Below are 56,626 nucleotides of genomic sequence, written 5' to 3' on the forward strand. Positions count from 1 at the left end.
CATGGTGATCATGCGGTCTGCGCAGTACTGCGCGATATCCCGGTTATGGGTGATGACAACGATCGTATGCCCTTTCTGCTGGTGTTTTTTGAGGATCTCCATGACAAGCCGGGCCTCATCCCCGTCAAGGCCGGTCGTAGGTTCGTCAAGAACAATAATCGCAGGCTGCATGGCAACCACGCAGGCGATGGCAAGGCGCTGCCGCTCCCCCCGTGAGAGCCAGCGGGGGTAGAGCGTCTTTGCGTGCAGAAGCCCGGCCTCGTCCAGCGCCGCATCGATGACGGCATCCTTGTTTCCGATCCCGAGGTTTGTAAGCCCGAACGCGATCTCGTCTTTTACCGTGTCGGCAAAGAACATGTGATCCGGGTTCTGGAACACCAGGCCGACATCCCGGGCCAGTTCGGCAATCGTACAGTCCCGGGTATTTTTCCCGTTTATGACAATATCGCCACCGGTCGGAGTAAGCAGCCGGTTGAACTGCTTCACAAGCGTTGTCTTGCCGGAACCATTCTCCCCGACAATGGCAACGAATTCGCCGGCCCCGATCGCGATGCTGACGTCATGCAGCGCCGGGACGCCATCGTAGGAGTACGAGACGTCCCGGACCGATATTGCCGGGACTGGCGCTGCACCGGCAGCGGGGGCCGGTGCCAAAGCTGATGCACCGCTCCCGATACCGGTGAAGTCCGGGATCACCATCCGTTTGATCCGCTCATCTTTCAGCACATCATCCGGTGCACCGATGGCCGAGACTGCGCCATGTTCCATGACGACGAGGGTGTCGATAATCTCCCGGAAATGCGCGTATTTGTGCTCGACTATAAGGAGGGTTTTCCCCCGGCGCTTGAGATCGGACAGGATTTCCACGATCCGCCGGGTCGCATGCTCGTCAAGCTCCGAAGTCGGTTCGTCCAGGATCAGGACGTCGTTACCCAGTGCGAGCGTCGCCGCAAGGGCGACACGCTGTTTCTGGCCCCCGGAGAGCGTATGCGGGGAACGGTCCTTTAACGCCGAAAGGGAGGTGACCTCCATGATCGAGGCGAGACGTGTTTCGATCTCGCCGGGAGGAAGGCCCCGGTACTCGAGCGCGGAGAGAATCTCCTCCTCGACCGTCGTGAAGATCATCTGCGCCTCGGGGTCGTCGAAAACGATCCCGACGTTTCTTGCGATATCGGAAAGCCCGGCATAATCCGCTACATTCCTGCCGTTGATTGTGACTGTTCCCGCCTTTTTCCCGCCGTACTCGTGGGCGAGGATGCCGCACGCGGCGAGGCAGAGGGTGGTCTTCCCGGCGCCGGAGGGTCCGGTAATCATAATGCACCGGCCGGTATCCAGCACGAGGGATAAATGGTGCAGCGCTTCCTGCACCGTATGAGGGTAGGTATAACTGACGTCTTTGAGCTCGATCATTCCTGCCCTCTCACCAGTACCCTGCTTGAGGGGAGGTAGAGGATCTGGACGATGATTGCATTAAACACGGCCGTTATGACCACGATCGGCACAAAAACGATCACGAAGTTCCCGAGGTTGCCGTTGTACTTTGCAAGGATGGTCGCGCCGATACTGAGGATCGCGATCGCGGCAAACGAGAACCCGCTCACCAGGGTCGCTATAAAGGTGGTCGCTGTCGGGGCAAAGCGGGTCCGGGATTTAAGGAGCGCGTAGAGGCCAAAGCAGGCCAGTGCGCCCAGCGGTTCGCTGATAAGGTTTGCCGGGGGAAACATCGAACTTGAGATCAGCATCGACAGGACACCGGCAACGATGCCGATCCCGAGCGCTTCGTACACTTTAGGCTGGATCAGGATGATTGCAAGACAGTAAAAGGCGATGATCATGTTGGGCGTGAGCGGCGTGTGGAGCATCGCGAGGAAATACCGCAGGATCGCACCGACAGCAAGGAGGATTCCGACTATGGCAATATCTTTTGACTTCATAGGACATCACATCAGTACTAAACACAGGCCTGCGCGGGACATAAGGATGCGCCGCGGCCGTTAGCGGGAAAGGTAATTCTGATGATACCTCAATGTATAATTTTGTTCATTGATGTATTAAAATGTAACTTTATCCGGAGTTTCAGGGAACGGCCCGTGGCCCCATATCCCTGGTAAAAAAACGAAACCAGATGCGGGAGGCCTCGCGGTTCCGGGTGGAGAAGGTTCATTACGGTTCACTGCGCTCTTCTCGTACAGGCAGGGTGGATATGCAGAATATTGCCGACCGCGACGAGATCTACCGGGAATCCCTCATGCTCCACGCACGGCACCGCGGAAAACTGGAGATCCGGTCCAAGGTCCCTCTCAGAAACAGCTACGACCTGTCCCGTGCATATACGCCGGGCGTTGCCGAAGTCTGCCGCAGGATTGCACAGGACCGGAACCTGGCGTACCGCTACACCCTCAAGGCAAACACCATCGCGATCGTAACCGATGGGTCGGCCGTTCTCGGTCTCGGGAACATCGGCGGGAATGCCGCCATCCCGGTGATGGAGGGCAAGGCGATCCTCTTCAAGGAGTTCGCCGGGATCGATGCGTTTCCCATCTGCTTTGAGAGTTACGAGACCGACTTTGTCGACCAGGTGAAAAATATCGCACCGGTCTTCGGGGGGATCAATCTCGAAGATATCGCGGCCCCGAAATGTTTCGAAGTCGAGGATGCACTGCAGGATATCGGGATACCGGTCATGCATGACGACCAGCACGGCACCGCGGTGGTCGTGCTTGCGGCACTGCTGAATGCCTGCCGGGTAACCGGGCGGACGTTCGAAGATCTCAATATCGTGGTCTGCGGTGCCGGGGCGGCAGGCTACTCCATCAGCCGGCTCCTCAAGTGCATCGGGTACGACCCGCTGGTCTGCACCATGGTCCACGAGATCACGGTCTGCGACACCCGGGGGATCATCCACCGCCGGCGCGAGGGACTCTACCGGAACAAGTATAAGTTCATCCTCGCCGAGGAGACCAATCATGCAGGCCGGACCGGCTCACTTGCCGACGCATTGAAAGGGGCGGATGCCGTCATCGGTGTCTCGGCTCCCGGTATTATCACGCAGGAGATGATCCGGTCGATGAACGCCAATCCCATTGTCTTTGCCATGGCAAACCCGGTGCCGGAGATCTGGCCCGACGCGGCAACCGAGGCCGGGGCGGCAGTGGTCGGTACCGGCCGCAGCGATTTTCCCAACCAGATCAACAATGTGCTTGCGTTCCCGGGTATATTCCGGGGGGCTCTCGATGCCTGTGCCACCTGTATCTCCGATGAAATGAAAATCGCTGCCGCCCATGCGATTGCGGCTTGCGTCAAAAATCCCCGCCGTACGCACATCCTGCCCAGTATCCTTGACAAGAACGTTACCCGTGCTGTGGCGCGGGCAGTCGCAGAGGCTGCAGCGTCTTCGGGCTGTATGAGGACAATCTGAGACAACCATCAGGGCCGGTCTCGTTTTTTCACCATCGGTTCTTCGGAATTACGGACCCTATCGAATCATTTATTGGGGATCGTAAGGATAAATTATTTTAATTAATAGTCCTGTCCGGTAAAGGCATAGTGGTGATTCACTACAAGGACAGGTGCTGGCGGTGATGGTGCACGAATTCTGGGAAACGTAGGCGACCGGGTGAGACGATATGGTAAAAAGATACCTTTCGCTCTGCTCTCTCGAAAACGCCCTGCATCTCCTTAAAACTTCATTTCCCGTGCCGGATCGCAGGGAAACCATCCCGGTTACCGCATCCCTCGGGCGTGTCGTGGCAGCACCGGTATATGCACCCTGTACCGTACCCGAGGTCAGTCTGGCCGCCATGGACGGCATTGCAGTAAAAAGCCGGGATACCCTTGGTGCTGGCGACCAGGCTGCGCTCACCCTGCGGGATTTTGCCCGGGTCAACACCGGGAATGTCATTCCCCCGGGATACGATGCCGTGATCATGATCGAAGACACGGTGGAGGATGGCGATGCGTTCCGGATCCGCAAGGCCGCAGCACCCGGCCAGCATATACGGCCGGCCGGTGAGGATATCCAGAAAGGCCGGCTGGTCCTTCCCCGGGGACACCTGATCCGGGCATTCGATATCGGCGCACTCGCCACGTACGGCATTACCTGCCTTGAAGTCAGAACGGTCCATGTCGGGATCATTCCGACGGGATCGGAACTGGTACCCCTTGGTGTCCGGCCGGGGCCGGGGCAGGTCGTCGAGAGTAACACGATTATGGCACAGGTGTACCTCGATGCAATGGGTGCGCACTGTACCCGGCTGCCCATCACCTGCGACGACAAGGACCTGATCCGGGAGGCGCTCCGCTCCGCAGCAGCGGCAAACGACCTTGTGCTCATCTCTGCCGGATCTTCGGCCGGTACACGCGATTTCACCGCAGAGGTGATCTCATCGCTCGGGACGCTGCTCTTCCATGGCGTCGCCGTCAAGCCCGGTAAGCCGATGATGCTTGGAGTGATCGGGGGTAAACCGGTGATAGGCCTGCCCGGCTACCCTCTTGCAGCCCAGACGGTCATACGTGAATTTGCCGGCACCCTCCTTGAAGAGTGGGGGCTTGCACCGGCCCAGAAATTCCCGGTCCCCGTAAGGCTCGCAACCCCGGTCAGTTCCGATCTCGGCTTCGACGAGTTTTTACCAGTCTCGGTGGGCCGGGTCGGCAGGCAGTACTGGGGCATGGCACAGTCACGGGGCCCGGTGGTTCAGATGGCAACGGTCCGCGCAAACGGCTATGCCCATATCCCGGCACCTGTTGAAGGATTTGAGGCGGGCCATAAACTGGACGTCTTTCTGACCACCGATCCTGCAACCATACAACGGACTATCCTGCTCTCGGGAGTTATGGATCCGGCGCTTGAAGAACTCGGGAATCTCGCGCGGGATGAAGGACTGTACATCCATGCCGGTAATACCGGGAACACCGGGGGGCTGCTGTCCCTCAGGCGGAATTCCTGCCATGCAGCTCCCATGATGATCCCGGAACCTTCACGTCAGTCAGCGTCCGGATTTGTCCGATCCCTGCAGGGGATGAGGGATCTTGCATGGATCCACATCGCCGGGATCGAGCAGGGAATCGCATCCAGGGAGCCCGTCTCCCCTGATGCACTGGACAGGCTCCGCTGGGTAACGGTGCGCAGGGATCTCTTTTCCCCTACCATTTTTGATGCGCTGCTGTCAGACAGTAACCTCGACCCGAAGAGATTACCGGGGATCACCTTCGAAGTCGGATCGTCTGCGGCGGTGGCTGCCGCAGTCGAGGCCGGGCAGGCCGATGCCGGCATCTGCAGCAGGCAGGCGGCGGAGGCACGCGGGCTCTGCTTTGTCCGGGTCGCCGACGAGCAGTATGAACTGGCCCTGCATTGTCCCATGCTCGACGATCCGTTGATCGCCCACTTACTGGCGCTGGTGAGAGGACAGGAGTTCAAAGCGGCGCTCATGCGACGGGGCCCGTATGACACCACGCAGACCGGCAGGGTATGCCGCATGCCTGCGGAACCTGCCGGTCCGGAGATCGGACGGGCCGGCAGCCCGTCCGGCCTTATTTAACCTCCCTTCTGTTGGATCTGCCGGTGCTTCTTTATAGGAATACGAAAGAAAGAACCATGAGACCTGAGGGTCTCGGGGACGAGACACCATGGATATGCTCATCAACGGGACTGCTGTCCCGGCCACGGACGAAGCCCGTATCGACGTGATAAACCCGGCGACGGGTGAACGTATAGATGCCGTCCCCCGTGGTTCGGATACTGACGTGAATGCGGCGGTTGAATCAGCGGATGCAGCCTTTGGCACCTGGTCGGAAAAGACCACGAGGGATCGGGGTCTTATCCTCTCCCGTGCTGCAGAACTGGTGCGAAGGGATCATAATGATCTTGCACAGCTCCTTACCCGGGAACAGGGGAAACCGCTCAGGGAATCCATCGACGAGGTGAGGGGATGCGCAAATATCCTCGAATACTATGCATCCATTGCCGGGCAGCCCGCCGGGGAGGCCGTGCACCTGGGTAAGGCCGGGGATTGCCTGGTGACCAGGTTCCCGCTGGGAGTCTGCGGGGCGATCATCCCCTGGAACATGCCCGTGATCATCATGGGATGGAAACTGGGGCCGGCACTCCTTGCAGGAAATACCCTCGTCCTCAAGCCGGCGTCGACGGCTCCTCTCACGAATCTTCGTATTGCATGGCTGCTGCAGGAAGCAGGCCTCCCGTCCGGGGTACTCAATGTCGTGACCGGCAAAGGAGAGACGGCCGGGGCGGCGCTGGTAAAACACCCCCGGGTAAGAAAGATTTCCTTTACCGGCGACTGTGCAACCGGCCAGAGGATACGGGAGATGGCAAAGGACCATCTCAAGACCCTCACGCTGGAACTGGGCGGATCCGACCCCATGATGGTGATGGCCGACGCAGATATCCCCAAAGCAGTTGACGGGGCACTCCGTGGCCGGTTCTACAACGCCGGCCAGGTCTGCACTGCGGTCAAACGGCTGTACCTGCACGAGAAGATCGCAGAAGAGTTCATGCGCCTGCTCACCGCCAAAGTTGAACGCCTGACCCTCGGAAACGGGCTCCTGCCGGCCACGGACATGGGCCCGCTGAACAACCGGGCGCAGTTCGAACGCATCAGTTCGCAGGTCAACGAGGTGACCGACCGGGAGGAAGGGACCATCAGTACCGGTGGCAGCCCGAAAACGGGACCGGCATACGGGCACGGGTTCTTCTACCAGCCGACCCTGGTAACGGATGTGGTGCCCGATGCAGCACTCCTTAAAAACGAGGTCTTCGGGCCGGTACTGCCGGTAATGACCGTGCCCGATCTCGGCGCAGCAATCCGGGAGGCAAACCGTTCGCGGTACGGTCTTGGTGCATCAGTCTGGACCCGGGATATCTCGACAGTAAAAGAGGTATACCGGCGTGTAAACGCCGGGATCATCTGGGTGAACCGCCATCTCACCATACCTCCCGAAGTGCCCTTTGGTGGGACGAACGAGAGCGGGATCGGCCGGGAGAACGGTTTTCACGCGCTGGACAGCTACACGCAGACAAAAACGCTGTTCCTGGGCTGGTAAAAAAAGATGCTCTAGGTACGCCTGCGGAGCAGGAGAAGTGCGGCGACACCCGCAAGGCACACCGCTGCCGGCACCGGTGCGCTCTGCGTGGTGGCAGGGAGCACGGTTGTGGCCGGTCCGGTGGGTGTAACCTGCACGCCCGTGGTACTGTTCAGAGTGACCCTGGTCACCGCTGCCGTGACGTCCGGCGATGCAAGTCCGGGAACGCTGCAGGTGTCCCCGGCACCGCTGCACCGGACCGTGAACCTGGCGGATGCCGTCACAGGCTGCAGGACACCGGAAACCGTCACCAGGTAATCACCCGGCGCAAACGTCGAAGTGTCCGCAGTAAAGGACCAGGTGTTCTGGCCGCCACTGCCGGGCATCACCGTGACCATGCCGCCGGCACCGGAAACTCCGGAGGACTCTGTTTTGGGGGTCGGGGTAAACGAGGCAGACGTAACAGATACCATGAGGTTGTCGCCTGCAGCCAGGTTGGTGGTCCCGTTGATGGTGATATTTTCTCCCTGCTGCAGGTCACCGATCGGGTTGATGGTTGTTGCAGGCTGGCTGACATAAAATGTGACGATGGCAAAGGTGTCGTCGATATTCTGGCTTCCGATTGCGTTCATCAGCGCGGTGACGGCACCAGTACTCTGGAGGCTTCCGCTGCCGGTGATCTGGAAAATCGGTTTACTCGTCTGGACATTTGTTACCATTCCGGAAGAAACATCATAAACTACATCGAACCGGCCGTTCTCCATCGGGTGCTGGATCAGCACAACGTACTCCCCGGCCGCGAGGTTTGCCGTATCGGATTTCTGGAGCTCGTACTCGTAGGTGTTGTCATTATTGACCTGAACGGTCGAGACTTTGACAAAATTATACCCGATAAACCAGATCTGGAGCCCCACCTGGGGGTGGCCGGTGGCGATGCCCTGGATATAGACCGGATCTCCCTGTGATATGGTGGTGATCGCTGTACTTCCGGGCGTGAGGGTTATCGCTGTTGCGCAGGGAATACCAAATGCAATGGCGAGCAGCACGAGGCAGATGGCACGGCATACATTCCCGGCAGGAGGGTAGTGCATCATGGCAGGACTTCCGTATTACTTATACCATCATCAGCGGATCCAGAAAAAACAGCTTGTTATGGAGATGTTCCGCCCGCGCGGGTTACGTAAATGATGCGAATGAGGGCGACCGACTGCTGTCCGGGAAAGCCCGCCGTCCCGTGACTGAAGACCGGGAGGCCGTCCCTGGCGGCCGGGTGGATCTGGGCCGGGTCTTTACTGATGATGGGAATGGCCGTGATCCGGCCGGGTGCTGCATCAAGAGGAATTTTTTTTAGTCGAAAGAACGGGGAATTCATGGACCGCAGACCCTGCACGTCACCGGGTGGCTGTAACGCATTGCTTTACCACAGGATCACATCCACCTCGCTACCCAGTTCCAGCCCTTCGCACCCGGACGGGATACGGACCAGCCCGTCGCTTGCGACAAGGGTGTTGAGCAGCCCTGCCTTGCCAAAGACCGGCTGGGCTGTCCCGTTTACCAGCCGGACCCGGAAATACTCCTCGCGGCCCTTCTGTGAGGGGATATTATCGCCCAGCGTGGCCCTTGTGGTATGCAGTAAAGCCTTCGTCTGGCCAAGCATCCGGTCGAGAAGCGGGCAGACGATAACAATGAAAACAACAAATGCCGAGGCCGGGTGCCCGGGCAGCCCGAAGACGGGTTTTCCATCGATCCTGCCGATAATGGTCGGTTTACCGGGCGCGATCGCGATCCCATGGACCAGCACTTCGCCCCTGCCGGCAACGACGCGGGCAGTCATATCCCGGTCATCCTTGGAACTCCCTCCCGACAGGAGGAGCACATCGCATTCCGGCAGTGCCCGGGAAATAACGGTTTCGAACGCCTCGTGTTCATCGGGCACAATCCCGTAGAACTTTGGGGTGCACCCGTACTCGCGGAGGTATGCCGCAAGCATGGAGGCATTGGCATCCCGTACCTGACCCGGCCCGGGGGTGGCCGTCACCGGCACGAGTTCGTTGCCCGTAGAAATGATCCCTACCACCGGTTTCTTTGAGACGATAACCGAAGTCCTCCCACAGGCGGCGAGCACACCGGCATCCCGCGGGGAGAGCCTGCGGCCGGCCGGGAGCACGACCGCCCCGCGCCGGTAATCATCGTCATGCAGCAGGATGTTCTCACCGTAGGAGACGGGGCGCTTTACCAGCACCATATCGCCGGTTTCCTCCGTGTTTTCCACCATGACAACCGCGTTGGCCCCCTTCGGGAGGACACCACCGGTCGGGATGTACACACAGCCGCCGTTTGCGACCGAAAACCCTGCAGCTGCGTGTCCCATGGCAACCCTCCCCGCACACCGGAGGAGTGCAGGGACCGATTCGCTGGACCCGGCCGTGTCTTCTGCCCGGACCGCAAATCCGTCCACGATGGACCGGTCGAAGCCGGGAATGTCCTCCCCGGCAATCACATCTGCACAGAGTACGCGTCCCGGTGCATGATCTGCCGGAATATCTTCAGTTACAGGATCCGGTGCCATCCCGACTGCGGTGGCAACCGCTTCAGGAACGGCGACAACGTGCAGGAACCTGCTCATAGGAAACAACCCGTCCGGCAATTCCGTATCCTGATCCGGTACCGTGTGCGGTTACTGTCGGTCACATTCCGAATCTTTTCTGTCTTCCCGGCCCTGCCCGGTGCCACGGGAACGTTGATTCCCCCGGTGATGCTGGTCTCCTGAAATGCCGTCCGGATCGCCTCCCGTCTCATGAGTAGCTGTTTTGGTGTACTCGTTTATTGGTTTACTTCTTTGGTATAATGGATGATGACAAGGATGATGACAACCGGCCTGGCGGTGGTGCAGAACAACCGCTGGATAGCATTATTCCCGTGGCAACGATTGTCAAATTGGCATAACAGCGGGAGAAACGGGGTGGCGGGAGCAAAAGGTCCTGCCGCAATGACGGCCGGTCCAGCCTGACGGTGGCAGCAAAAGAAGCAAAGACTTTAATGCAATCCGGTGAATTAAACACTATTTGCGACAATCTCTCCGCCACGATAGTAAAAACTCCCCCGTGGCTTGCACCGGTTGAGGGCTCCAGGGTGGATGTGCGAAAACCACTCCCCCTCTTCGGGGAGATCAGGTAAATATCCCGCATACAATCGTTAAGCCGGCAGATCATGACCTCGCATTTTTTTCTCCTTTCAGGCCCCGTTACGAGCGAGCGGCTTTCGTGGTTCGAGGAATCGCTCAAGTTTTACTTTATCCAGATCTGTCCTGAGTCCCTGTTGTTCCGGGCCACGACAAAGAGCCCGGTGTTCACCTTCTTCCTCACCGGGGATGCACTGACAAGCCTGGAAAACCCGGAGACCCGGCAGATCTGGTCTGTGATCCTCTCCTTTTCCGCTGTCAGGATCATCTGCGACCGGCAGGAACTGGATCTCCGCGGGGTCTCGGTCGAACAGCTTGCGATGAAAAATCCCAACCAGGTAATCGACCAGAACGGCCTTTCGCACAACAACCAGCCATCATTCTGGAATGATGTGGCGACGCTGGTCCGGCAGAACAGGCCGCCACTTCCACCGGCCTCGATCGGCTGGTTCGAGATCGAGTCCCCGTACATGCACAGGTCAGCATGGCACGGGCTGCGGTTTCTTTTCTCTGCACTGGAAAACCGGTTCTCGGTCGAACTGTATGCCTATCTCGATGGCATTCACCTGGGGCATACCGGACAGAGCCCGACCGAGTCGGAGAATATCGGGCGGGGTCTCGAGGATCTTTACGATCTGGCAGGAAAACAGGATCTTACGTGCCTGATCCTCGCATGCAACAGTTGTGCCACTGCACGGGGTTACAATACCTGGAATGACGGGAAAGGCGTAACTATCTCCACCTGTACCATAAAACCGTTCAAGATCCGGGACATGAACGCCATGATTGACCGGTTCGGGAAAAGCCACATTATCCTCTCGGAAAATGCCGGGTCCGTCCAGTTCCCGAGGAAAGAATCAGCTCCCTCGTTTGACCGGGCAGAGCAGAACAGCACATCCCCGCCGATCATAATCCTCATCACAAAAAACCCGTACAGCACCGGGCACGCATACGGGGCAATCGCGTTTGCCGTGGCGTGCGCCCATAAAGGGATCCTCACCCGGGTGGTCTTTCTGGAGGACGGGATTTATGCGCTGACCGGGGTCCTGAAGGTCTGCCCCGACTCCGTGGGATTTAACCTTCAGGACCTTATCGATGCAGTTGCCGGTAACGAAAACCTCCACCTGTTTGCTTTCTCTCCTTCGTTCCAGAAACGGGGCGTGGCCAAAAACAAGAACCTGAAGGCTGTGCTGGACATCGGCTATCCGGGTCTCGGGAAGATCCTGTTTTACCTGCCGGGGAACGTGGTGGCGGATCACCAGCGTGTGCTGATATTTTAAGGACGTGGGCGGGATTTGGGACTCCGGGACGCTGCTGCCTGCAGTACCCGGTACAATACGGATCGGTATTCACCCGTCCCTTTTCGGAAACCCTTTTTCCTTTGCGGGGTAAATCATAGATGAATGACAGGTACGCCAGCATGCCGGACTGACAGCTCGATCCTGGCAGACTTTTTGAGTACTGTTCCAGGAATATGGCTGCCCGCGTCCTACGGTGTCGCTGGCGTACAGCCATACGGGAAATTCCCGGTTTATACCCCACGGACGTGCGTTTAATGCTCGAAGAAGAATACCAGCTCGAATATTTTAAGAATCAGGGGTTGACACGGAAGATCTGCAAATCCTGCGGTTCTGCCTTCTGGACGCGCGACAGTTCCCGCGAGGTGTGCGGGGATGCACCCTGCGAACCCTACACCTTCATCGGGAATCCCGTGTTCACCTGCCATACGGTCGACGAGATGCGCGAAGCCTACCTTTCCTTTTTTGAAAAGAACGGGCATACCCGCATCGAGCGCTACCCGGTGGCCGCACGCTGGCGGGACGATATCTATCTCACCATCGCATCCATCGCTGATTTCCAGCCGTTCGTGACCGCCGGCATCGTCCCGCCGCCCGCGAACCCGCTCACCATCTCCCAGCCCTGCATCCGGCTCAATGACCTTGACTCTGTCGGGAAGTCCGGGCGGCACCTGACCACGTTCGAGATGCTTGCCCACCACGCCTTCAATACGCCGACCGAGGAGATCTACTGGAAAGACCGCACGGTCGAACTCTGCGACCAGTTCCTTGTCTCGATCGGCGGCGACCTCAACAAGGTCACGTACAAGGAACACCCGTGGATTGGCGGCGGGAACGCGGGCCCGAGCGTCGAGGTCATGATCGGCGGCCTCGAGGTCGCGACGCTTGTCTTCATGAGCCTCGGCCGGGAAAAAACCGACCACCCCGGCTACGATCTCAATGGCGAGATGTACTACCCGATGAAACTCCGGATTGTCGATACGGGATACGGGCTCGAGCGGCTGGTCTGGGCATCGAAGGGTTCCCCGACTATCTACGATGCGGTTTTCCCGGATATGGTCAGCCGGGTCATGAGTTCGGCAGGGATCTCGCACCTGCTCGAAAACAAGGACTATACGAAGATTCTCGCATTAAACGCGAAGTTTGCCGGGCTCATGGACATCTCCGGCTCCAATCTCTTCAACCTGCGAAAAAAGGTGGCAGCTGCTATCGAGATCTCGCCCGAGAAGCTCGACCGGATGATAACACCCATCGAAAAGGTGTACGCGATTGTCGACCATACCCGGTGCCTTGCGTACATGCTCGGCGACTGCATCGTGCCTTCAAACGTGCGGGAAGGGTACCTTGCCCGTCTCGTTATCCGCAGGACGCTGCGGATGATGAACGAGTTTAAGATGCAGGACTCCCTTGCCGATCTCATCGAAGAGCAGATGAAGATCATCGGTATGAAAAAATTCGAGCAGGATATTGCCATCGTCCGCGAGATCGTCGATCGTGAGGTGGAAAAATACGCGGTGACACTGGAACGGGGAACCCGGATCGTCCAGAAAGTCGCGAAGACCTACAAGGCGAAAAGCCAGCGTGTGCCGCTCGCCGAGATCATCACCCTGTACGATTCCCACGGCATCCCCCCGGAGATGATCAAGGATATTGCCGGAAAGGAAGGCGCAGTCATCGATCTCCCGGACAATTTCTATTCCCAGATCGCCGACATGCACTCCGAATCAAAGAAGGAGGCGGTTGTCGACAAGACTGCGGGCTGTACCGAGCGGGTCCGGGGGCTGCCGCCAACAAAGAAACTGTACTACGATCAGCCCGAGGACATCGAGTTCGAGGCGGTGGTCATCGACTTCTTCGATGAATACGTGGTGCTCGACCAGACGCTCTTTTACCCTGAAGGCGGCGGCCAGCCGGCCGATACCGGCAGCCTTGTCGGATCGGAGAGCATGGCACGTGTCGACGATGTGGTCAAGGTCGGCGAGGTCATCCTCCACCATATCAGCGGGGGCGTCCTGCAGCGCGGTGAGCGGGTCAAGGGCATGATCGACGAGGAACGGCGCTTCTCGCTGATGCGCCACCATACGGCTACCCATATCCTCCTCCACGCTGCAAAAGAGGTGCTCGGTGTCCATATCCACCAGTCCGGGGCGCAGAAAGGGGCCGAGAGCTCCCGCATCGATATCCGCCACTTCAAGCATATTACGGCCGATGAGCTGCACAAGATCGAGATTGCGGCAAACCGGATGGTGATGGCCAACCAGCCGGTCGAGATCTCGATCGAGAACCGTACCAGGGCCGAGCAGCTCTACGGGTTCTCCCTGTACCAGGGCGGGGTGCCGCAGGGCAAGGACATACGGGTGGTAAAAGTGGCCGGGGATATCGAGGCCTGCGCAGGGACGCACTGCCGGAGCACCGGGGAGGTCGGCATGATCAAGATCCTCCGGGTCGAGCATATCCAGGACGGGATCGAACGCATCGAGTTTGCCGCAGGGATCGCCGCTGTCTATTACCTGCAGCACCTTGAACAGATTGTCACGTCATCGGCGGACATCCTCTCCGTGCAGATCGAGAACCTCCCGCCCACGGTCACACGGTTTTTCACCGAATGGAAAGACCAGAGAAAAGAGATCGAACGCATGAGCCAGAAACTGGTGGATCTGGAGATAAAAACGATCCGGCCCGAGACCATCGGCGGGGTTCCGGTCGTTGTAAAACGCATCGATCTCGCACCGCGCGAGCTCGCGACGATCGCAACCGTGCTCTCTGAAAAAGGCGGGGTGGCTCTTCTTGCCACCCCGGGTGAAACCGCAAGGGTTGTCCTTGCGTCGGGCGATTCACGGGTGAACGCCGGGGAGATTATCGGGCAGGTGTGCAGCCTCCTTGGCGGCAAGGGCGGCGGAAAACCCGCGATGGCGCAGGGCGGCGGGCCGGATGCCGACAAACTCGATCTCGCCCTGAACGTGGGGCGCGAGCGCATTATTGCGGCGCTGCAGAAGAGTTAACCATGACCGGGGCTGTGGTGGTGCTGGAACCGGGCGATGAACGGGCGCAGAAGATCGCAAAAGCCATGGCAAGCCAGACCGCAAGCGATATCCTCACCCTCCTTGCTACCGGCACAAAAAGTCTCACCGATATCACTGGGCAGCTGAAAATTCCCCTTACTACAGCACAATACCATGCCGAAAACCTGCTCAATGCCGGCCTCATCACCGTTGCTGAAACCCGGTACAGCATAAAAGGGCGCGAGGTTAAAATGTACTCGCTCACCGATCAGCTCCTGATCGTCGCGCCCCGGCAGACCAATGTCAGGGCCCTGCTCCTCAAGTACGGCTCACTTTTCGGGATCGTTGTTGCCGGGACGATTGCCGTCATCGTACTTTCACCCATCTTTTCCTACCAGAATGCGATTGAGGCAGTGCCCTCTGCGGCACCCCGGGTGGGGTCGGGAGCCGGGATGTTCGCGGCAAAAGCCATGGCGGAAAATGCCATGGTGCAGGAACTTCCCTTCGATCCTGCGCTTGCCTTCTTTTTCGGCGGGGTTTTTGTCATCTTCATCCTGCTCTGCTACGAGGCATATCTCTGGCGGAAGAGACGCTACCCCTGAGATCTGTTTTTTTGGGCGGAATGCTCCCGGATAAGCGGTATATGATTTTACCCGGGCTGGTATCCATAAAACCCCTGCCGGATGGTGCCTGCTGCAATCCAATGCAGGAAGGCTGCCTGCGGCGGGCGCATCCCCCAATCGCAGGGACGGTCCCGGTCCTGCCGTCAAAGGAAAAAAGTATCGTGGGGTATTCTATTTACGGTCTTTTTTGATCCTGACAGCAACCAGCATGGCGATCCCGAGCGCTCCGATCACGACAACCACCGGCAGGGACGACCTGGTCGTGGAGGGGGTAGGGATCGGCGTATAGGTGACCAGTTTCGTGGTGGCGACCGGTGGCGGGGTCGTGATCGTGGGAATGGTCGTTGCCACGGTCGGGGCAATCACGTGGAAGGTGACCGTGGTAATGGCACCGTTGGCATCGGCGAACTTGACCTTGTAATCATCGGGCTGGGTCACGGATATGGTCTGCGAAAAGACGCCGGCTCCGTTCTGGATATTATTGGTCGTCCCGATATACTGGGGGCCGAATACCCGGCCTGCCGATGCACCATCGACCTGGAGCTGTATGCCTTTATTCCCCCCGTTCTTGAGCGAACCCGAAATCACGAGCGCATCGGCCAGGTCCTGGGTGGTCGGGGAGTTGATGGTGAGGTCGCTGGAACGGTCGGTAAGCGTGATAATCTGGGTCAATGCGGAGTCGGAGCTCGGCGTTACAACACCGTTGAACTGGATCTCGACCTTGTACTGGCCGCCGGGGAGACCGGTGGTATCGAAGAGCGCGTACTGGGTGAGCTGGTTAGGCTGGGTGGCCATGGCCTGGCTGTCGATCAGCGTGGAAGTGTACTGCGACTGGTAAAAAACCAGGTTGAAACTGGTCCCGGCAGGGAAATTGGAGTCAACCGAGCATTTTATGGTCTGGCCGACCGGGATGGTGAGAGGAGAACAGTTCAGGTAAATGCCATACGCGGATGCCGACCCTGCAAGGAACAGGGAGAGCAGGAGAAGGACGGGGATAAACTTACTCATGACTACATGGTCGAATGCCCGGAATTAAAAAGGTTCCTCTCTTATTTCCGGGAGCTTTCGGGACTAATCCGCCGGCGCACCGAAAACCGTCAGATCAGGTCGATAAAATTTTTGAGCAGCCGCAGGCCGACAGCCCCGCTCTTTTCCGGGTGAAACTGTACGCCGTATACATCGTCCCGGACAATGGACGAGGCAAAGGGAAGAATATAGTCCGTTGAAGTAAGGGTGTATTCCGGTGTCGTATCGGCATAGTACGAGTGAACGAAATACACGTACGCTTCGTGCGGGAGACCTGATAACAGGGGGCTCTCTTCTTTTGTAAGACGTATGGCGTTCCAGCCCATGTGCGGCACTTTCACTCCCGGGACATGGGGGAACCGGCGCACGCGGCCCGGGATGAGGCCGAGGCCCCGGTGCGTCCCGTGCTCCTCGCTTGAGTCCATGAGCATCTGCATGCCAAGACAGATGCCAAGGAGGGGGACATCTTTTGTTGCAGCACAGACCGTTTCCCTGATGGCGCCCAGCTGGTCCATGCCCTCGTGGAATGCGCCGACTCCCGGCAGCACGATGCCATCGGCTGCTGCGATCTCCCCTGCGTCCCCGGTGATGACGGCACGTGCCCCCGCCGCCTCGATCCCGCGCATGACACTGCGCAGGTTTCCGAGACCGTAATCAATGATGGTGACGTTCTTTGCCATGTACACCCTCCTTAAGTCTCCACGCCCCGCTCTCTATCCAGTCGGCAGGGAGATCGTGAGCCTCCCGCCACGCTTCGAGCCGCTCCCGCCACCCTCCCCAGAGCCCGGCAAAATCGGTCTCGATCATATGGATCAATGCCATATCACTGGACGGGCACATGAAACATCCGATCCGATCCAGCCGGTGCTCGTAGAGCCGGTTGTAGGGCGCTTCCTCACGGAAGAGGTAGAGCCAGACGTGAAGGGCAGTCCAGTTCTGGATTGGCGCGGCGGAAACCTGGACTTTCACGGTCGGGTTTCTCCAGACCCGGTCGCTGTCCGCCCGGGCGAGCGATTCGTACCGCCGTTGCCCGATAAAGGAAAGGCATTCGCCCCAGGTCGAACGGATGGTCTCTCTGACCGGCAGGAGCTTGCAGACGCTGCAGCACCAGCGTGCGTTCACGGCCGGCGGTCCCTCGCGCTCCAGTGTCTCTGAGAATTTACCGGATGTGGTGGTCCGGATGATGCCTGCCCCGTATTTCTGCTGCACCGCTTCAACGTTTTCGTAGGTATCCGGGAACTCGAGGCCGGTGTCGGCAAAGAGCAACGGAACGCTGCCGATTGCTTTTCTTACGACAAGCATCGTTGCCAGGCTGTCTTTTCCCCCGGAGTACGATATGGTGGGCTGGAGGGGGTACGCGGCAGCGACGTCTTTTACGAACTGCACCGCTTCTGCTTCTGCCTGTGCTATCGCTTCAGCATTTGACCGGACCGCATCCTGCCACGTGGCCTTTCCCGGGACGATGCGGGACGGCACGTTCCTGCGGTTGCGGACGACAGAACCTTTCACGAGGGCCCGGGCTTCTTCTGCCCCTGCCTTTGCCCTGCCCGCTCCGATGCACTCCCCGTTTTTTGCGAGGATAAATACTTCGTCGCCGGTCCGGACCGCGTCGTCAATGAAATCAAGGCCCGGACGGAGGACGCTCATCCCCTGGTCGCGGATAAACGGCACAGCGCTGTCGTCAACCACGACAACACGCTTTTCCGGCCTGAAGATGGTACAGGCCTCGGGGCGCGGGATGGGCTCCCACCGGCGTTCCTTGGGGATATACCGGATCGAGCCCGCTATCCCCCCGCCGATCACGATCTCTTCCATCCGGTCGGCATCCGGGACCTTGTTCAAAAGAACCAGATGGTCCTCGGGTACGAGCGGCGCTCCGAAGTGCTCATGAAAGATGCTGTTGATAAGCGCAATATCGGCCGGAAATGCCGGTCGCGCATCTCCCGGGGGGGTGAGCGGCACTTCACGGGTGGGTGCACCGCACGCAGCACAGGTTTTTGCGAGGACCGGCGTGTGGCACTGGTCGCACCAGCGCAGGAGGATCCTGCCGAGATAGGGGCGCATTCCCACAGCTGTTCGCGTTTGTTCTTATAAAATGATAGGCGGTCTTTTCTTTTTCGTTTATGCCGGTATCGTTTGTCCCGCGTCCCCGGCGGAGTCGGGAGGCATCCGGGGCAGCGGGAGGTTTGATATGTACCAGTTCTCCATTTTAGTACTGTGATATACGGGATCAGGGAGCCCGGAGTTTACGGAGAGGGTGATTGTGGATGACACTTGATATCTGGCTTGTTGCGGCAGTCTGTTTTTTTATCCTTGCCTTCTGCGCAGTACTGCGTGTCATTCCCGGCCCGACGCTGAATGACCGGCTGATCGCGGTGAATGTGGCGGCCACCCTTGCCTGCGCTGGTGCGCTTTCCCTCACGGTATCGGTCGGGGACCTGATCCTGCCGGTGCTCGCGGGGCTGCTTGCGTGCATCGTGTTTGCGACCACTATACGGATCTCCCAGGTTCACCGGGGTGTGGTACCATGACGGTATGGGTACTCGACGCACTCCTGTACGTCCTGCTCCTTGCCGCCATCGGTTTTGGGGGGATCAGTGTTGTCGGCCTGCTCCTCTTTCCGGATATCCGGAGCAGGGCCTTTACCGGCCTGCGGGCAGGTATTCTCGCCACTGCCCTCGTTACTGCGGCCGGGGTCTGCTATGGTTTTTTTGCGTATATGACGGTGGGCGGTCTGCAGTACCTGCTGTTTATCCTTGCGGCGATCCTGATGCTTGCCCTTCTGGTTATCCTGAACCGGGTTGCCACCGGGGTTGTGTGCCGCTCGGCAGTACCGATCCTGTCATCGGCTGCCGATACGCAGGAAGACCGGTGATCTGCCGGTTTTTGCGTGCATGCCGGCACCCGGTCGCGTCCGGGCGGGCCGGTAATCCCGCGACGGGATTTTACCGGGGTTTTGATCAGGATAATCCACGTTTTTCCTGAAGACCCGGCCGCAGTTTGTTTATTTTTATCCGGCGTTTTTAACGTCCTTTTTTTGCGACCTGCTGCCAGTGCCGGGGGATCGTGCCCATGACCCCGCAGTGCGGTGTGCACTTTTCATGACGAGGGGTACTTTTGCGCCGGAAAATGCATGGTGTATGCAGGGTCAATGACCGATCCGGCAAAAAACCCGCGAATGCATGAAGGGGACAAGACGGAGTTTTTTCGGACTTCTTTTCCCGGTCACCGCATCGCATCGGGAAGAAAGGTTTGCTAAAAGATTCAGGCCTGAGGTTCCTGCTCCTCTTCCGGCAGGGGTTCCTCATCTGCCTCCGGCTCCATGAAACAGAGCACTGAGGCGATTGCGAAAATGATGATTGCCGGCATATACAGGTACAGCAGGCTGAGCGTCCCGGCAAGCGGGACCGAGAGCGTGATCCAGACGGCGGAGGAGAGCAGCATCCAGCCGGCGAAACGGGATTCGGTGTTCGCTATCACCGCACCCATCAGGCCCAGGCTGGAAAAAAGTGCTGCCTGGACCCCGGAGAGGGTCGCCCCGGAGGAACCGGATGAAAAGATCACGTAGAGGGCGGTCGCAATCCCGAGGAACCCCCCGATTATTCCGACAACAAACGGTCGCTTCATTACGTACACGATGGGACAACCTACGCTCTTAAAGGTTGTCTTTTATCTGCCGTTTAAAAATACCCGGGGATGGATGAAAGCGCAGGAGGCGGATTTTTGCAAAAATACCTGAAAAATGCGCATCCAGCCTGGTGCCTGCATACCTTGCAGGTCGCGATTGCGACTCATTCTCTTTTTATTTCGGCAAATAAGGCTTAATTCACATGATTGCGCATTTCGCTCCGAATCGTCCGTAAAATCAGTTCTATTCCGGATACTCCGGTTTTGTGCAGGACAAAGTTGCGGTTTATACCGTTTCTATGCGGGAAATTACCATTTCGACCAAAATATTTATGTATTCGTAGAATAATGAAAATTATAACCCTTTCCGGTGGGAGGTGGAATAAAAATGGTTGTAGCAAAGAAACCGGCCGCAAAGAAGGCCCCAGCAAAAAAACCCGCCGTAAAGAAGGCAGCCCCTAAGAAGAAGTAATCCAGGGGGCCCATTTATTGTTTTCTCTCTTTTTTTGGATTTCAAAGGAACCGTACAGTACCTTCTACCTGCCAGGATTTTTGTATGCAGAGACACCCGCGGTTCCGGCGTTCAGGCCGGTGGCAGGAACTTTTTTGCCGCCTGTTCCGGAATCATGTCACAATCACGCCGGCCACGAAGTAACCTCCCGGACCGACAGACGGATTGAAGGAGACAACGCCTCGGCCGGGTACCCGATGGCACAGCCCATGAGCGCCCATTTCCCGTGTTCGAGCCCGAGGATCCGGCAGAATTCTTTATTGTCTGCCATCTGCGCCGTGACGGAGACGATCTGGAAGCCAAGGCCGAGGGCCGTTGCCTTCAGCCACATGTTCTCCATGCAGTGGGCGAGGGACTGCAGTTCCACGGGCGGGAACCCCTTCTTTTCTGCGGCCACGATATAGAAGGGAGCCGTGCCGACACCGGGCAACATGCCCATGCCTTTGATCGCGGCGAGCCGGTTCATGAACCCGGCGGCCTGGCTTCGCAGGCCGGCGTTTCCTGCCGCCGCCCGTTCAAGGTCGCCTCCCATTTTCACGACCTCGTTAAAAACGAGCGGGGCCAGCTCCTTCATGGCTTTCGAACCCTTCCGTACCACCACAAACCGCCGGAAATAGTCCTCACTGTTCCCGACTGCCGCCGCGGCAAAGGGCGCATGGAGTCCGGCGTGGAGGATACCCTCGACCTGCTCGTCCGTGGGAACCTTCTCGGTAAATTTCCGGCAGGAGCGCCGTTCCCCGATAATCCTGTCCAGCACCGCGTTCTCCTGGTCGGTTGTAAGTGTCATTCCAGAATCAACCTCACAACCCTTTGCACTGCCGGGATATTTTAAGGTATTTTTACAGGTCGCCCTGGTCATTAGGATCCGGAGACCGGTTGCCGGATCAATCCTGTACCGGGCCCGGGGGTGGCGTTGGTGAGCACAACCGCGACCGGTCGGGTTATTGGTGCGGTCTCGCGATGATACCGGGCCAGCTGCCGTATACAGCAAGACAGGGTACCCCAGGCTCGCCCATAAAAAATTCGGATGGTGTTACAGACTTTTCAGAAATTGTTCACCAAAGTTATCGGACTTTTTGAAAAAAGGTTGCCAAGGTCATCCAACTTTTCAAAAAAAATCCGGTGAGGTCATCGAACTTTTGTGAAAAAGTCCGGGAATGTTATCGGACTTTCCGGAAAAAAGGGGCGGCTCAGTATCCAAACAGTGCAAAAAAATCCGGGTACATGGAGATATCCCTCGTTGCTATGATCGCAGACCGGGCAATCCTAATGATGGGGGGCTGATGCCCCCATACCCCCGTGAGCGATTAGTGCCGCCGCCCCAGAAGGGACGCCCCCGCGGCGGATCAGGAAGAGAAAACTGTACTGCCCGGGCGCGACCCGACAAGGTGCCGCACCGACCTAGACGAGCGGGAATCGCGTTCCGGGCAGGAATCAGCAGGTCATCATATGCTCCCACAAAAGCATTCATGATCGAATACTATCGCCCGCCGGCGATGGACTTTCGAAAAACTTTCCTGCTGAAATCAGGAAATGAAAAATGCGGGTAGATTTTTAACATATCAATCTTAACAAAAAAACGGCGAAGCGCAAGCACATCACCGAAATTTTACGGCAAAAGAGCATCCCTATGACTGACGCACCTGTTTTGCTGCCTGCAGCACCGGCAAAAAAACCCGGCAATCCTCACACTCTGATCATGATTTTCCTGGTAGCGCTCATTATAGCTATAGCGGTCCTGCTGATTCTTTCCGGACCGGTTTTCAACGGACCGGTCGGTTCGAACGCTCAGAACGCCCCGGCGGTCGTTCCCGTGGCAGGAGTGCCCGCCATGATACCGGCGCAGGCGATGCTCCCGGCCGCAGAAATCGTTTCGAAATCGGTAACCTGTCAGGTTACCGGCCTTTTGGAGATGACCGGCACCGTCAAAAACAATGTGGCTCATCCCCTGTCAGTCTCGGTACGCGGCACCGGATACGATAGTAACGGTAACGAAATGGGCACAGGATATGACAGTGTCGATATCGATCCTTATGGCACCGGCACCTACAGGATCAACGTCATCGACGGGTGTCAGCTGGGGGACTCCGGGACCTATGATGTCCGGATATCACAAATCACCTGGAGGTACGCCGGTTGATGTGTCCTCAGGTAGCAGGAAAGCGTTCGTTCCGGTGACCAGTTCCGGCGAAGTCTCCGCAATCCCCCCCCGACGAACGAGTATCCCGCTGCCTCCGACCCGGAAAATCAGGCAGGAACTGTCATCCCCCCGCCCGGAACACCTTTCTGCACCGCACCGTCCCTGTCGGCAGGCATTTCCCGGCTTTTCCGGGAAAAAACCGGCCTTTTCCCGGGCACCCGGGAAACCCTGTTATTTTTTGGCCATAGCGGGGCGGTAAAGCCAGGAGGGTTCCCGGATGGCCTTGTGGATGGCCGGTTTTTCGCGACCGGTACAGGCCCGCTAAATTGCACGGTTTTTTCCCGTTTAAAACGCCCCGTTTCAAAAACAGCCCGATTAAAACAAGAATCGTGGAGAGGATTAGCACCACTTCCACTGGAACTTCCCGGAGCAGGATCCGGCCCGGGAACTCTCCGTCGGAGAAACGATCATGGGGGAGGGACGGTCTGCCCAGACTGATTTCTGGGTAGGGCGATCCTGATGATGGGGGACTGATGGCCTCACACCGCCGTGAGCGAGGAGTGCCGTCGCTGTCAGGAAGCCTCATAATTATATTCCTCGTGTCATCCCCAAAAATACGCCCGTAAAACCGTCCGATTCCACACGAGACAGATCAGAGCGATTATGTTGTTTTATTTGCCAAAATACGCCCAAATTGAGCCCCATATAATGCCCATAATCGGGCGACAAACACGTTTTTACGGCCTCTTTTTCCGGGAACGAACGAAAACCCATCCGGCCCCGGGATCGGCCTGAAAAACGCGTTTATATGAACGTTTTATTTCGTCCAATTCCAAAAATACGGCTGATTTGGGGTTATTTAAAAACGGGGGCCGATACGGGCTCCGATTGGGTCTTGAAAAGACGAATCCGGGCTCAATTTGGGCCCTGATTGGCGTTGCCCGGATCAAGTGGATGGGGGATGTTGTGCCCTCCCCAAATGAGGGTGTAGTGCCGCCGCCCCCGAAGGGACGCCCCCGCAGCCGGTGAGGAAATGGATCGGGTGTACCCAGCCGGAGATTTGAAACGGTGGGTACAGAATCGCGTCACGGAAATTTTTCCGAGCCGCTGAACCAGAACGATGCCTGACGCGCACAACGCCTCGGCGGTTTTGCGCTACGCACTTACCGGGATCCTGATGTGTGATCGGATTCGGTTGAGGGGGGCGATGCTGATTGAGGAGCGGGCGCCCGGACACGCACTCGCCCGAGCAGAGGGCCCGGTGAGGCGCCCGAGCGACTCCCTGCGAATGCAGGGAGGGGGAGGGATCGCAATCTGCCGGAAGTGATAAAAAATGTAACCTGAAGTTTGTGCGTTCTCATAACGGGGGAGCCATGTGGCTGAACATCGCGGCAAAGGCCAGTAGCGCCACAAGGACAGCAACCACTGCCACGGTGACGATTGCAAGAATAATGAAGATGAGCAGGTGGGCGGTCTTTGTCGGGAGGAACGGGATCTCTTTGTTATTCATCTTATAAGTCAGGGAATATGCATCGTAGATCCCGAACAGCCAGACAATGGCCCCGGGAATGATGAAGATGAACAGGCCGATCACGGTCCCGAAGAATATTGCAAATCCCCTCTCGGTTTTCCCGTTATAGACCTGCCCGAGCCCCGGGATCACGAGCGAACAGATTGCTGCAATCGCCGTGCTCTTCTCTTCATTCTCTGGCGGAGCCACTACGGCGGGTTGCGGTGCGGCGACCGCTGTTGCTGCAAGTTTCGCGCCGCAGTTATCGCAGAAGCTGGCGGTCTCGTCTGCGAGAGACTTGCCGCACTCGGGACAGTACTTCATGGATGGTCAGCAGGTGTGTTGGACGGCGGAGGGGATGGATGTTCGTCCCGGTGGCAGAGGGCAAGCCTCCCGTCAGAGACACCCACAGGGTCCTGCCGCGCCAGAGGGGGATCCCGTATTTATCCGTCCAAACCTTTTTCCTCCCCTCAGCCCGATAACCGGATGAAGAGATTCCTGTGGATGACGCCATGAAGAAAATGGTATACTTTATAATCGGGCCTGCGATCCTGGGGCTGGTTCTCGCCCTGATCGCGTATGTGACAAGCACGGTCCCGGCACACCTGCCGGCCGCACTCACGAATGCGCGTATCTTCTCGATTTGATCCGGATACAGGCGATCTCATGCCCACACCGGGCACCGGGTGAGTGCAGCTCACCGGGTAATGATCCGGGTCACCCTGACCGGAGACCCGGATCCATAGTAAAAAAAATTCCGGTTGGCCCCCGTACCGTTACGGGGATGCAAGCGGCGACTCGTTTGTATCAAGGAAGTACACCGCGTTCTCGCCATACTGGACCGGTGCATTCCGGTTCCCGATGTGGGGGAGCCCCTGGAACCTCACGAGCCAGGAGCCGTTGATCTGCCCGGCCATCTGGACAGAGACCGCCTGGGGCGTGATCACGTCACCCGTGCCGACCACGAGCATGACGGTCTTGTTGATGCCGGCAAGGCCGTTCCAGGTCCCGTTAAAGGCAAGGTTCGCATTTGCCTCGGCACGGAGGCCCGGGCTCGCGTTCGTGTCGTTTGCGACCTCGAGGAGGGTCGAGTGCAGGACCTGGCACTCGGGGATGTTTGCGCTGTACGAGTTGGAATCGAGGATCAGCTTCCGCACAAGCTCCGGGTGGGCGATGACCAGCTGCTGCGCGGTCGACGAGCCCATGGACTCCCCGTACACGTTCATGCTGCTGTACCCGAGGGCTTTGATCAGCCCGGCGGCATCATCGGCATAGATGGGGATCGTGGGGGTCACATTGTTCATGCTGCTGTACCCCATTCCCCGGTGATCGTAGGCATAGACATGGTATTTCGAGGAGAGGATCGAAAGGAATGTCTCGTTCCACGGGGCCTGCGCGGGAGTGTCGTTTGCGACCTCACTGGAGAATCCTTCGATGAGCAGGACGGGTTCGCCGGATCCCCATTCCCAGTACGCCAGCCGGACGCCATTCACGTCCTTGTACTGGACCGGTGTATTGGCAATGGAGACCGGCTGCGGCATTGCCGGAGTTGCTGGTGCCGGGCCGGCAGCGGCCGGTGCGGTACCGGTGCAGCCGGTGGCAAGAACCATGATCGCAATGACGGCAAGCACCATAAGGAGTGATATCGGTTTCATTCTCGTTTCAGCCTCTGGATCTGTAGATTGACCGTTCGGGACGAATCCAGATAAACGCTTGGTTTTCGGGTTGTCCGGACCCGGGTACGGGTGGCTGACCCGGATCCGCGGAAGTTACCAAAGGGATGCCCTGCTTTGAGTCCGACAAAACCTAATCAATTCTGGGAAAATTGTAACGATGCCCTACGCGCAAAACACCTCGTCGGGTTTTGCGCTACGCATTTACCGGGATCCTGATGCGGGATAGGATTCGGTGGGCGGGGGTGCAATGAAAAGAGCGGGCGCCCGTACATGCACACGCCCAGCGAGGGCTCGGCGAGGCGCCCGAGCGACTCCCTGGGGAGCAGGGTGGGGATATAGAGTTCGGAAAAATCATCAATACCTTATGAATTATGGGCTTTGCAGGGACCTCATATAATATTTTTTTAAACATAATATTTATATAACGCAACTTGATTATTACTCAAGTACTCCATAACTGGAGGTGGCTGAAAATGATAGGTACCTCAAAAAAAGCAGACGAACAACAGCGTTTTGCGGCTCATTATAATCTTGCGATGAATGATCTTCTTAACAAAAATCCAGAAATGCCATTAAAAGATGCAGTGCACAAAGCGACACAGACTGCAAAAGACGCGACTCAAAAAGACGCTGTATATACACAAGATCCGATATTTTATCGGACTGCAGAGATCTTGTTAGCAATCATAGTACTCGTGGTTGTCGTGGGCAGTATCTGGCTGTTCAGCATTAGCAAAGCCCCGAGCGATGGAATTATTGCGATTGGCTCCGGTGCAGTGGGTGCACTGATTGGGGTATTTTCAACGCAAAAATAGAGTGCAGAAGTTACCTGATTTCTCTCTCCTCTTTTCCCGGGATATTGTTTGCAAGACCGTGAACCGGAGCGATGCTGATTGAGAAGCGAGCGCCCGTACACGCACTTGCCCAGCGAGGGCCCGACGAGGCGCCCGAGCGACTCCCTGCGAAAACAGGGAGGGGGAAGAATCGCAATTCCGAGAAATAGACAAAAATACAATCCCTGTTGTTAGAGACACTGTATGAAATAAAAATAAAAATCATCATAATTTTTTTATAAATGTAACATGTATCCTCACCTATGACATTAGAAATCGATAGGGGTGTAGTTATTTTTTTAGATGTCCTCGGTGTTTCGAAATATACAGAAGCTGCCCAGTTTTTGGATTTTCTTTGCGAAATGAAAAAGATGAGAATTCGAGCGCAATATGTCTGGGATAAGTGGAAGGATAAATTTGAACAAGAAGGGGTAACGTTGCCCGAGCCGAAAATTGCAATTTTTCAAGATTCTATTGTAATTTGTTTTTCTGATAAAGTGGAAAAAGACAATACATTGCAAAATTTTTTTGCCGCTCAAAATTGGTTAATGGCTGTTTATGTAGTAGCGATAGAAAAGGGACTCTTCTTTCGTGGTGCTCTTTCTATCGGTGAATATATTTATAATGAATTTGATGGGGGTATTGCTGTTTTAGGATTACCTGTCGTTGACGCGTTCAAACATGAGAGGAAAGGCAATTGGATCGGCGTAATTCAAACGGATCTGTTTCAGAAACAATACATGAATGCTCTAAATAACTATGCAACGGTTAATAGGATGAAGTTAGATGATGTAATCAAAGGCCGCAATCCTTTCTACGTTAAATATGATGTTCCGATAAAAAAAGAAAATGATGATTATGGGACGGCCGAATATTATGTCGTAAATTGGCCGACAATTTGGAAGGGCATTGGAATGGATAAACTAAGAAAAATGTTAACAGATGCCCAAGATGCTGCTGATGAGAATGACAAGAAAAAATATGAAAATACCCTCAAATTTGTCAAATATTGTGAAGATCATCAATTCTTCTTACAATGAATATCTTAACATTTTCAAACAGTTTTAACAAAATTTTAGTTTCGAACAATCATGATTATTCATAACTACTCTATTGATATCTTCAAGTCATCAGAAGAAAAATGCGCCGACCGGGACTCTAGCAAAATGTTAGATTCCCTTACATAATTTTAATATGGTCAAAGCATCAATAATCGGGTATGTCCGTGGCTGCATCATTTAATCTGGTTCGGGAAGAGTATGCCGGAAACTCAATTCAAACCGCATTAGATGAAGGACGATTTACCGAAAAAGACAATGAACTTGTAACAAGGTTTACCAATGAGTTACAGGCTACTGTGGGTATCTCTACAGCCCGTGTCAATAAAATCACATTCACGCTTGTAGGTTGGCGTAAAATCCTGCCAAAATCCTTCAATCAATGCGCCATTAATGATCTCTACAAGGGTGTAATGGACTTAAAAAAGAAAAAATCCCTCACCGGCAAACCCTACAAAGCAAACACGGTCAGCGACTTCCTCAAGGTTCTCAAACAGTTCTATACCTGGCTCGCAAAAAACAAACTCACAAAAATTACCCGCGACCAGATCCACGAGATAAAAGCCCCCGGTCGGGACCCGATGACAACGACCGCATCGGATCTCCTCACTCCGGATGAAATAACCAAGATGGTAAAAGCCTGCAAGCGGGATGGCGACCGGGCGCTTCTCATGACACTCTATGAAGGTGCATTCCGGATCGGGGAGATCGGACAGCTCAAATGGAGTGATCTCAAATTTGATGAATACGGTGTTATCGCAAACGTCTCCTTCAAAACGGATAAACCCCGGTACATCCGGCTTGTCATGGCTCTCGATTACCTCTCCCGCTGGCGCTCTATTTATCCCGGTATCGCAGAAGGAGATAATCTGGTTTTTGTTAACAGAAATGGCGACCCGCTGACCCATGCACAGGTAAGCCGTCAGCTCGACCGGATAGCAGCCCGGGCCGGTGTAAACAAACGGGTCAATCCCCACGTATTCCGGCATTCCCGCATAACCCACCTTGTCCGGGAGGGCATCAGCGAGAGTGTCATAAAGGCGGTTGCATGGGGATCGCAGGACAGCCGCATGCTCAAAACCTATCTTCATCTAACGGGGCAGGATGTAGATAACGAGATGCTGCGGCTTTATGGCATTGACGTTCCCGAAAAGAAGAAAGAACGGGGGCTTAAACCGCACCAATGCCTCCACTGTTCAACCATCAACCCCCCAACATCAAACTATTGCTCAACCTGCGGTCACCCATTGACCCAGCAGGCAGAACAGGAAGTATCAGAAAGCGCGACTGATATCCGGAGAATGCTTGCAGAAAATCCGAAAGTGCAGGCCGTTTTCATGGAGATCCTCAACCAAATGAGAAAGCAACCGGTTAACGTCAGTTAACGAATTTTGTTTCGGCGGGAAAACGATTATTATCCGGAAGCTCGAATATAGGATTTAGTATCAAGTAGTTCTACTTGGCCTGTAAAAACAACATTTGAGACCAGTACTGATAATGATTGTTCAGTACTGCTGACGCAGAACAATGCCAAAATGTTGCTTTTACTTAAGTCTGTTTTGGAACTACTACCGCCTCCGGTTGCCTTTTGGCAACCGATGCAACGCTGATGCCGAACGGCAAAAGCGTAGGAGAACCGGCGCTCTATGATACCGCGTCAATCCCCGGTTTCTCCTGATCACGAAAGGTGATTTAAAATGTCAAAGATAGTCAGTGACTACGATAAGAAGTATTCTCAGCCCTCCCTCACAATTACGAGGGATATCTTTGCCGCTTTAAGTCCGCTTGATCAGATTGCGGCACGAGCGCTGGAAAGATGTGGACTGTTACGGATAGTTGACGAACAACCAAAGATCTCTGCCCGGTGATTCTGTTGAGAGAACAGGATTTCCCTATTAGCGGAGCGGAGGCTAACGATCTCCTTGCCCAGCGAGGACCCGATGAGGCGTCCGAGCGACCCCGAAGGGGTGGGGATGCTCGTAGCAACGTGCGGCAGGGGGGCCCCCGCGCGCAGCGCGGGGCCCTGCCGCCTTTCCCTCTATTACTTGTTAGGAACACCTTGACGACTGAAAGGAGGATTGAAAAGGTGAACTATTTATGAAGGGCGACCTCGACACCTTTTCAAACGGTCTCTTTGATTTTTGCAAAGTACATGCCGCTGGCCGTATTGAACTTCTGACGATCAGCCTTCCTCGGGGCTCTTCCCTCAACCTGGAGGACTGTTTCAATGCACTTATCATACGCATTGTTGGCAGGAACAAGAAGTCTTCCATACCGTATGTTGGGGTTCTTGTCGGAGTTCCTCCGGAGCATGCCCATATCCTCTGGATAAAACCTTATGTCCGTTATAACCGTCTCAACTGGATGTGGCATGAGATTACAAACGGGACTGCGACCGGCATAACTTCAAGGACAGTACGTGGTGACAAATCTAAAAGAAATGATGTCAGACGTCTCGTAAAATATCTTGTAGAACAGGAAGATCATCACGGCTTGCCGGTAACCTTCGTTCATTCCCATAAATGGCTCGTTCACAGCAAGGAGAAATCACAACCGGATGAGCAGGCCATTTTCAAGGGGTTAGACGATGTCCAAACCTCCTGAATCTCCATTTTTTGGTCTCCCGGAGAAGAAACCTCGCAAATCGAAAAAATCTGAATATGATCCACGGTTGGCTTTGAAAGAGCGCGGGCGAAAACTCCTGCTAAAAGACGATGAGATTGATGAATATACCCTGACCCGACATGAAAAGGAAGTCCTGACGATAAATCACGATGTATCGATGAATTTTAAACCCTGAATTTCAAATTTTTTCTTATGTGATTTTATACGTGATTATATGTTTTCTTTGAAATACCTTCGACTGAGGGTTTTTGTCAGGTCCTAAATTGTTAGCAGGTTGGTAATATTACATGTTCGAGACATCTTGTAAGATTTCACATTCGCATTATGCTCTCTTATAAAGAATTTATAAGTAACCCAAATTTGAACAAATAATCTAATGTTTAAAACATATTTTTAGAGAAAGTTTTATAAATTTAAGTATCCAGTATGTTATTGATCGCTATGACTGAGGATATTGGTAATTCAAATGGGTCCAAAGATGAAGGAATTAAAGAGGCAGGGACTACAAAATCCGTAAACGGTGACGCAAAGAATCCTGTTATTAAAAAAAGTCGGGAGAAAAGTGTAAAATATCCTTATTACAGTCTAAAAGAATGCTTCAATTATCTTAGCATTGTTCATAAAATTGGGGGGCGAAAGGGTGCGCAGATTGGTTCAATCTTATCCGAGATGAACATCAACTCTGCAAATAACAGACGATTTTCGTATTTAACAAGCAGTTCTGAAATTTTTGGTCTCATTGAAAGGTCTGATCAATTAATAAAACCCACGGAGTTGGGGATTCTTATATTATTTCCTCCGAATGGGGATAGCCAAAAGAAGCAATTGCTAATTCAATCTTTTGAAAATTCGGAGGTATATTCAAACATTGTAACCAAATATAACGAAACTATATTGCCAAATCGGGATTTATTGCGAATAGAATTCTATCATTTGAAAATCGCTACAAATGTTCTTGATATTGCGGTTGATTCATTCATCGAAAGCGCACAGTATGTTGGTGTACTAGATGAAAATAGTCGGTTATTAATTCCCACTAATGTTCCGGAATTAGAGGATCTGCTCGGTCAAGGAAAACCATCTCCAGAAAACTCCCCGCCGGAACCGAATGGCCAAAAAATTCCGAAGGTTGCTAAAGAAAATCCCCCTAAAGAAAACCCATCAGATGAAAAAGATGATTTTGAGGGAAAAATCGATATGGTAAGATTTGAGGTTTTGACCTCAACCGGGTTAAAAGCAATAGTATGTATGCCTAGTAAATGTTCTAAAGAGGACATTGAAAAAATTAAAAAAATAGTCAATGCGTATGGTCCCGATTAAACCGATCTAATTCCGAGGTTATATGGAAACGTACAAAATAAAAATGAAACCGGAACCTGAAAAACAATTGGCGAAATATGATCGTGAGATACAAGTACGTTTCGCAAAAAAGATTCGGAAGCTAAAAGAGAATCCAGATAGTTATGGGAAGCCCCTTAAAAAACCGCTTCATGGTTATTGGGAGCTTTATTTCGAGAGAAAATTCAGAATTGTCTATACAATAGATATCAATGCCAAAATTGTGTATATTGAGGCGATTAAACACAAGGATGAATTTTAGATTCCGAGGTCTTTCGCAATATCTTCAAAATCTCTGGATTGAACTCCCTTCATCCTGCCTTTATTTATTTGGCACATTAAATCTTTATCAGAAAGGACCTCGATAGTTTTGCTCATGGATTCATATTCATCTTTTGATATCGTAACCCATTCAGTTTCGTGTTTACCATGAACAATGATTTGGTTCATATATGGTATAATTGTAGAACTTCTCGTTATTAATAATAGTGGAATGAGGAATTTTGCAAAATTCAAGAGGATTAAATCCTAGAATAACAAGGCACAGTGCGCCGATTGGGATTCCGACTTAATCAAATCCAGTAAAATATATATTATTATATATTCAAAAGTAAGTCATGATTCAAAATTGTTAGATCTATCAGATTAAGGGAATATCGAAAATAGTAAGCGCCTCGAACGTCAAGGCAATATGCGCCGACCGGGACTCGAACCCGGGTTTAGGCGTTGGCAACGCCTAGTGATAACCACTACACTATCGGCGCAGTGTGCTCTAAAGTGTGGTCACTCATAGAATTTAAGTATATCGAACTCTGGGCACAATATGGGCGTATTTGCCGGGCGCCGCCCCCGGAGACGCTGGAGGTGGTGGATGGGGATGGAGATGAAGATGGAGATGGGGTGCCTGCTGTCCCGGATCCGGATGTGATATCTTAATGTAACGCAATCGCTCTATCTATTGATCAATGATTCCTCTCTTCGTGGAGTGCACGGGAAAACAGGTCGTCATATTCGGGGGAGGGGAGGTAGCGGCACGCAAGGCCGGGCATTTCGCACAAGAGGCGGAAGTCCTCATGGTCAGCAGGACGTTTTCCCCGTCCAGCCGGGCGCTGCCGGTCCAGATCCAGACGCTCGACACCCGGACGGCGACGGATGCAGAGCTCGACCTGATCATCGCGCCGGCGTTCCTGGTCATCGGGGCGCTCTCCGACCGGGAACAGAACGACCGGATCGGGGCGCTCTGCAAAGAGCATGGCGTGCTCTTCAACAACGCGGACGGCGAGCCCGGCGACGTGGTCATCCCGGCGATGACGATGGGCGAGCACTACACGATCGCGATCAGCACCGGGAGCGAGAGCCCGGCGGTCTCCCGGTTCATCCGGCAGGAGATCGAGAAAAACTACCCGTCGCTCGATGCGATGATCGTGCTCCAGCACCGCTTAAGGGATGCGCTCAGGGGCAGAAAGACAAACCCGGAAGAGCGCCGCAGGGTACTCTCGGCGGTGCTCCGCGACAAGACGGTCTGGTCGCTTCTCCCGGAGTCGCCGGCGCGTGCGTGGGAACGGGTAAGGGAGAAGTACCTCCATGACTGACCCCGATGCACGGATCGCCATCGCCGGTGTCAGCCACCACACTGCCGACGTGATGGCGCTTGAAGCCTTCCGGTTCGGTGACGAGCCGGGATTCCTTGAGGCCGCAGGCAGGAGGTTCCGGGGCGTCCTCCTCCTCCAGACCTGCAACCGCGTCGAGATAATGGTCGAGGGCGACGCCGGGGCGCTCCGGGACTTCCTTGCCGGGCAGGGCAGATCGGGGTTCTTCCTGCTCGAAGGCCGGGACGCGCTCCGCCACCTCCTCTCGCTTGCTGCCGGCATCGAATCGATGATTGTCGGCGAGGACCAGATCATCGGGCAGCTCAAGAAAGCGCTCGCCGATGCAGAATCTGCCGGCACCGCCGGCAGTTTCCTGGAACTCTGCATCAACAAGGCCGTCCACGTGGGCATCGGGGTGCGCCGGCACACCCAGATCAACCGGGGCGCCGTCTCGGTCGGGTCTGCCGCGGTGCTCCTTGCCGAGACAGAACTCGGGACGCTCGAAGGCCGGCACATCCTTGTGGTCGGGAGCGGCGAGATGGGCCTTCTCGTTGCCCAGGCGCTCGCCGCAAAGCAGCTGACCGCGATCTATGTCGCGAACCGCACGTTCGGGCGTGCGGTCAAGCTCGCGGAGAAGATTGGCGGAAAGGCGGTCCGGCTCAACGAACTCTATCATTACATCACCCTCTCCGATGTTGTGATCTCGTGCACGTCGGCACCCCACCCGGTCATTCACAGGGCGGACTTAAAAGAGGCGATGCGGGCCCGGTGCTGGCCGGTCGAAGGCCACCCCCGCCCGCTCATCCTGATCGACATCGCCCAGCCCCGGGATGTCGAGGAAGGGTCGGGGACAATCGACGGCGTCCATCTCTTTACCATCGACGACCTGCGGGAAGTAAACGAGCAGACCATGAGCACCCGCAGGGTCGAGGCGGAACGGGCCGCAGCGTTTGTCAACGAGGAGCTGGAACTTTTCATCCGCCAGCTGCACCGGAAATCCGCCGACGACTGCATCGCGGCCCTGCACACCTGGGCCGAAGCCGTGCGCCTGCGCGAGCGGGACCGGGCGCTCTCCCGGCTTGGCGGCGCAGATGACCGGACTGCCGAAGTGATTGACGACCTGACCCGGGTGCTCACGAAGAAGATCCTCACGGATGCGACCGCATCGATACGGGCGTGCGCCGAAGAAGGCGATCGCGGTGCCGCCGAAGCGCTCGTGCAGGCCCTTACGCGGGGCACGACCGGGGCCGTATCGCCCGTAAGCAAGAATACACCGGAGTGAGATCCTGCCGGGACAGGGAGCCGGTGCCGGAACCGCCATGGTGCCCGGCAACGAAAAAGCACGCGAATGCCCGAACCGGCCGGTTCTTCTCGCAAAAAAGAAAAACGAAAAGGGTTTTTTTCCAGATCCCGGTCACCCGAGTTTTGCGTATGCCGTCTCTGCAAGGGGAGTGAGCACGTCGTTGTGTGCACCAGGGCCGGTCATCCGGATCACTTCGAGGATATCGCCTTTGGCAAAAATGACTTCCGCGTACCCCTCTGACGGGGCGGATGTACCCGCGGCGAGCATGATCGTACCCTCCGTGGCCGTGGAGGACGGGGTAGCGTCTGCCGCGGTGGCAATAAATGCCCGGGTGTCGGGTCCGGTTGCAGGCAGCGGCAGATCGGTAAAGTTAAGGCCCTTTTCCTGCCGTTCTGTGGTATAAACGAGAGATACAAGATCGGACATATTTTTCCCGGCGTACACCGCGATGGTCTGGGTGATTGCGGACTGCCCCGCCGTATCGTTTAAGGAATAGACCGTGACGTAGCCCTGCTGCCACCCGAGATCTTTTGCAAGCGTACCCATCTCGCCAGCCGATTTCTGCCGGCCGGAAAGAAGGGTATAACCGGACGGCATATCGGCCGGGGCAAGCGCGAGCGGGGCAAGGGATACATTTGCCGCCTGGGCAGGTGCGGCGGGGACCGGTGCAGCCTGCGTGCCGGGCGACGATATGCACCCGGCGCAAAAAAGGGCGGCACAGGCAATCAGGGCGAGGCCGAGGAATAAGGATCTCTGCATGTATCACAAGTAAACCCGGAAACGGGATATAGGTTGCCGCCAGTTCCCGGGATGTAAAAGGAGACCGGTAACCCGTATAATATAACCATAAATACGATGCATCTGCAATCTGTTATCATCTAGGTTCGAGGTATGGTGCACATGTTTCTCCAGCGACGAATGAGGCGGGTAAGGTCCCGTACTATCCAACCGCTTTTGTGCGAGACCACGCTCACCAGGAACGATCTCGTCGCCCCCCTGTTTGTGGATGAGACCACAGCGACCGAAAAACCGATCGTGTCCATGCCCGGGCAGTTCCGGTACCCGGTAGACGGGATTGCGGGTATTGCCGGGAAGATGTGGGACCGGGGCATAAAGGCAGTCCTTCTCTTTGGCATCCCGGCGCACAAGGACGAGGCGGCGACCAGCGCCTATGATCCCGAAGGGGTCGTCCAGCAGGCAGTCCGGCGCATCAAAGCAGCGTATCCAGGGATGGTGGTCATCACCGATGTCTGCGCCTGCGAGTACACGAGCCACGGGCACTGCGGGATCGTGGGCGGGAACCGCTGCGGCGGAAAAGACCTCTTAAATGACGAGTCGCTCCTCCTCATGAACCGGATTGCGGCGAGCCATGCCGAGGCCGGCGCCGACATCGTCGCCCCGTCGTGCATGCTCGACGGGATGGTGCGGTCGATCAGGATGGCGCTCGATGACGAAGGGTACGAGGACGTGCTCATCATGTCGTACTCGACCAAGTTCTCGTCCGCCCTGTACGGCCCGTTCCGTGAGGCCGCAGAGTCCGGGTATTCGTTCGGCGACCGCAGCACCTACCAGATGAACCCGGCAAACGGCCGCGAAGCGTACCTCGAATCCAGGCTCGACATGGAGGAAGGCGCCGATATCCTGATGGTCAAACCCGCCGGCCCCTACCTCGACGTGCTTGCGGAAATTGCGACCCTCGGCCTCCCGGTCGCCGCGTACCAGGTGAGCGGGGAGTACGCGATGATAAAGGCGGCGGCCGAACGCGGCTGGATCGACGAAAAAGCGACCGTCCTTGAATCCCTTACCTGCATCAAGCGGGCGGGGGCCGACCTCATCATCACCTATTTTGCCTGCGATGCCTGCGGGTGGCTGAAATGAAGAGCGGGGACCTTTTTGCCAAAGCACAAACCCTGATGCCCGGCGGCGTTTCGAGCCCGGTCCGGGCAATAAAACCCTATCCGTTCTATACGGCGCACGCAGAAGGTGCGCATATCACCACCGTTGACGGCGCGACCCTTGTCGACTGCTGCATGGCCTATGGCCCCCTCCTTCTCGGCCATGCCCATCCTGAAATAAAAAAAGCGATTGCCGCCCAGCTGGAAAAGGGCTGGCTCTATGGCACGCCGACACCGTACGAACCGGAATTTGCCCGGCTGGTCACCGGGGATCACCCGGGCATGGACATGATCCGGTTCGTGTCGAGCGGATCGGAGGCGACGATGGCCGCGATCCGTCTTGCCCGGGGATTTACCGGCAAATCCGATATCGTAAAGATCGAAGGGGGGTTCCACGGCGCCCACGATGCGGTGCTGGTAAAAGCCGGCTCGGGCGCGACCACCATGGGCGTTCCCGACTCCGCCGGCGTCCTTGCGGCGCTCGTCGCCCATACGCGGCAACTGCCCTACAACGATCCTGAGGCCCTCGAAACCCTGCTCGCGAAAAATGCCGATATTGCCGCACTCATCATCGAACCGGTGCTCGGGAACATCGGGCCGGTGCTCCCGAAAGACGGCTATCTTAAGGATGTCCGGGGGATCACCAGGGCCCACGACGTCCTGTTAATCTTCGATGAAGTGATCACCGGCTACCGCCTCGGCATCGGCGGCGCACAGGTGAAGTTCGGCGTCAGGCCCGATCTTACCACGCTCGGGAAGATCATCGGCGGGGGGCTGCCCATCGGTGCATTCTGCGGCCGGCGGGAGATCATGCAGCAGGTGGCACCGCAGGGCCCGGTCTACCAGGCTGGAACCTTCTCGGGAAACCCCCTCTCTCTTGCAGCCGGGATCGCGACCGTCCGCTGGCTGCACGACCATCCCGGGATCTATCCGGACCTTGCAGAGAAGGCCCGGGCAATCGGGGAATCGATCGGCGGCGGGACCGGCGGGTCATTTGTCCGGATCGGCTCGATGTTCAAGTACTTCTTCAGGGCCGCGGCACCGCAGAACTACACCGAGGTTAAAGAGTGTGACACGGCAGCCTTTACCCGGTTCTGGCAGAAGATGCTGGAACAAGGGGTCTTCCTCCCGCCCTCCCAGTTCGAGACAAACTTCCTTTCCGTGGCGCATTCGGCAAAAGATCTCGAGGCCATCACCGGGGGGTATGCTGTTTGCCGGTGAGGATCGGGACCCGGGGCAGCAGGCTGGCGCTCGCCCAGACCGGCACTGTGATAAAGAAAATCCGTGCCCTCGGTATCGACGTCGAACAGATAATCATCAGCACGCAGGGCGACGAGATCACCGGTGTCCCTCTCCATGAGATAGGAAAGCAGGGGGTCTTTGTCCGGGCGCTCGATGACGCCATCCTCAATAACGAGATCGACTGTGCGGTGCACAGCATGAAGGATATCCCTGCGATACGCCCCTCGGGCCTTGTCACTTCCGCGATCCTCCCCCGCGATTCCCCTGCCGATTTCCTCGCCTGTACCGGCCCGGTCGCGGCAGTAACCGTTATCGGGACGTCGAGCACACGGCGCCGGGCCCAGCTCCTGCGCCACGACCCGGACCTCACAATAAAAGACCTGAGGGGGAACGTGGACACGAGAATAAGGAAACTCAACGAGGGGCAGTACAATGCCATCGTCCTTGCCGAGGCCGGCCTTTCCCGGCTGGGGATCCGGATCCCGGGGGAAATGCTGCCCCCGGAAAAGTTTGTCCCCACGCCCAACCAGGGCACCATCGCAGTGGTGAGCCGGGCAGACCCCTCGCTCATGGAACTGCTCTCCGCACTCGATCATCCCGAAACCCGCAAAGATGTGGCCATCGAGCGGGCAGTGATGGAGCAGGTGGGTGCCGGGTGCTTTACTCCCATGGGTATTTATTGTAAAGAAGGGCACCTGATCGCTGAAGTCCTCTCGCTGGACGGGAAACGGACAGAACGTATCGAAAAGAAGATCGGGACGCTTGACGAGGCACGGGCACAGGGCAAAACCCTGCGGGAGCGGGCCGGCGACCTGATTGCAGACGCGTATCATACACTCGGGATTTCCTATGACCGGTAAAGTTTATCTCGTGGGTTCCGGCCCGGGCGGCACGGGGCTCCTCACGCAGCGGGCAGCTGAGATTATCGACGCGGCAGAGGTCATCTTCTACGACCAGCTGCCCGGCGAAGAGATCCTTTCAACCCTCCCGGCACGTGCAGAAAAGATCGACTGCGGCAAGTTCGGCGGCCGGCACACGCTGGAGCAGCACGAGATCGAGTCCCTGATGGTCGACCGGGCCCGGAAAAACCGGGTTGTTGTCCGGCTCAAGGGCGGCGACCCGTTCCTCTTTGGCCGGGGCGGGGAGGAGATCGAAACCCTCAAAGCGGCGGGAATCGAAACAGAGATGGTGCCGGGCGTCTCCAGTGCGCTCGCCGTTCCCGCTTCGGTGGGCATACCGGTCACGCACCGGAAGTATGCCTCCCAGGTAACCATCCTCACCGGCCACGAGGACCCGGCGAAACCCGAACCCGCGCTCGACTGGAAACTGCTCGCGCAGAGCCGGGGCACCATCGTCGTCCTGATGGGGGTGGCAAACCTGGGAACAATTGCCCGGGCCCTCCTGGCAAACGGAAAAGATGCCGGGACGCCGGTTGCCATTATCGAGCGCGGGCTGAGAAAGGACCGCCGGGTCACAACAGGGTCCTTATCGACCATCGGTGAGGTGGCCGTACAGGCCGGTGTGAAGCCCCCGGCAGTCATCGTCATTGGCGATGTGGTCAGGTTGTACGACCCTGCACAACCGGACCTGATTCCCCCGGGTGATACATAATGCTGGAATACATCAACAAATTTGAACGTGTAGTCTATGCCGTCCTTATTATCCTGCTTGCCGTGGTGCTGGTCTCTGCGATTGCCGAACTGGTCTACCTGCTCATCACGGGCCTGACCAGTTATCCCCCGGGACTCCTCGCGACCGGCGAACTGGTCGCAGTACTCGCCGGGTTCCTGCTCGTGCTCATCACGGTGGAACTGCTGGATACGATGAAGGCCTATATCACCGACAACGTGATCCACGTGGAGGTTGTCGTGCTGCTTGCCATCATCGCGATTGCACGGAAGGTGATCCTGCTTGACCCGTCATCCACCAATGGCGGCGAACTTATCGGGATAGGGATCATTATCATCGGGCTTGCAGCCGCGTACTACCTCCTCAGGAAGGCAGGCGTCGTGATCGGGAGCGGTGCCGAAAAATACTTTAAAGAAAAACAGGAAAAACCGCCGCAGAACGAATGAGGGATGAATTTTTTCCTGACCCGGTACGGGATCGGGAACTTTTGTCCCGGTTCCTTGTTTTTTAGATCTGTAGAACTCCGTGAGCAGATTGCATGGACGCTTCTTTTCAGGTCTCCGGCACTTTTTGCCTTCGCCCCCGCACGCTTGTGGCACCCCCCGCTTCGCGATAGCGCCGTATTACCAGTACTCGGGCATACCCCCGGCACAGGTAATACGAAAAGCATCGCATGTGCGCCCCGTCCCCCTCGGAGGACAGGTGGCGCGAAGAGGAGGGGGCTCGCACAAATTTAAAAATGGATTTCTGGAGAGCAGTTTTTTTATGAATTTCCTTTCCGTCTTTTCCTGCCCGCATACCGCAGGCGTACCCTGTTCCCTTATGCAAGGGGAACCGGAATGCAAAATGCCCCGGGAAAAGTCAATGAGGGGTTCATGCGAAGGGTGCCTTACCGGCACCGGACCAGGAGCTGCTGCAACACCTCAGGTCGTTTGCCGGGATCACGGGCCCGGCCCTGATGGTCTTTGCCGTCCCGGGTGACCGTTTCCGGGCCATAATTACGCCGGGGTTACGCGCCTTGCCTGATGAGCAGGTGTTTACGGCCAGGCTCCGGTGGCAACGGGTTTTTCAGCCGATCCGGTAACAGCCTTCCGGTACCAGTATCTCAAAGAGCACGCCGCTGCCGTACAGCCCGCATTCCTGGATTGAAAGCCCGGTGATCGAGAGGATCTCCCGGGTCAGGAACAACCCGAGGCCGGTGTTTTTGCCAAAACCCTTTTCGAAGATCCGCTTTTTGTCCTTATCCGGTACACCGGCGCCATCATCCCTGTACATAAGGACGAGGCCGGTGTCCCTTTTCTCGTATCTGACCTCAATATTCCGGACATGTTCGCCGTGCCGGAGCGAGTTGTCGATCAGGTTCTCGAACACTTTTTCCAGGAGCGGGTCTGCATAGACCTGGAGATCCCCGGTCGAAACCGAGAGGTGTACCCCGGCCTGGTTAAGCGGTGGTGAGAGGAGGGAAATCTGCTCTGCCACGTTCTGCCACTGCGGGGCCCTGACCCCGATATCCTCATAGGTCTTCGTGAACTCGATCTGGCGGAGGATATTGTTTGCCACGACCTCTTCCTTATCGATGGTCTTTTTCAGCTCAGGGTCCTGTACGGTCATTTTTGAGAGTTCGATGTACGCAAGCAGCGCCGTGAGCTGGTTCCTGATATCGTGCCGGGTGATGCTGGAGAGCAGTTTGAGTTTTTTGTTCGCGACAAGGAAGGCCTGCCGGGAGGCATCGAGCTGCACATTCACCAGCTGTAACTCAGAGTTCTGGACGAGGACCCGGTCCTGGTATTTCTTCATCTGTTCCACGACCGTCCCGATCAGACCGGCCACGATAATGAGCATCAGGGCACGGAGCAGCGCATCGAACGGGAATGTCCCCTGTGCGAGCCAGCTCACGTCAATGTGAAGAGTCCCGAAGAAGAGGGCGACCCATATCGCTTTTCTTCCGTACCAGAGCCCGGCAATGACGACGATCAGGTAATAAAAGTGCGTGTAGACGGTAGAAATACCGTACCGGTAATGTACAATGCATTCAAGAAAAATGCCAATAACAAGGAGAAGGACTACCGCGAACAATTTCTGATTGGCAGGATTCCTGTACCAGACGTCGGTTGCAACGCGGTCGTTCAAAACATTCTCTCCGGCAGGCTTTCTTACATTTTATGTCACTGGGATTTCATATATACTTCACGAAAGTACCCCCGGCAAACCGGTATTTTAAGAAATGTATGACGGAAGTCCGGGCACCCGGGCAGCCGATCCGGGCTATTTGCTGTTCACCGGAATTACATGGACTGCGGATGCCTTGAAGGTCGCATAAACCCGGCTGTTTTGTTCGAGCTCCAGTTCGTGGCAGCTTTCGCGGGTGAGTAATGCAACGAGCGGAAATCCCGCATCAATAACGACTTTTATCGTACTCCCCGCGGGCACCAGTTCGGTTACGGTACCTGCGAGGCAGTTCCTCGCGCTGGAAGCAAACGGGGCTTTTGAAACGATCACATCCTCCGCGTGGAGGGTTGCGACCACGGCCCCCTCGGCCTGGGAAGAGGCGGTGATCGTGACACTGCCCTCTGCCTTCACGGTGATCTCTGCAAGGCTCCCGGCCCGGCGGGCAGTCCCTTTGATCAGGTTCCCGATGCCCACAAAGCCGGCGACAAAGGTATCCTTCGGGTGCCAGAAGACCTCGGAAGGCTCGCCCACCTGGACGATCGTCCCGTTGTTCATGACGGCGACCCGGTCGGCAAGCGCAAATACATCCTCGAAATGGTGGGTGATCTGGATCACGGTCGTGCCGGTAAGCCGGTGGATCCGGGAGAGTTCTTTTCGCATGCGTTCGCGCATGGCAGTATCGAGCGCGTTCATCGGCTCGTCCAGCAGCAGGACGCGGGGTTTTAGGATCAGCGCCCGTGCAAGGGCCACCCTCTGCTGCTCGCCGCCGCTCAGCGTCCCCGGGTAACGCCCGAGCAGGTGATAGATATCGAGCAGTCCGGCCATCTCTTCGACAGCGGCCCCGATAGCAGTCCGGTCCACGTTTCTCTGCCGGAGGCCAAACCCGATATTGTCCGCGACCGTCAGGTGGGCGAACAGCATGTAGTCCTGGTACACGACCGCGATGTTTCTCGTGCGGGGTTCCGTATAGGTGATGTCCTCACCGTCCCAGCTGATCGTCCCGGCGTCTGGCGTGTGGATGCCGGCGATTGTCTCGAGTACGATGGTCTTTCCCGCGCCGGTCGGGCCGAGGATCATGAAATATTCGCCGGTCCTTACATCAAAGGAAACATTGTCGAGAAGGAATGACCCGAGCCGTTTTGAAACCGATTCAACATGCAATGCCACGAGCGCTCCTCCTAGAATACATGGGCATCATCGGCATAGTGTTCGACAACAGCGAGTGCGCACAGCGAGATTATGATCAGGATCACCGATGCCGCAACGGCAAGGTCAAGATCGCCGGTGGAGATGTTGAGGTACAGCGCGATGGGCAGTGTCTCGGTGCGCATCGTGGTGGCCCCGGCAAGCATCAGGACCGCCCCGAACTCCCCCATGGATTTTGCCCACGTAATGGTCGTTCCCGCAACAAGGCCGGGCCGGGCAAGCGGGAGGGTTACCTGCAGGAATGCGCCGGTCTCCGTGCACCCCAGCGTTTTTGCCACATTCTCGTACCGCGGGTTGACCGCAGAAAAAGCGGATTTGAGGATCCGTACCATGTACGGGAGATTGACAAATACTTCGGCAACGACAATTCCCATCGGCGTGAATACGACTGCGAACCCGAGGATTTCCAGCACTTTTCCCCAGGCCGTCGTTCCAAAGAAGAGCAGCAGCGCGATACCGGCAACAAGCGGCGGCAGGGCCAGGGGGAGGGTGAGAACAAGGTTAACCAGTTTTTTAAGCGGGAAATCGTAGCGGGCAAGCGCATACGCGGAAGGGATGGCGAGGGCCACGCAGATCGCGGTCGATACCGTGCTGGTAACCAGGCTCAGCCCGATTGCAAACCGGATCTGCGGGCTTGCGAGGCTTGCCGCGAGCGCCGGCAGAGGCGTATACAGGACAAGGCCGAGAAGAACGGTCCCGGTGGCAAGAAAAATAAAAAACGTGAGGGCCAGAGAAAACCTGCGCATCTTTGCCCCCGTTTATCCGGCACTTACTCGTGCCGTACCTGTGTCCCGGGATTTTTTGTTGGTTTACTGCACTCCCTGAGCCGCCCGACATGTTCCTGTGAGACCCAGCCGGGGCATGCGTCCGGTATGCAGTCAAACGCCGGTATGTACGGCTTGATGTCAAGGATGGGCGTCCCGTCCAGGAGATCGAGGCCGGTGACGTGGAGCGTCCTTCCCTCGATCTTTTTGAGCGTAACGTATGCGATCCCGATGGGGTTTGGCCGGTTGAAGTGCCGGGTGGCAAAGATGCCGTGCTGTGCGTTACCATCGATTAACGGCTGCTCCTGCAAAGCCCGTTTCTCTGCCCGGTTGAAATGGCAGATAAGGATGAGGTGGGAGAACCCCTCCACGTCCCGGAGTCCTTCTGCAAATTCCGGATACAGCTCGACCGTTCCCTCGAAGGTGGAAAACCTGCTCTGGAACGGCGGTTCGCCGGGTGTACAGAGCGGGCAGTGGACGATCCCTATGGGGGTGTATTCAACATGCATTAATTTTTTACCTCATAATTTACGGCGTGACGTTCGCATAGGTCGCGTTCGGGTACGTGGGGAACCCGTGCTCTGCAAAGATGGCCTTCCCCTCGTCGGATGCAACAAAGCTGACAAACTCGTTTGCCGCGGTGGCGTTCTGCGTGAACGTGGTCGCACCGATCGGGGTAATCAAAACGACATTCTGGTTGAGCGGGATGGGGATCATGTCCATGGTTTTTGCATCGTACTGGTCGAGCGTGAGAATGGCTGCATCGGCCTGGCCGGTCTGCATGATGACGGTGAGCTCGTTGATGGTCGGGGTGCGTGAGACCACGTTCTTTTCAACGGCCGCACTGATATTGAGCGCCGCAAACATCTTCGCACCGGCTTTTCCGATTGCCGTGGCATTGGCATCGCCAAGGGCGATCTTGAGACCGGGCCGCGCGAAGTCCGCCAGCGTCGTTATATCCTTCGGGTTTCCTTTCTGGACAACGATCACCGGCACATGGTACGCCACAAGTTTGCTGTCATTGACCAGGCCCTGGCTTTTTGCGGTCCTGAATTCCACCGTGGAGCCCGGCATGAAGACGTCGCCAGTCCTGGTGAGGTTCATCTGGGAGACAAGGGTTCCCGCACCGCCGTAATTGTACTGGACGGCAATACCGGTTTTTTCCGTAAAGAGTGGGCCGATTTCTTCGAGGGGTGGCTGGAGCCCGGCGCCGGCGTACACAAGGATACTTTCCGGTGATCCAGCTGATGACGTGGCCGCGGCCGACTGGCCGGAACCTGTTGATGTACACCCTGCGGCAAAGAGCAGGGATACGATCAGGATGGCAAAAACACTTCCATAACGTACATAGTTCATAGTTCACATATGCGCGAAAACAGGTAATATAATTAATTATTTAATCTCAATTTTACCAGAAGTTAAAAAAAATATGTTTACTACGTTCTACGGGAATCATTACAGCTCCATCTCCCCCCGGGAGAATGTACTGCATCGATCCCCAGTATCCCCGCCTTAAGAACAAGCATTAATACATTAACGCAACAAAATTTTCAGGAGATGGGCGACATAATGCCTGCCGGCGGGCCGACACAGGACGAAGTGATGGCGATCTCATTGTTCAAGATGGGGCTCGGGCCCCGGGATACGGTGTTCGATCTCGGGTGCGGGACCGGCAAGGTTTCGATCGCTGCAGCCGGGCTTGCAAAAAAAGTATATGCGGTCGACCGGCGCCCGGAAGCGATCGCGTACGCGAAGGATGCGGCAGAACAGGCCGGCCGGACCAATATCGAATTTTACTCAGGGGAAGCGATCGATTTTCTCACGACCGCCCCGCTCGCCGACTGTGCATTTGTCGGCGGGTCGCAGCAGATCGAAACGATCCTCCCCGTCCTTTCCCAAAAAGTACGGCGGGTCATCGTTGTCAATGCCGTCCTCGTGAGCACGCTCGCGACCGTGACAACGACGATGCAGGGGCTCGGGATCTTCCGCGAGGCCGTTCACGTACAGGTCGCCCGCTCTCACGAACTCGGAAAAAGCCTGATGTTCAGGCCGGTCGATCCGGTGTATATTATCGTGGGATCGGGTGCAGCATGCTCGTAGGCCTGGGCCTCGGGCCGGGAAACCCTGACCTGCTCACGCTCCGTGCCGTCCGTCTCCTCAGGGAAGCGGATACGGTTTTTGTCCCGGGCCGGATCGCCGCCGATCTCGTCGCGCCCTACCGCGATTCGGTCATGCTCGATTTCCCGATGACCGGTGACGAGGAGAAGATCCGGTCATGCCTCGAAACGAATGCGGAAAAGATCGCGCCGGTGGCACAAAACGGCCTTGCAGTCTTCGGCATCCTTGGCGACCCGAACTTTTTCTCCACGTTCTCCCGGCTCTGCGGGATCCTCGCGGAACGCTATCCCGGTATCGAATGCCGGACCGAACCCGGGATCAGCTCGATCACCGCATTTGCCTCCGCAGCCGGTATCCCGCTCGCCGGGGGTTTTGTCGTCTCCGATGGCGCACCGCCCTCCGCCCTCATCCGGCTCAAGGCCCGCCACCCGAAAAAGATCGCAGAAGACCTCAGGCGTGACGGGTACCGGGAGTTTGTCCTTGTCGAGCGGATGTTTTTTCCGGACATGAAAATTTACCGCGATGACGAGATCCCGGTAAAAAGCGATTACATGAGCGTGCTGTACGCGAGGCGCTGACATGGTAAAAAAACCTGTACAAAGCACGGGACCAAAAGTCTGGTTCGTAGGCGCCGGCCCCGGCGACCCCGAACTGATAACGGTCAAAGGGCTCCGGCTCGTACGGGACGCCGATGTCCTGATCTACGCCGGTTCGCTCGTCAACCCGGCACTTGTTAAGGAATCCGGTGCGGCAGTAAAACTCGACAGCTGGGGCATGCACCTTGACGAGATGGTCGATACGATGGTGCAGCATGCGCAGGCCCATGAAAACGTGGTCCGGCTCCATTCAGGCGATCCCTCGCTTTACGGTGCGATTGTCGAGCAGATCGAAAAACTCGAATCGCAGGGAATTGAAACAGAGATAGTTCCCGGCGTCTCCTCACTCTTTGCAGCAGCGGCAGCGCTCAAGACCCAGCTCACCCTGCGGGGCGTATCTGAATCGTTGATCGTCACCCGGCCTGCGGGAAAGACGCTTAAGGAGGACCAGATCGGGGATTTCTCGCGCCTGAATTCGACCATGGTCGTTTTTCTGGGGACAGAAAAACTTGCAGGGATAACAAAGAAACTAGCCTGTCCCCCGGACACTCCTGCCGCCGTGGTCTACCATGCCTCCTGGCCCGACCAGATCGTGGTCAGGGGCACGGTTGCCGATATCGCGGCAAAGGCACAGGCCGCCGGGATCGAACACACGGCCCTTCTGGTCATCGGTGGCGTCGTGGGCGACGTGAAAAAAGGACACGTCAAATCATACCTCTACTCATGAAAGACACCGTCGTGCTCGCCCTGCCCCAGTTCCTGCCGGATGCACAGCGGATCGCGGCATTTCTCGATGCGGATGTCCGCGAGTACAGGGCCGGGATCTTTGCTGAACTCTTCCCATCCGCCCGGCGGATCGTCGCGCTGATGTCCATGGGAATCGTGGTACGCGGCATCGCCCCGTACATCCGGGACAAGTGGACAGACCCTGCCGTCGTTGTCGTAACCCCGGATTTCGCTTTTGCGGTCCCGCTGCTTGGGGGCCACCACGGGGCAAACGAACTTGCAAAGGAACTTTCCTCCCTCGGCCTTGTACCGGTCATCTCCACAGCAACGGAAGCGACCGGCCTTGATTCGGCAGAGGCAATTGCCGGCCGGACCGGCTGCGCAATTGTCAACCGCGATTCGACCCGTGCGGTCAATGCCGGGATCCTCGACGGCACGACAAGACTGTATTCCGTGCCCGGCCCGGCGGTCGTCATTGCCGGCCCTGACGTGTCGATCCTCGTCCACCGCGGCGAATATGCGATCGGCATCGGCTGTCGCAAAGGAGTTACGACAGAAGAAGTGACATCGGCCATCCGCACGGCACTGGCCGGTGCGGGCATCGTGCAAAAAGATGTCATGCTCTTTGCGACCACGGCAAAAAAATGCAGCGAGACCGGCCTTATCGAGGGGGTTGCCGCAATCCCTGCCAACTTAATATTCCTTGATGATGATACTATTAACGCACAGACCGCAGCCACGCCGTCGAAGGCAAAAAAGATCGGCCTTGTCGGGGTCGCCGAGCCGTGTGCGCTTGCGGTTTCAAAACACCGGGATCTTGTCATGAAAAAGAAGATTTTTGGGAAGGTGACCATTGCCATCGCCCGATGAGACCACGGCAAACGGCCTCTGGATCGTCGGGACAGGGCCGGGACGGATGGAGTACATGACCGGCCGTGCGATCGAAGCGATCTCCCGTGCGGACTACGTGATCGGAAACGACAGCTATCTCGAACCGCTCCGGCCTTTGCTCGCCGGGAAACAGGTGATCCGGAGCTCGATGGGTAAAGAGGTCGAACGGGCAAAAAAAGCGATCGAGCTTGCGCAGTCCGGCAGGGTTGCGATTGTCTCCGGCGGGGATGCAGGGGTGTACGGGATGGCCGGCATCGTCCTTGAGGTGCTCGAACATTCGGGTGCGGAGATCCCGGTGGAGGTAGTCCCCGGCGTGACCGCGGCAAATGCCGGCGCTTCACTCGTGGGGTCGCCCCTCTCCGGGGATTTTGCCGCGATAAGCCTCTCCGACCTCCTCACGCCCCTTGAAGTGATAGAAAAACGCCTCGACGCTGTCTTTTCGGTCGGGATCCCGGTCGTGATCTACAATCCCCGGAGCCACGGCCGGCCGCATAACTTCGCGCTCGCGGTCGAACATGCCCGGAAATACTACCCGGCCACCGTGCCGGTCGCGGTGATAAAGAACGCCCTGCGCAAAGGACAGGCCGACCCGGTGATAACGACGCTCGGGGAGATCGAAAGCGTCATGGACGCAATCGATATGCACACGACCGTTATCATCGGCGGAAACGAGAGCAGGATATGGAGGATGGCAAACGATGTCAAAGGAATCATCACGCCACGCGGATACCAGCACAAATACCTATATTGACCCGGGGGCTTCCACCCCGGAAGCCTACGAGATCTCAAAGACTTCCCGCACGCTCGCACGAAAGATGGTGGGAAACGAGACTCCCGAAGACCGGGTGCGCCAGCGGTGCTCGGTCGCAGTGGGCGATTTTGCGATGGCGGAGCTGCTGCGGTTCCACGCAGATCCCGTCCCGGCCGTGATCCGGGCCCTCAAAAGCGGTGCCCCGATCATTACCGATATCCGCATGGTCCAGGTGGGCATCCAGAAGAAAGGGCATAAATCGGAGATCTTCTGTGCGCTTGACTTCGGGAGTGGGATTGCCCAAGAGCGGGGGATCACGCGGAGTTCTGCCGGTTTCCTGGCACTTCGCGACCGGCTGGCCGGATCCGTGGTGGTGATAGGCAACGCCCCGTCCGCACTTCTTACGGTCTGCGATATGGTACAGGATGGCATCCGTCCGGCTGTCGTGATCGGGACACCGGTCGGGTTTGTCAACGCGGCAGAATCAAAAGCCCTCCTCCGTACTCTTGACATTCCGTCAGTTTCGACTGAGGGGACGCGGGGCGGTACTCCCGTTGCCGTCGCGGCCATCAACGAATGCATCACGATCCTGATCGAGGAATCGGCGTCATGAGGGACCCGGTCACCGGTTTCCTGTACCCCAAAAGCTGGCAGGAGAAGGTCGCCGATCCCCGGGCACTCGACCTTGTCGGACAGGGTTTTGCCGTCCTGACCGCATCGGGGACGGTCCTCCGGCGCGGGTACACCACCGGGACTACGGCCGCGGCCGCATGCAAGGCGGCGATCCTCTCGCTTTCCCGTGAAGTGTCCCGGGTCACCGTACTGCTTCCCTGCGGCCTTTCTGCTGATGTACCCGTTGCGGCGCAGGCCGGGTATGCATCGTGTAAAAAATATGCCGGGGACTATCCCGGGGATGTGACGGCAGGCATCGAAATCGTAGCAGAAGCCGTTGGCGCACCGGACGGGCTTACTCTTGTCCCTGGACCGGGTATCGGGTATTTCTCCCGTGACACGCCCCGGTACCGGAAGGGAGCACCGGCGATCAGCGAAGCGCCACTGGCCTGCATTCTTGCAGCGATGCAGGAAGCGCTCGACGTCACCGGACTTTCCGGTGCCACTGTCACGCTCTCGATCCCCGAGGGGGCCCGTGTGGCAAAAAAAACCCTCAACCCCCGGATCGGGGTCATGGGCGGGATCTCCGTGCTCGGTTCGACAGGACTTGTCGAGCCCTGGGACGACCATCTTGAAGAATCGGTCAGGGCACGGCTGTCAGGCACAAAAAACGTCGTCCTCACCACCGGCCGGGTCGGCCTTCGGTACTCGCGCCTGCTCTTTCCTGACCGGGAGGTCGTGCTTGCGGGAGGCCGGATCGGGGAGGCCTTGTCCGCTGCACAGGGGGACGTGATCCTTTGCGGGCTCCCTGCCCTGATCTTAAAATATATCGACCCGCATATTCTTGATGGGACAGGTTTTGCCACTGTCGAAGAACTGGCCGCATCACCGGCATTTTTACCGGTCGCGGAACCGGTGCTTGCAGCGTTTGGGAAAAAATATCCCCGGGTAAGGGTGGTCCTTGTGAACCGTGACGGGAAGATCATTGCGGAGAGTCCATGAAGATCGTCGGTGTCGGCTGCGGGCCGGGCATGCTCACCGAGCAGGCGGCACAGGTGATCCGGTCGGCGCGGTTCATCTATGGGTCCGGCCGTGCGATCGAGATGGTAAAAAAAATAATCCCGAAGAACTGCACCGTGCGATCCATCAGCGATTACAGGAACCTCTCGCAGCTGCCGGAGAATGCGGTCGTCCTTTCGACCGGCGACCCGATGCTCGCCGGCCTCGGGTACCTGCCTGGCGAAGTGGTGCCCGGTATCTCGTCCCTCCAGGTCGCCGCAGCCAGGCTTCACATCTCCCTCTCCCGCGTTGCCATCATCGTTGCCCACGGGCGCGGGCATGAGAAGGCCATGCAGGAGACGATCGATGAACTGAGGCGTGAAAAGATTGTTTTTCTCATCGCGGATCCAAAATTCGAGGTGACAGAACTCTACCGGCGGCTCGGCGCGACAGGGCTTCTGGTCCCGTTCAGGATCGCGGTCTGCGAGAACCTCGGGTATCCCGATGAGCGGATCATTACCGGCGACCTGCTCGCCCCGCCCCTGCCGGACGCGGATCTCTATTCACTCGTGATCGGGCAGTTCGGGACCCGCGTCAAGCGGTGACACGACAAAGATTTTTCTTTTCCGACCGGCTACCTTTACCCGTGAGAAGTGCATGGACAAGGCAACCAAAACCCAGTTCAGCTACCTGTTCTTCATTGCAGGCCTGATCATGCTCGTGATACCCGAACTCAACGGTCTGGAGTTCCTCCCTGCCGATATCCGCCAGTATTTCCCCGTCCTCTTTTACCCGGGGATCGCCTGCGTCGTGATCGGGTACGTGATAAGATAAAAGGGACACTTGTTTTCCTTAAAAGTGATAAAAACAAAAAACATGACTTCCGATGGAGCTAGGTTCCGGTAATCCGGTATACCCCCGCCGGCACCCTGATCTCAAACCGCGTGCCCCTGCCCGGCTCCCCGGTCTCCACAATTGTAATACCCGTCAGGGAAAGTATCTCCCGTACAAGGAACATCCCAAGGCCGGTATTTTTCCCGAATCCCCGCTCGAAGATCCGTTCCTTTTCCTCAGCAGCGATGCCAATCCCGTTGTCTTCCCACACAACAACCAGATCCTCGCCCGAATGGTGGGACGTCACCCGGATGTCCGTGACCCGCTGTCCATGCCGGACAGAGTTGTCAAGGAGGTTGAAGAAGACCTTTTCCAGCATTGGATCGGCAAATACCTCAATGCCCTGCACATCTGCATTCAGGGCGATCGTTGCCGGGACATGGGTGCGGGGCATGACGGTGTCCAGTCCTGTCCACTGCGGCTGGTTGGTGCCGAGATCCTGGTAAACCCGGGTGAATTCGATCTGTGATCGGATCGCGGTGGTGGTGGATTTTATTTTCATCAGGTATTCGCCCACCGCGGGATCACTGGATTTTTTCTCTGCAACTTTGATGAACCCGAGAATGATGGATATCTTGTTGAGGATGTCGTGCCGGGTGATACCGGTAAGCAGGTTGAGCTGGCGGTTCGCCAGACGGAGGGCATGTTCAGATCTCTTGCGTTCGGTGGCATCCTCAACACTCGAGAGAATATAGATTTTCCCGTCCATCACAATAAGGCTGGATGAAAAGAGGCAGGTCCGTATTTCCCCGGTTTTTATCCTGCACTTTACCTCCATCCCGTTAATGGTCCGGTGATCCCGGAGCAGGGAGATCAGTCGCTCATATTCATTTTTGTCGGCAAAAATCCCCAGGATTTCCGACGTTTTACCAACTACCTCCTCGTGCGAATAGCCAGTACTCCTGATAAAGGAGTCGTTGATATCGACAAATGTCCCGTCGGTTGCGGATACGAGCGTGAGCGCAACCGGGCTGCTCCGGAAGACGGTGGCAAATTTATTCTCCGATTCCCGCAATGCCGCTTCTGCCCGTGTGCGTTCCGTGACGTCCCGCAGGGATACCAGCATTGCCGCGGAATCCCCGAACGTGATCTTCTTCCCGATGCACTCGACCCAGATCTCCCGTTTTTTTTCGGTGATGAGTTTATATTTGACGAGGTATGCATCGGTGCCCTGCGCGACTTTACTGAAATCACGAAGTACTTCTGCCTGCGATTCGGGGGCCACAAACTCCATGACATTCCTCTTCCCGATCACCGCCAGGTAATCCTCTATATCGACAACAAGGCCCGCTGAACGGTTTGCAAAGAGGATGTTTCCGGTAAAGTCCGTGATCAGGATGCCGTCAAGCGAGTGCTCGACAAGAGCCCGGAACTTCTCCTCACTGGCACGGAGCGCCCGTTCATGGTTGCTGAGCTCGTCATAATTCTCCCGGAGTTCTTCCTCCGTAGTAGTAAGCTCTTCGTAGGCGGCGTGGAGATCTTCGTTTTTCTTTATCAGTTCCTCTTCTGCTCTCTGCCGGTCGGTGATATCCCGGAGCGAGACAAGGATTGCCGGAGCGTCGCCAAAACGGATACTCTTCCCGATACTCTCCGCCCACCGTTCCTGGTCCGTTGTCGTGATGACCTTGTACCGGGAAAGGTACCCGTCGATCCCCTTTGCCACCTGGGTGAAATCCCGGACCGCATCTCCCTGCGATTCCGGGGCAATAAACTCCAGCACGTTTCTTATACCGAACATCTCATGATAATTCTCTGCGCCGATAAGCCGTCCTGCGGCCTGGTTTGCAAAAAGGATTTTTCCCATGGGGTCAAGGATAAGAATCCCGTCCAGCGTGTATTCCACGAGCGTCCGGAATTTCTCTTCGCTCTCCCGGAGGGCAGACTCTGCAATTTTGCGATCGGTTACATCCTTGAAGATCCCCCGGGTATACTGCGGCTTCCCGTCGGTTATTTTACAGTTCGTCATACCCTCGACAAACACTTTTTTCCCGTTCCTGGCTTTGAAAACCACATCGATGATCCCTACATTTTCACCGGCGATGACCCGGGGAAATACGTTTTTGCAGTACTCCTTGCTCTCATCGTCAATAATATCGAAGATCGTGAGGTTCTCAAGGTCATGCTCACCGTAACCAAGCGTATCCTGCCACTTTTTGTTGACGAACAGGAAATGCCCGGCAGGATCAACGCTCTGGATCAGGTCATTTGCATTCTGGACGTCATGATAACGCTGCTCCTGCTCTGCAATGTACGCCTGTACCTGCCGCATCTTGACAGCCTGCCGGATCATGTGCGCCAGATCGGCAAACTGGGCCTGCGGGTCACCACCTTTCTGGACGTAGAAATCCGCACCATTGTTGATCGCATCGATCACGACCTCTTCACGACCCCGGCCGGTAAAGAGGATAAACGGGATATTCCCGAAGCGTTCCCGGACCGCTTTTAAAAAAGCGATCCCATCCATGCCAGGCATCTGGTAATCGGAGATGATGGCATCGTACAACAGGACCGAAGAGGTGTCCAGTGCTTCCAGTGCTGATGTCGATGTCCCGACCCTGAACTCACCGGATTCCTCAAGGAAGATCCGGCCTATGTCAAGGAGATCCGGCTCATCGTCGACATAGAGAACAGAGATCATTCCATCAGCCTGAAACGCATATACGCAATCTATTGAAGAGTACGATGGCACAAAAAGATTTCTTAATGAACCTGCACACGGACAATAAAACCGTGAATGCAGGGGAATCCGGTAAAAAATCCCGGACCGCTCTTTGTGATCACGTATGCTGTCCTTATCGGTTGCAGAGCGTTCGGAAGGAAAATGGGAACCTGGAACGGTGGAAACGGGCCTGAACGGGTCCTCATCTTTAATGCCGGATGTGATCGCCCGTGGAACGTTCAGGTACCGCAACCCCGTGCCGTTCAGCCGCGTAATCCTCCCTCATCTCTGCCCGGTCGCCCGCAGTGTTCACCAGAACCGTGCAATACAGGGATCGCTATTGTTCCCGCCGCCTCTCCCCCCCAACGCAATGGTTTTACTGCATACCTGCAGGTGCAGGCAGGGGCACCTCTTTTCACTGCAACGATCGCATCGTCCGCCCGATGCAATCCGGAGAACGATCTGCCGGAATTTTTTCCGGCTCCTGTGCCCTGTACCGGATGACGAGACAGTCATCGTTCATGGTAACGGGGATGCGAGCATGCAGGGCACATGCCATTGCATGCCCTGCGTCGCAGCCCGGGTCGGGGTTTACGCCATGACCGCCCGAATCCTGGTTTTCCGGTTTTGTCACATAGCGGTACAGCTGTTTTTCAAAAAGAGTGCGCATATTCATTACATGCACAGGTATATTGGATAGTAACCGGAACTATCCCGCAGGTTTTATTTCTTAAGCATACAGGAACAGGGATGGCGGGGAGTGGCGGAAACGAACCCGGTTTTGGGAGCAGGAAACCACCGATGATCGATGTGTCATTTGCAACTATTGATTTGGTACGGGTTTCGCTTCAGAATTTTACGATCATCGCGACACTGGTCCTTCTCTACAATTTCATCCCGGACAGGTTTCGTTCACAATCAAAACTTGCCTTTTCGCTCTCTGTCGGCGGCATCTTTGGCTTAGCGGCAGCCATCAGCATCCCTGCACTCTGGCAGGCAACGGGCGATCCGATCCTTGGATTTAATGTAATCCTTGTCCCCCTTGCCGGCTTTATAGGAGGTCCTGTATCTGCAGCGGTTGCTGCCATAATCTTTCTCCTGGGGAGTGCAACTGTATCGACGGGATCGCTCGTGTCAACGGATATCCTGATCGTCGTCACGAGCGGGATCCTGCTGGGTGCACTTTTTTATTATGGCCGATCATGGAAGCGCTTCCCCCAATCGTACCTTATCCAGATTTTCCTTCTCGGGATAGGTGTTGCGCTTATCGAGAGTTATTCATTTGTTCTCTCCGTCGCTTTCCAGACCTCACCCGCTCCCCTGTCCTATTTTTCTTCGGTAGTTTCCATAATTCCCTTTATCGTCTTCAGTATCGGAGGTACTATCCTGCTTGGATCCATCACCGGGTTTATCGATCGTAAAAAGCAGGCAGAAAAGGAACTCCATGAATATAAGGATCATCTTGAGGGCCTGGTAAGGGAGCGGACCGCCGAACTCCGGCAGGCAAACTCCCTCCAGAGGGCAACGATAGAGTCCACGGCAGATGGTATTGTTGTCATGGACCGGGACGGCATCATCCGGATGTATAACCAGAAGGCAGGGCAGATCCTCAACCTTCCCCCGCACCTCGAAGAAGGGCCGCAGGGTACCTTCGGGGTAATCACCGATCACCTTGTCGCCCTCCTTTCAAATCCGGATGAATTCATCAGGCTGATTGCACCCTTATCGGATTCTGCCGGGCAGATCGTCACCACAGACCTGGCGTTTGCGAACGGCAGGATCTATGAACTGTACGTCCAGCCGCAGCGGATCGGCAATCATATTGTCGGAAGGGTATGGAGTTTCCACGATATCACCAGGCAGAGGCAGGCTGAGGAGGCTGTCGCCGCGGCAAACAACAAACTGGTCCTGCTTTCGACTATCACCCGCCATGATATTCTCAACCAGATGACCGCCCTCCTTTTTCAACTCGAACTGTTGGACCAGGATAACCGCGATCCCGGTGCCTCATCTTACATCAGTACAATGAAAAAGATCCTCGGGCTCATCCGGGAACAACTGGAGTTCACCCGGGACTATCCGGATCTCGGTCTTAAGAAACCAGAATGGCAGGATGCCGGAGCAGCATATACCAAAGCCGCGGGATCGTTTGCGGGCCGGAATATTTCTTTTTCCGGTGAGACCGGCCATGTTGAGATCTTTTGCGATCCCATGTTCGGACAGGTATTCTGCAACCTTATAGATAATTCCCTCCGGCACGGGGAGCGGGTATCAGAGATACGGTTATCGATCAAAAAAGAAGATCCGGATCTGCTCCTTATATATGAGGACAATGGAACCGGAGTTGTACCGGAAGAGAAGGAGAAGATTTTCCTTAAGGGTTTTGGGAAGCATACCGGTCTTGGGATGTTTCTGATCAAGGAAATCCTCTCGATTACCGGACTCACGATACGGGAAAACGGTATCTACCTGCAGGGGGCCAGGTTTGAGATCCGTGTTCCCGCCGGAAAGTTCCGGAATTTATAGTCGGCAGCAGTATTCCATGCAGCGTCAGTCCTGAAGATCGGGAATTCACCGGGCAGTACCGGATATACGTTTTCACGATCTGCAGGGCAAACGGGACCGTTTAAAAATTCCCGGCCCGTTATTTCTTTGCCACTGCCTCCGCTTGTGGCGCGGGTTTTTTTTCAATCCTGATTTCGCACTGTCGATCTCCGGTGCACATGGTGCGCACGAACCGGGCAGTATATTTATTGTTGAGAACCGGGACAGCGGTGAGCGTGAGCGCCATGCACCGGGAGAACGCGTGCTCGTGATCGGTCGCGAGCGTATGGCCATGGATCAGGAACGGGCAGCGCTTGACCAGTACAACTGCACCGTCCTCAGCGAGCTCGATGGTTTCGCCGCCATACTCCGGCCCGAAGAGGACGGTGATCGCGACCTGTAAGCTCCGGGCAATCTCCTGCGCATTCCGGAACGGAAGCGAACAGTCATGGACGATATCCCGGACCATACGGGCAAGCTCCATCCAGATCTCCTGTTCCAGCGCATCGTACTTTTTCCCGAGCGCCTCGCGGAATGCGATATCGTACAGCGCGGG

General features: G+C 56.4%; 55 protein-coding genes and 1 tRNA gene (2 of these 56 only partly in view). 34 read left to right on the top strand and 22 right to left on the bottom strand.

Annotation, left to right across the window (positions count from 1 at the left end; translation table 11 throughout):
• Together ACLQMU_RS01245 and ACLQMU_RS01250 are read right to left on the bottom strand one after the other, a co-directional pair.
• A protein-coding gene (locus tag ACLQMU_RS01245; protein WP_424038986.1) for an ABC transporter ATP-binding protein crosses the window boundary here: on the bottom strand, positions 1-1,410 show its 5' portion. Its footprint begins 36 nt before the window's first position; 1,410 of the gene's 1,446 nt are visible here — the first part of the coding sequence; it begins with the start codon at positions 1,408-1,410; its stop codon lies off the left edge, out of view.
• On the bottom strand, positions 1,407-1,934 hold the full coding sequence (locus ACLQMU_RS01250; RefSeq protein WP_422148385.1) for a tryptophan transporter: 528 nt from the start codon (positions 1,932-1,934) through the stop codon (positions 1,407-1,409). Before ACLQMU_RS01250 ends, ACLQMU_RS01245 begins: the two co-directional genes overlap by 4 nt.
• A gap of 269 nt (positions 1,935-2,203) precedes the next feature.
• Between ACLQMU_RS01250 and ACLQMU_RS01255 the strand changes: the two genes are divergently transcribed.
• The 3 genes from ACLQMU_RS01255 (at position 2,204) to ACLQMU_RS01265 (ending at position 7,056) form a co-directional block, all read left to right on the top strand.
• The gene (locus ACLQMU_RS01255) at positions 2,204-3,418 is read left to right on the top strand and encodes an NAD(P)-dependent malic enzyme (protein WP_422148386.1); all 1,215 of its coding nucleotides are present in this window, start codon (positions 2,204-2,206) and stop codon (positions 3,416-3,418) included.
• A 208-nt stretch (positions 3,419-3,626) separates the two neighbouring features.
• Positions 3,627-5,537 (top strand): substrate-binding domain-containing protein, encoded by a 1,911-nt coding sequence (locus ACLQMU_RS01260; protein WP_422148387.1) that lies wholly within the window; start codon positions 3,627-3,629, stop codon positions 5,535-5,537.
• Positions 5,538-5,625: 88 nt separating this feature from the next.
• The gene (locus ACLQMU_RS01265) at positions 5,626-7,056 is read left to right on the top strand and encodes an aldehyde dehydrogenase family protein (protein WP_424038988.1); all 1,431 of its coding nucleotides are present in this window, start codon (positions 5,626-5,628) and stop codon (positions 7,054-7,056) included.
• Positions 7,057-7,067: 11 nt separating this feature from the next.
• Here the strand turns inward: ACLQMU_RS01265 and ACLQMU_RS01270 are convergent, their stop codons facing one another.
• Positions 7,068-8,129 carry a hypothetical protein gene (locus tag ACLQMU_RS01270; RefSeq protein WP_424038990.1) on the bottom strand — a complete coding sequence of 354 codons (1,062 nt, stop codon included), beginning with the start codon at positions 8,127-8,129 and terminating at the stop codon, positions 7,068-7,070.
• Positions 8,130-8,452: 323 nt separating this feature from the next.
• Complete coding sequence (locus ACLQMU_RS01275) at positions 8,453-9,661, bottom strand: molybdopterin molybdotransferase MoeA (RefSeq protein WP_422148390.1); 1,209 nt, start codon at positions 9,659-9,661, stop codon at positions 8,453-8,455.
• 584 nt (positions 9,662-10,245) lie between these two features.
• On the opposite strand from ACLQMU_RS01275, the gene ACLQMU_RS01280 reads away from it, so the two are divergent.
• The 3 genes from ACLQMU_RS01280 to ACLQMU_RS01290 all read left to right on the top strand — a co-directional run bounded on the left by ACLQMU_RS01280 (position 10,246) and on the right by ACLQMU_RS01290 (position 15,118).
• Positions 10,246-11,496, top strand: coding sequence for a DsrE family protein (locus ACLQMU_RS01280; protein WP_422148391.1), 1,251 nt, complete (start codon positions 10,246-10,248; stop codon positions 11,494-11,496).
• Positions 11,497-11,771: 275 nt separating this feature from the next.
• On the top strand, positions 11,772-14,516 hold the full coding sequence (gene alaS, locus ACLQMU_RS01285) for an alanine--tRNA ligase (RefSeq protein ID WP_424038993.1): 2,745 nt from the start codon (positions 11,772-11,774) through the stop codon (positions 14,514-14,516).
• A gap of 2 nt (positions 14,517-14,518) precedes the next feature.
• On the top strand, positions 14,519-15,118 hold the full coding sequence (locus ACLQMU_RS01290) for an ArsR/SmtB family transcription factor (RefSeq protein ID WP_424038994.1): 600 nt from the start codon (positions 14,519-14,521) through the stop codon (positions 15,116-15,118).
• 192 nt (positions 15,119-15,310) lie between these two features.
• Here ACLQMU_RS01290 and ACLQMU_RS01295 read toward each other — a convergent pair whose 3' ends face one another.
• From ACLQMU_RS01295 to ACLQMU_RS01305, 3 genes are all read right to left on the bottom strand, one after another.
• Positions 15,311-16,147, bottom strand: coding sequence for a hypothetical protein (locus tag ACLQMU_RS01295; RefSeq protein ID WP_422148394.1), 837 nt, complete (start codon positions 16,145-16,147; stop codon positions 15,311-15,313).
• A gap of 89 nt (positions 16,148-16,236) precedes the next feature.
• Positions 16,237-16,845 (bottom strand): imidazole glycerol phosphate synthase subunit HisH, encoded by a 609-nt coding sequence (gene hisH / locus ACLQMU_RS01300; RefSeq protein WP_424039128.1) that lies wholly within the window; start codon positions 16,843-16,845, stop codon positions 16,237-16,239.
• Complete coding sequence (locus ACLQMU_RS01305; protein ID WP_424039129.1) at positions 16,820-18,229, bottom strand: phosphoadenosine phosphosulfate reductase domain-containing protein; 1,410 nt, start codon at positions 18,227-18,229, stop codon at positions 16,820-16,822. The genes hisH and ACLQMU_RS01305 overlap by 26 nt, the downstream gene beginning before the upstream one ends.
• Positions 18,230-18,432: 203 nt before the next feature.
• Here ACLQMU_RS01305 and ACLQMU_RS01310 point away from each other — a divergent pair, with 203 nt between their 5' ends.
• Both ACLQMU_RS01310 and ACLQMU_RS01315 read left to right on the top strand, forming a co-directional pair.
• Complete coding sequence (locus ACLQMU_RS01310) at positions 18,433-18,696, top strand: hypothetical protein (protein ID WP_424039131.1); 264 nt, start codon at positions 18,433-18,435, stop codon at positions 18,694-18,696.
• Positions 18,693-19,040, top strand: a complete 348-nt coding sequence (locus ACLQMU_RS01315; RefSeq protein ID WP_422149449.1) for a hypothetical protein — start codon at positions 18,693-18,695, stop codon at positions 19,038-19,040. The genes ACLQMU_RS01310 and ACLQMU_RS01315 overlap by 4 nt, the downstream gene beginning before the upstream one ends.
• A gap of 389 nt (positions 19,041-19,429) precedes the next feature.
• Here the strand turns inward: ACLQMU_RS01315 and ACLQMU_RS01320 are convergent, their stop codons facing one another.
• Both ACLQMU_RS01320 and ACLQMU_RS01325 read right to left on the bottom strand, forming a co-directional pair.
• On the bottom strand, positions 19,430-19,792 hold the full coding sequence (locus ACLQMU_RS01320; RefSeq protein ID WP_422149450.1) for a hypothetical protein: 363 nt from the start codon (positions 19,790-19,792) through the stop codon (positions 19,430-19,432).
• Positions 19,793-20,427: 635 nt separating this feature from the next.
• Positions 20,428-21,090 carry a nitroreductase family protein gene (locus tag ACLQMU_RS01325; protein WP_424039133.1) on the bottom strand — a complete coding sequence of 221 codons (663 nt, stop codon included), beginning with the start codon at positions 21,088-21,090 and terminating at the stop codon, positions 20,428-20,430.
• 912 nt (positions 21,091-22,002) lie between these two features.
• On the opposite strand from ACLQMU_RS01325, the gene ACLQMU_RS01330 reads away from it, so the two are divergent.
• Positions 22,003-22,443 (top strand): FxLYD domain-containing protein, encoded by a 441-nt coding sequence (locus ACLQMU_RS01330; RefSeq protein WP_424039135.1) that lies wholly within the window; start codon positions 22,003-22,005, stop codon positions 22,441-22,443.
• Positions 22,444-23,800: 1,357 nt separating this feature from the next.
• Here the strand turns inward: ACLQMU_RS01330 and ACLQMU_RS01335 are convergent.
• Positions 23,801-24,277, bottom strand: a complete 477-nt coding sequence (locus ACLQMU_RS01335; protein ID WP_422149043.1) for a zinc ribbon domain-containing protein — start codon at positions 24,275-24,277, stop codon at positions 23,801-23,803.
• A 188-nt stretch (positions 24,278-24,465) separates the two neighbouring features.
• On the opposite strand from ACLQMU_RS01335, the gene ACLQMU_RS01340 reads away from it, so the two are divergent.
• Positions 24,466-24,600, top strand: a complete 135-nt coding sequence (locus tag ACLQMU_RS01340; protein WP_422149042.1) for a hypothetical protein — start codon at positions 24,466-24,468, stop codon at positions 24,598-24,600.
• Positions 24,601-24,729: 129 nt separating this feature from the next.
• Here the strand turns inward: ACLQMU_RS01340 and ACLQMU_RS01345 are convergent, their stop codons facing one another.
• Positions 24,730-25,608: an alpha/beta fold hydrolase gene (locus tag ACLQMU_RS01345; protein WP_422149041.1), complete on the bottom strand. Its 879-nt coding sequence runs from the start codon at positions 25,606-25,608 to the stop codon at positions 24,730-24,732.
• Positions 25,609-26,102: 494 nt separating this feature from the next.
• On the opposite strand from ACLQMU_RS01345, the gene ACLQMU_RS01350 reads away from it, so the two are divergent.
• The 7 genes from ACLQMU_RS01350 (at position 26,103) to ACLQMU_RS01380 (ending at position 31,745) form a co-directional block, all read left to right on the top strand.
• Entirely contained in the window at positions 26,103-26,444 is a 342-nt protein-coding gene (locus tag ACLQMU_RS01350; protein WP_424039139.1) for a hypothetical protein, read from the top strand.
• 281 nt (positions 26,445-26,725) lie between these two features.
• Entirely contained in the window at positions 26,726-27,502 is a 777-nt protein-coding gene (locus ACLQMU_RS01355) for a hypothetical protein (protein ID WP_424039140.1), read from the top strand.
• Positions 27,503-27,933: 431 nt separating this feature from the next.
• Complete coding sequence (locus ACLQMU_RS01360) at positions 27,934-28,905, top strand: tyrosine-type recombinase/integrase (protein WP_424039141.1); 972 nt, start codon at positions 27,934-27,936, stop codon at positions 28,903-28,905.
• A gap of 712 nt (positions 28,906-29,617) precedes the next feature.
• Complete coding sequence (locus ACLQMU_RS01365) at positions 29,618-30,124, top strand: hypothetical protein (protein ID WP_422150535.1); 507 nt, start codon at positions 29,618-29,620, stop codon at positions 30,122-30,124.
• The gene (locus ACLQMU_RS01370; RefSeq protein ID WP_422150536.1) at positions 30,108-30,320 is read left to right on the top strand and encodes a hypothetical protein; all 213 of its coding nucleotides are present in this window, start codon (positions 30,108-30,110) and stop codon (positions 30,318-30,320) included. The genes ACLQMU_RS01365 and ACLQMU_RS01370 overlap by 17 nt, the downstream gene beginning before the upstream one ends.
• Positions 30,321-30,586: 266 nt before the next feature.
• The gene (locus ACLQMU_RS01375) at positions 30,587-31,465 is read left to right on the top strand and encodes a hypothetical protein (RefSeq protein ID WP_443673502.1); all 879 of its coding nucleotides are present in this window, start codon (positions 30,587-30,589) and stop codon (positions 31,463-31,465) included.
• A gap of 22 nt (positions 31,466-31,487) precedes the next feature.
• Entirely contained in the window at positions 31,488-31,745 is a 258-nt protein-coding gene (locus tag ACLQMU_RS01380; RefSeq protein WP_443673503.1) for a type II toxin-antitoxin system RelE family toxin, read from the top strand.
• Here the strand turns inward: ACLQMU_RS01380 and ACLQMU_RS01385 are convergent.
• Together ACLQMU_RS01385 and ACLQMU_RS01390 are read right to left on the bottom strand one after the other, a co-directional pair.
• Positions 31,742-31,933 carry a hypothetical protein gene (locus ACLQMU_RS01385; RefSeq protein ID WP_424040291.1) on the bottom strand — a complete coding sequence of 64 codons (192 nt, stop codon included), beginning with the start codon at positions 31,931-31,933 and terminating at the stop codon, positions 31,742-31,744. The two genes, ACLQMU_RS01380 and ACLQMU_RS01385, sit on opposite strands and share 4 nt — an antisense overlap.
• 242 nt (positions 31,934-32,175) lie before the next feature.
• A tRNA-Gly gene (locus ACLQMU_RS01390) sits at positions 32,176-32,247 on the bottom strand.
• Between the two features lie 201 nt (positions 32,248-32,448).
• Here ACLQMU_RS01390 and ACLQMU_RS01395 point away from each other — a divergent pair.
• On the top strand, positions 32,449-33,075 hold the full coding sequence (locus ACLQMU_RS01395) for a precorrin-2 dehydrogenase/sirohydrochlorin ferrochelatase family protein (RefSeq protein ID WP_422149416.1): 627 nt from the start codon (positions 32,449-32,451) through the stop codon (positions 33,073-33,075).
• Positions 33,068-34,354, top strand: coding sequence for a glutamyl-tRNA reductase (hemA, locus tag ACLQMU_RS01400; protein ID WP_422149417.1), 1,287 nt, complete (start codon positions 33,068-33,070; stop codon positions 34,352-34,354). Before ACLQMU_RS01395 ends, hemA begins: the two co-directional genes overlap by 8 nt.
• Before the next feature lie 132 nt (positions 34,355-34,486).
• On the opposite strand, the gene ACLQMU_RS01405 is transcribed toward hemA, so the two are convergent.
• Complete coding sequence (locus ACLQMU_RS01405; RefSeq protein WP_422149418.1) at positions 34,487-35,134, bottom strand: hypothetical protein; 648 nt, start codon at positions 35,132-35,134, stop codon at positions 34,487-34,489.
• Positions 35,135-35,275: 141 nt separating this feature from the next.
• Here ACLQMU_RS01405 and hemB point away from each other — a divergent pair, with 141 nt between their 5' ends.
• From hemB to ACLQMU_RS01430, 5 genes are read left to right on the top strand one after another with little or no spacing between them, the layout of a single operon-like run.
• A complete protein-coding gene (gene hemB, locus ACLQMU_RS01410; RefSeq protein ID WP_424040638.1) occupies positions 35,276-36,253 on the top strand; it encodes a porphobilinogen synthase in 978 nt (325 codons plus the stop codon).
• Positions 36,250-37,491 carry a glutamate-1-semialdehyde 2,1-aminomutase gene (hemL, locus tag ACLQMU_RS01415; protein WP_422149420.1) on the top strand — a complete coding sequence of 414 codons (1,242 nt, stop codon included), beginning with the start codon at positions 36,250-36,252 and terminating at the stop codon, positions 37,489-37,491. Before hemB ends, hemL begins: the two co-directional genes overlap by 4 nt.
• A complete protein-coding gene (gene hemC, locus ACLQMU_RS01420; RefSeq protein WP_424040635.1) occupies positions 37,482-38,372 on the top strand; it encodes a hydroxymethylbilane synthase in 891 nt (296 codons plus the stop codon). The genes hemL and hemC overlap by 10 nt, the downstream gene beginning before the upstream one ends.
• On the top strand, positions 38,362-39,123 hold the full coding sequence (gene cobA, locus ACLQMU_RS01425) for a uroporphyrinogen-III C-methyltransferase (protein WP_422149422.1): 762 nt from the start codon (positions 38,362-38,364) through the stop codon (positions 39,121-39,123). The genes hemC and cobA overlap by 11 nt, the downstream gene beginning before the upstream one ends.
• Complete coding sequence (locus ACLQMU_RS01430; protein ID WP_422149423.1) at positions 39,123-39,587, top strand: phosphate-starvation-inducible PsiE family protein; 465 nt, start codon at positions 39,123-39,125, stop codon at positions 39,585-39,587. The genes cobA and ACLQMU_RS01430 overlap by 1 nt, the downstream gene beginning before the upstream one ends.
• A 622-nt stretch (positions 39,588-40,209) precedes the next feature.
• On the opposite strand, the gene ACLQMU_RS01435 is transcribed toward ACLQMU_RS01430, so the two are convergent.
• The 5 genes from ACLQMU_RS01435 to modA form a co-directional block, all read right to left on the bottom strand.
• Positions 40,210-41,271, bottom strand: coding sequence for a sensor histidine kinase (locus tag ACLQMU_RS01435; protein WP_422149424.1), 1,062 nt, complete (start codon positions 41,269-41,271; stop codon positions 40,210-40,212).
• A gap of 135 nt (positions 41,272-41,406) precedes the next feature.
• Positions 41,407-42,477, bottom strand: a complete 1,071-nt coding sequence (locus ACLQMU_RS01440) for an ABC transporter ATP-binding protein (protein ID WP_443673504.1) — start codon at positions 42,475-42,477, stop codon at positions 41,407-41,409.
• Between the two features lie 11 nt (positions 42,478-42,488).
• On the bottom strand, positions 42,489-43,262 hold the full coding sequence (locus ACLQMU_RS01445; RefSeq protein ID WP_424039759.1) for an ABC transporter permease: 774 nt from the start codon (positions 43,260-43,262) through the stop codon (positions 42,489-42,491).
• 23 nt (positions 43,263-43,285) lie between these two features.
• Positions 43,286-43,789: a tRNA (N6-threonylcarbamoyladenosine(37)-N6)-methyltransferase TrmO gene (tsaA, locus tag ACLQMU_RS01450; RefSeq protein ID WP_422150107.1), complete on the bottom strand. Its 504-nt coding sequence runs from the start codon at positions 43,787-43,789 to the stop codon at positions 43,286-43,288.
• Positions 43,790-43,808: 19 nt separating this feature from the next.
• Positions 43,809-44,636 carry a molybdate ABC transporter substrate-binding protein gene (modA, locus tag ACLQMU_RS01455; RefSeq protein WP_424039762.1) on the bottom strand — a complete coding sequence of 276 codons (828 nt, stop codon included), beginning with the start codon at positions 44,634-44,636 and terminating at the stop codon, positions 43,809-43,811.
• Positions 44,637-44,837: 201 nt separating this feature from the next.
• Here modA and ACLQMU_RS01460 point away from each other — a divergent pair, with 201 nt between their 5' ends.
• From ACLQMU_RS01460 to ACLQMU_RS01500, 9 genes are read left to right on the top strand one after another with little or no spacing between them, the layout of a single operon-like run.
• On the top strand, positions 44,838-45,380 hold the full coding sequence (locus tag ACLQMU_RS01460; RefSeq protein ID WP_424039764.1) for a bifunctional cobalt-precorrin-7 (C(5))-methyltransferase/cobalt-precorrin-6B (C(15))-methyltransferase: 543 nt from the start codon (positions 44,838-44,840) through the stop codon (positions 45,378-45,380).
• Positions 45,371-45,976 (top strand): cobalt-factor II C(20)-methyltransferase, encoded by a 606-nt coding sequence (locus ACLQMU_RS01465; RefSeq protein ID WP_422150211.1) that lies wholly within the window; start codon positions 45,371-45,373, stop codon positions 45,974-45,976. The genes ACLQMU_RS01460 and ACLQMU_RS01465 overlap by 10 nt, the downstream gene beginning before the upstream one ends.
• A gap of 1 nt (position 45,977) precedes the next feature.
• Positions 45,978-46,721, top strand: coding sequence for a cobalt-precorrin-4/precorrin-4 C(11)-methyltransferase (locus ACLQMU_RS01470; protein WP_424039766.1), 744 nt, complete (start codon positions 45,978-45,980; stop codon positions 46,719-46,721).
• Complete coding sequence (gene cbiG / locus ACLQMU_RS01475; RefSeq protein WP_424039768.1) at positions 46,718-47,590, top strand: cobalt-precorrin 5A hydrolase; 873 nt, start codon at positions 46,718-46,720, stop codon at positions 47,588-47,590. The genes ACLQMU_RS01470 and cbiG overlap by 4 nt, the downstream gene beginning before the upstream one ends.
• Positions 47,574-48,362 carry a precorrin-3B C(17)-methyltransferase gene (gene cobJ, locus ACLQMU_RS01480; RefSeq protein WP_424039769.1) on the top strand — a complete coding sequence of 263 codons (789 nt, stop codon included), beginning with the start codon at positions 47,574-47,576 and terminating at the stop codon, positions 48,360-48,362. Before cbiG ends, cobJ begins: the two co-directional genes overlap by 17 nt.
• Positions 48,310-48,975 carry a precorrin-8X methylmutase gene (locus ACLQMU_RS01485; protein WP_424039771.1) on the top strand — a complete coding sequence of 222 codons (666 nt, stop codon included), beginning with the start codon at positions 48,310-48,312 and terminating at the stop codon, positions 48,973-48,975. The genes cobJ and ACLQMU_RS01485 overlap by 53 nt, the downstream gene beginning before the upstream one ends.
• Positions 48,972-49,976 (top strand): cobalt-precorrin-5B (C(1))-methyltransferase, encoded by a 1,005-nt coding sequence (locus ACLQMU_RS01490; RefSeq protein WP_424039772.1) that lies wholly within the window; start codon positions 48,972-48,974, stop codon positions 49,974-49,976. Before ACLQMU_RS01485 ends, ACLQMU_RS01490 begins: the two co-directional genes overlap by 4 nt.
• Positions 49,973-50,578 carry a cobalt-precorrin-7 (C(5))-methyltransferase gene (locus ACLQMU_RS01495; protein ID WP_422149315.1) on the top strand — a complete coding sequence of 202 codons (606 nt, stop codon included), beginning with the start codon at positions 49,973-49,975 and terminating at the stop codon, positions 50,576-50,578. The genes ACLQMU_RS01490 and ACLQMU_RS01495 overlap by 4 nt, the downstream gene beginning before the upstream one ends.
• Before the next feature lie 52 nt (positions 50,579-50,630).
• The gene (locus tag ACLQMU_RS01500) at positions 50,631-50,807 is read left to right on the top strand and encodes a hypothetical protein (protein WP_422149314.1); all 177 of its coding nucleotides are present in this window, start codon (positions 50,631-50,633) and stop codon (positions 50,805-50,807) included.
• A gap of 58 nt (positions 50,808-50,865) precedes the next feature.
• Here ACLQMU_RS01500 and ACLQMU_RS01505 read toward each other — a convergent pair whose 3' ends face one another.
• Both ACLQMU_RS01505 and ACLQMU_RS01510 read right to left on the bottom strand, forming a co-directional pair.
• Positions 50,866-53,505, bottom strand: coding sequence for a response regulator (locus tag ACLQMU_RS01505; RefSeq protein WP_424039774.1), 2,640 nt, complete (start codon positions 53,503-53,505; stop codon positions 50,866-50,868).
• A 436-nt stretch (positions 53,506-53,941) separates the two neighbouring features.
• A complete protein-coding gene (locus ACLQMU_RS01510; protein WP_424039776.1) occupies positions 53,942-54,202 on the bottom strand; it encodes a hypothetical protein in 261 nt (86 codons plus the stop codon).
• 125 nt (positions 54,203-54,327) lie between these two features.
• On the opposite strand from ACLQMU_RS01510, the gene ACLQMU_RS01515 reads away from it, so the two are divergent.
• On the top strand, positions 54,328-56,052 hold the full coding sequence (locus tag ACLQMU_RS01515) for a sensor histidine kinase (protein ID WP_443673505.1): 1,725 nt from the start codon (positions 54,328-54,330) through the stop codon (positions 56,050-56,052).
• Between the two features lie 118 nt (positions 56,053-56,170).
• On the opposite strand, the gene ACLQMU_RS01520 is transcribed toward ACLQMU_RS01515, so the two are convergent.
• Positions 56,171-56,626 carry the 3' portion of a hypothetical protein gene (locus ACLQMU_RS01520; protein ID WP_422149310.1) on the bottom strand. It continues 69 nt past the right edge of the window, so only the last 456 of its 525 coding nucleotides appear in the window; its start codon lies off the right edge, out of view; it ends in the stop codon at positions 56,171-56,173.

The sequence above is a fragment of the Methanoregula sp. genome, assembly GCF_052325125.1.
Taxonomy (GTDB): domain Archaea; phylum Halobacteriota; class Methanomicrobia; order Methanomicrobiales; family Methanospirillaceae; genus Methanoregula.

Coding starts and splice junctions, on each gene's coding strand:
- ACLQMU_RS01290 (WP_424038994.1), top strand. CDS start 14,519: ATGACCGGGGCTGTGGTGGTGCTGGAACCGGGCGATGAACGGGCGCAG.
- ACLQMU_RS01270 (WP_424038990.1), bottom strand. CDS start 8,129: ATGATGCACTACCCTCCTGCCGGGAATGTATGCCGTGCCATCTGCCTC.
- hisH (WP_424039128.1), bottom strand. CDS start 16,845: ATGGCAAAGAACGTCACCATCATTGATTACGGTCTCGGAAACCTGCGC.
- ACLQMU_RS01495 (WP_422149315.1), top strand. CDS start 49,973: ATGAAGATCGTCGGTGTCGGCTGCGGGCCGGGCATGCTCACCGAGCAG.
- cbiG (WP_424039768.1), top strand. CDS start 46,718: ATGAAAGACACCGTCGTGCTCGCCCTGCCCCAGTTCCTGCCGGATGCA.
- ACLQMU_RS01470 (WP_424039766.1), top strand. CDS start 45,978: ATGGTAAAAAAACCTGTACAAAGCACGGGACCAAAAGTCTGGTTCGTA.
- ACLQMU_RS01250 (WP_422148385.1), bottom strand. CDS start 1,934: ATGAAGTCAAAAGATATTGCCATAGTCGGAATCCTCCTTGCTGTCGGT.
- ACLQMU_RS01405 (WP_422149418.1), bottom strand. CDS start 35,134: ATGCAGAGATCCTTATTCCTCGGCCTCGCCCTGATTGCCTGTGCCGCC.
- ACLQMU_RS01510 (WP_424039776.1), bottom strand. CDS start 54,202: ATGAATATGCGCACTCTTTTTGAAAAACAGCTGTACCGCTATGTGACA.
- ACLQMU_RS01505 (WP_424039774.1), bottom strand. CDS start 53,505: ATGATCTCTGTTCTCTATGTCGACGATGAGCCGGATCTCCTTGACATA.
- ACLQMU_RS01365 (WP_422150535.1), top strand. CDS start 29,618: ATGAAGGGCGACCTCGACACCTTTTCAAACGGTCTCTTTGATTTTTGC.
- ACLQMU_RS01375 (WP_443673502.1), top strand. CDS start 30,587: ATGACTGAGGATATTGGTAATTCAAATGGGTCCAAAGATGAAGGAATT.
- ACLQMU_RS01380 (WP_443673503.1), top strand. CDS start 31,488: ATGGAAACGTACAAAATAAAAATGAAACCGGAACCTGAAAAACAATTG.
- ACLQMU_RS01370 (WP_422150536.1), top strand. CDS start 30,108: ATGTCCAAACCTCCTGAATCTCCATTTTTTGGTCTCCCGGAGAAGAAA.
- ACLQMU_RS01355 (WP_424039140.1), top strand. CDS start 26,726: ATGACATTAGAAATCGATAGGGGTGTAGTTATTTTTTTAGATGTCCTC.
- hemB (WP_424040638.1), top strand. CDS start 35,276: ATGTTTCTCCAGCGACGAATGAGGCGGGTAAGGTCCCGTACTATCCAA.
- ACLQMU_RS01385 (WP_424040291.1), bottom strand. CDS start 31,933: ATGAACCAAATCATTGTTCATGGTAAACACGAAACTGAATGGGTTACG.
- ACLQMU_RS01460 (WP_424039764.1), top strand. CDS start 44,838: ATGGGCGACATAATGCCTGCCGGCGGGCCGACACAGGACGAAGTGATG.
- ACLQMU_RS01280 (WP_422148391.1), top strand. CDS start 10,246: ATGACCTCGCATTTTTTTCTCCTTTCAGGCCCCGTTACGAGCGAGCGG.
- ACLQMU_RS01320 (WP_422149450.1), bottom strand. CDS start 19,792: ATGAAGCGACCGTTTGTTGTCGGAATAATCGGGGGGTTCCTCGGGATT.
- ACLQMU_RS01260 (WP_422148387.1), top strand. CDS start 3,627: ATGGTAAAAAGATACCTTTCGCTCTGCTCTCTCGAAAACGCCCTGCAT.
- ACLQMU_RS01330 (WP_424039135.1), top strand. CDS start 22,003: ATGATTTTCCTGGTAGCGCTCATTATAGCTATAGCGGTCCTGCTGATT.
- ACLQMU_RS01395 (WP_422149416.1), top strand. CDS start 32,449: ATGATTCCTCTCTTCGTGGAGTGCACGGGAAAACAGGTCGTCATATTC.
- ACLQMU_RS01315 (WP_422149449.1), top strand. CDS start 18,693: ATGACGGTATGGGTACTCGACGCACTCCTGTACGTCCTGCTCCTTGCC.
- ACLQMU_RS01500 (WP_422149314.1), top strand. CDS start 50,631: ATGGACAAGGCAACCAAAACCCAGTTCAGCTACCTGTTCTTCATTGCA.
- alaS (WP_424038993.1), top strand. CDS start 11,772: ATGCTCGAAGAAGAATACCAGCTCGAATATTTTAAGAATCAGGGGTTG.
- ACLQMU_RS01445 (WP_424039759.1), bottom strand. CDS start 43,262: ATGCGCAGGTTTTCTCTGGCCCTCACGTTTTTTATTTTTCTTGCCACC.
- ACLQMU_RS01265 (WP_424038988.1), top strand. CDS start 5,626: ATGGATATGCTCATCAACGGGACTGCTGTCCCGGCCACGGACGAAGCC.
- ACLQMU_RS01295 (WP_422148394.1), bottom strand. CDS start 16,147: ATGAGTAAGTTTATCCCCGTCCTTCTCCTGCTCTCCCTGTTCCTTGCA.
- ACLQMU_RS01345 (WP_422149041.1), bottom strand. CDS start 25,608: ATGAAACCGATATCACTCCTTATGGTGCTTGCCGTCATTGCGATCATG.
- ACLQMU_RS01255 (WP_422148386.1), top strand. CDS start 2,204: ATGCAGAATATTGCCGACCGCGACGAGATCTACCGGGAATCCCTCATG.
- ACLQMU_RS01430 (WP_422149423.1), top strand. CDS start 39,123: ATGCTGGAATACATCAACAAATTTGAACGTGTAGTCTATGCCGTCCTT.
- ACLQMU_RS01465 (WP_422150211.1), top strand. CDS start 45,371: ATGCTCGTAGGCCTGGGCCTCGGGCCGGGAAACCCTGACCTGCTCACG.
- ACLQMU_RS01485 (WP_424039771.1), top strand. CDS start 48,310: ATGTCAAAGGAATCATCACGCCACGCGGATACCAGCACAAATACCTAT.
- hemL (WP_422149420.1), top strand. CDS start 36,250: ATGAAGAGCGGGGACCTTTTTGCCAAAGCACAAACCCTGATGCCCGGC.
- ACLQMU_RS01305 (WP_424039129.1), bottom strand. CDS start 18,229: ATGCGCCCCTATCTCGGCAGGATCCTCCTGCGCTGGTGCGACCAGTGC.
- ACLQMU_RS01335 (WP_422149043.1), bottom strand. CDS start 24,277: ATGAAGTACTGTCCCGAGTGCGGCAAGTCTCTCGCAGACGAGACCGCC.
- ACLQMU_RS01350 (WP_424039139.1), top strand. CDS start 26,103: ATGATAGGTACCTCAAAAAAAGCAGACGAACAACAGCGTTTTGCGGCT.
- ACLQMU_RS01310 (WP_424039131.1), top strand. CDS start 18,433: ATGACACTTGATATCTGGCTTGTTGCGGCAGTCTGTTTTTTTATCCTT.
- ACLQMU_RS01490 (WP_424039772.1), top strand. CDS start 48,972: ATGAGGGACCCGGTCACCGGTTTCCTGTACCCCAAAAGCTGGCAGGAG.
- ACLQMU_RS01360 (WP_424039141.1), top strand. CDS start 27,934: ATGGACTTAAAAAAGAAAAAATCCCTCACCGGCAAACCCTACAAAGCA.
- modA (WP_424039762.1), bottom strand. CDS start 44,636: ATGAACTATGTACGTTATGGAAGTGTTTTTGCCATCCTGATCGTATCC.
- ACLQMU_RS01325 (WP_424039133.1), bottom strand. CDS start 21,090: ATGACACTTACAACCGACCAGGAGAACGCGGTGCTGGACAGGATTATC.
- ACLQMU_RS01515 (WP_443673505.1), top strand. CDS start 54,328: ATGATCGATGTGTCATTTGCAACTATTGATTTGGTACGGGTTTCGCTT.
- tsaA (WP_422150107.1), bottom strand. CDS start 43,789: ATGCATGTTGAATACACCCCCATAGGGATCGTCCACTGCCCGCTCTGT.
- ACLQMU_RS01275 (WP_422148390.1), bottom strand. CDS start 9,661: ATGAGCAGGTTCCTGCACGTTGTCGCCGTTCCTGAAGCGGTTGCCACC.
- hemA (WP_422149417.1), top strand. CDS start 33,068: ATGACTGACCCCGATGCACGGATCGCCATCGCCGGTGTCAGCCACCAC.
- ACLQMU_RS01340 (WP_422149042.1), top strand. CDS start 24,466: ATGAAGAAAATGGTATACTTTATAATCGGGCCTGCGATCCTGGGGCTG.
- cobA (WP_422149422.1), top strand. CDS start 38,362: ATGACCGGTAAAGTTTATCTCGTGGGTTCCGGCCCGGGCGGCACGGGG.